Raw genomic sequence first — 56,592 nt, forward strand, 5'->3', positions numbered from 1 at the left:
GAGCACGACATCCTGGACGGGATCGCCTGGAAGGCGGCAGAGGACCTTCAGTAGGCCGCTGAGCTACCCGTGGGTGATCTCTCCTGAGCAGTTTCGGTAACGCATGAGCGCATCCCAGGGGCCCCGGAAACCCTCTCGGAAATACTCCGCCGAGAAAGTTCGTGAAGTTCTTCACAAGGAAATCTGCCCTGCTGGGGGAGGTTTTTGGCGTCTGGGGCGGGCCAGAGGTCGTGCGGGGTTCCGGAGCGCGTGCGCGAGGCCGTCAACGGGGTGCCGGAAGGCGGGGGAACGAGCGACTGGTTCAGCCGGGTCACAGGCCCAAAGAGCAGCTCACGCGGTGTTGACAACACCTCAAAGCCCCCCATGGTTCCCCTGTGGAGGCAGGGGGCGGGGAATGCGAGCCGGGCAGTGTAGCAGAGGGTGCGATGGAGCTTGTGAAGGGGCGCACGAGCTACCCCCCTGGAACGGGTGGATACTCGATGGCATGAGCACCACGGAGCGTCCCAGGATCCTCGTAGTAGGCGGTGGGTACGTAGGCCTGTACGCAGCTCGGCGCATTCTGAAGAAGATGCGCTACGGCGAGGCGACCGTCACGGTCGTCGACCCCCGGTCGTACATGACCTACCAGCCCTTCCTCCCCGAAGCCGCCGCCGGCAGCATTTCGCCTCGGCACGTCGTCGTCCCGCTGCGACGCGTGCTGCCCAAGGCGGAAGTTCTGACCGGCCGGGTCACCACCATCGACCAGGACCGCAAGGTCGCCACGATCGCCCCCCTCGTGGGTGAGGCGTACGAGCTGCCTTTCGACTACCTCGTCATCGCCATGGGCGCGGTCTCCCGCACCTTCCCGATCCCCGGCCTCGCCGAGCAGGGCATCGGCATGAAGGGCATCGAGGAGGCCATCGGCCTGCGCAACCACGTGCTTGAGCAGCTCGACAAGGCGGACTCCACGAACGACGAAGAGGTCCGGCGCAAGGCGCTGACCTTCGTCTTCGTCGGCGGTGGCTTCGCCGGCGCCGAGACCATCGGCGAGGTCGAGGACATGGCCCGCGACGCGGCCAAGTACTACACCAACGTGTCGCGCGAGGACATGCGGTTCATCCTCGTCGACGCCGCGGACAAGATCCTTCCCGAGGTCGGTCCGAAGCTCGGCGCGTACGGCAAGGAGCACCTGGAGTCCCGTGGGGTCGAGGTGTACCTGTCCACCTCCATGGACTCCTGCGTCGACGGCCACGTGGTGCTGAAGAACGGCCTCGAGGTCGACTCCAGCACGATCGTCTGGACGGCCGGCGTCAAGCCGAACCCCGTCCTCTCCCGCTTCGGTCTGCCGCTCGGCCCGCGCGGTCACGTCGACACCCAGGCGACCCTCCAGGTCCAGGGCACCGACTACATCTGGGCCGCCGGCGACAACGCCCAGGTGCCGGATGTCGCCGCCCGCAAGGCCGGCGTCGAGAACGCCTGGTGCCCGCCGAACGCCCAGCACGCGCTGCGTCAGGCGCGGGTCCTCGGCGACAACGTGATCTCCGGTATGCGGGGCTTCCCGCAGAAGGAGTACGCGCACGCCAACAAGGGTGCGGTGGCCGGGCTCGGCCTCCACAAGGGCGTCGCGATGATCGTCATGGGCAAGATGAAGATCAAGCTCAAGGGCCGGCTCGCCTGGTACATGCACCGCAGCTACCACGGATTCGCGATGCCGACGTGGAACCGCAAGATCCGGGTCTTCGCCGACTGGACGCTCGCGGTGTTCCTCAAGCGCGAGGTCGTCTCGCTCGGCGCCATCGAGACGCCGCGCGAGGAGTTCTACGAGGCGGCCAAGCCGGCGCCCAAGGTGGCCCAGTCCGCCGAGGCCCAGCTCCCGCCGACCCGCGCCAAGTCGGAGGAGAAGGCCAAGGCCTCCTGACCTCCGGTCACTGATCGACCCGAAGGGGCTCCCCGCCATCCGTGGTGCGGGGGGCTCCTTCGGCGTTTTCTCGCCCGCGCCACAATTTGCGTGGATGTAACGCTTTTGCGGGACTGCGCTTTGGTCGTCGCGGTGTTTACGTGGTGTTGGACTTCTGGGATCCATCGTCACGGAGGTGTGCGCCATGCAGGACGCCGCACTGCGGCTCGAGACTCTCCTTGAACAGCTGCTGGGGGCGCCGCTCCCGGTGCGTCTGCGCGCCTGGGACGGTTCGGAAGCGGGTCCGCCGGGTGCCCCGACCCTCGTCGTACGTAATCGCCGTGCTCTTCGCCGACTGCTGTGGAAGCCAGGGGAGTTGGGGCTCGCCCGGGCCTGGGTCGCCGGTGATCTGACCGTGGACGGTGACCTCTACGCCGTCCTCGAGCTGATCTCGGGGCTCGTCTGGGAGCGTGGCGAGGACGCTCGGAGCCTGGGGGAGACGTTGCGGGATCCGGAGGCACGGGCCGCCGTGCGCGGGCTCGTGAGGATGGCGTGGCCCCCGCTGCCGCCCGCCCCGCCCCGCGAGGAGGTGCGCAGGCGCTCCCATCTGCACACCAAGCGCACCGACAGACGCGCCATCAGCCACCACTACGACGTCGGCAACGACTTCTACGAGATCGTCCTCGGGCCGTCGATGGTCTACTCGTGCGCGTACTGGCCCACCCCGGACGCCACCCTCGAGGACGCCCAGCGCGACAAGCTCGAACTCATCGCCCGCAAGCTGGACTTGAAGCCGGGCGGGCGGCTGCTCGACGTCGGCTGCGGCTGGGGCTCGATGGCCATCCACGCCGCCCGCGAGCACGGCGTGAGTGTCGTCGGCGTCACGCTGTCGCACGAGCAGGCCGCGTACGCCCGCAAGCGCGTCGCCGACGAAGGGCTCACCGACCGCGTCGAGATCCGCGTCCAGGACTACCGTGACGTCGCCGACGGGCCGTACGACGCGATCTCCTCCGTCGGCATGGCCGAACACGTCGGCAGCGAACGGTATCTGGAGTACGCGCGGACCCTGTTCGCCCTGCTCAAGCCGGGCGGGCGGCTCCTGAACCACCAGATCGGCCGACGTCCGCGGCGCGACGAATCGGCGTACGAGGTCGACGAGTTCATCGACGCGTACGTCTTCCCGGACGGCGAGCTCGCGCCCATCGGCAGCACCGTCACGCAGCTCGAGAGCGCCGGGTTCGAGGTGCGGGACGTCGAGTCGATTCGCGAGCACTACGCGCTCACCCTGCGCCGCTGGGTCGCCAACCTGGAGGCCGGCTGGCCGCTGGCGGTCCGCCTCACCAGCCCCGGCCGGGCTCGCGTCTGGCGGCTCTACATGGCCGCCTCCGCCCTCGCCTTCGAGCACAACGGCATCAGTGTGAACCAGGTGCTTGCGGTGAAGACCCCCGGGTCCGGCGTGTCGGGGATGCCGCTGCGGGCGCGTACCTGGAACTGAAACGCCGAGGGCCCCGTTCCCTCCCGGCCTCCCGGGAACGGGGCCCTTGTGCGCGTACGGCTACTCCGCCTTGATCGCGTTCAGCATGTTCAGCTTCGCGGCGTTGCGGGCCGGCCACAGCGCGGCCAGGACGCCCACCAGACCGGCCAGCACCAGGAAGATCCCGATCCGGTCCCAGGGCAGGACCAGCGTGTAGCCCGGGATCTCCTCCTTGATGGTCTCGCCGATCGCCCAGCCGAGGAACGAGCCGAGACCGATGCCGATCACCGCGCCGAACACCGAGATGACCACGGCCTCGAGCCGGACCATCCGCTTCACCCGGCGCCGGTCGAGACCGATCGCCCGCAGCATGCCGATCTCCTGCTGCCGTTCGAAGACCGACATCGCGAGGGTGTTGACGACGCCCAGCACCGCGATGATCAGGGCCATCGCCAGCAGGCCGTACATGATGTTCAGCATCGTGTTGATGGCGCCGCCGAACTCGTTGCGGATGTCCTGCTTGTCCATGATCGTGATCGCGGGGTTGTCGCCCAGCGCGTCGATGAGGACCTTTTCGTTCGCCGAGGTCTGGCCGCCGTCGACCTTCACGAAGATCTGCAGGATGTACGGCTTCGCCTCGTGCTGGTTCGCGATCTTGGTGTCGATGAGGACGGGGGAGAGGAACTCGCTGTCCTTGTAGACGGCGCCGACCGTCAGTGTTGCCTTCTTCTCGTCGGCGAAGGTGACGGAGAGGCTGTCGCCGGGCTTCCAGCCCTTGCTCTTGGCCGTCTTCTCCGCGACCGCGACCTGGCCCTTCGCGAGCGAGTCGACGTTGCCGGCGACGACGTCGACGTTCAGGACCTGCTCGATGTCGCCCGGTGTGACCGCCGAAGCGGACACGTAGTCGTTATCGACCTGGAAGTAGGCGTCCTGCTGCGGCGATACCGCGGATACGCCCTTGGCCTTCTCCAGCGCCGTCAGCGCGGACTGGTCGAGGTCCCCGCCGTTCGCCATCGAGACCATGTAGTCGGCTTTGATGTTGTCCGTGGTCATCTTGTCGATGGCCGTGCCGACCGTGATACCGATCACCGACAGGCCGGTCACCAGCGTCAGTCCGATGGCCAGCGCGGAGGCCGTGGCTCCGGTGCGGCGCGGATTGCGTACCGCGTTCTGGCCGGCCAGCTTGCCGGCCACCCCGAAGGGGCCGACCAGCAGCGGACGGACGAGCGCGATCACGGGCCGGGACAGCAGCGGGATCAGGATGATCACACCGACCAGCGCGAAGAACGCGCCCGCCCCGATGTACATACGGCCGTCGCTGCCGCCGGTCGAGGCACCCACCACGATCGCTGCCGCGCCGAGGCCGGTGATGGCCGTACCGATGGAGTTGCGCACCACCAGCGACTTGGTGGTCGCCACCGCGTGGACGCTGCTCATGGCCGCCACCGGCGGGATCTTCGCGGCCCGACGGCCGGGCAGCCAGGCGGCGAACATCGTGATCAGCACACCGACACCGAGCGCGGCGAGCACCGGCGTGGCCGACAGGATCAGCGGTCCGTCCGGAATCTTCATCTCGAACGCGGCCATTCCGGACCGCAGACCCACCGCGAGCCCGATGCCCAGGACGAAGCCGATCACCGAGGCGACCAGGCCCACCACCGCGGCCTCGGCGAGCACCGAGCGGGTGATCTGCTTGCGCGACGCGCCGACGGCGCGCATCAGGGCGATCTCCTTCGTGCGCTGGGCGACCAGCATCGTGAAGGTGTTGGAGATCAGGAAGATCCCGACGAACAGCGCGATGCCCGCGAAGCCGAGCAGGACCTGCTTGAGGCTGCCCAGCCCCTGTTCGATGTTCTTGGCCTGCTCGTCCGCGAGCGCCTGGCCGGTCTTGGCCACGGCCGTGTCGGGCAGCAGCGGCTCGACCGCGTCCAGGATCTTCGCGTCGGACGCGCCGGCGGCGGCGATGACGGTGACGCTCTCGAAGTAGCCCGGCTCGAGGTACTGCTTCTGGGCGACCGCGGTGTCGAAGAGGACGAGGCTGCCGCCGGCGTTCACGGCGCCGTCCTCGGTGGTGAACACACCGCTGAGGGTGTACTCCTTCACCGGTCCGTTGGTCGCGACCCGCACCCGGTCGCCGACCTGGTACTTGCCCTTGGTCGCGGATTCCTTGTCCAGGGCGATCTGATCGTCCTTCACCGGGCCCGAGCCGTCGGTGAATGTGTAGGCCGTGTCCTTGCCGTCCTTGCCGGGCGCGAAGTTGGAGCCCTTGTTGGACCAGCCGACGCCGATCAGCTTCCCGTCGGGGTCGGCGACTCCGGCGAAGCCCTCGACTCGGCCGTACACGCCGGCGACGCCGTCCACGGCGGAGATCTTGTCGAGGGTCTTCCGGGAGAGGCCGGGTTCTTCCTCCGGGTCGGCGTGCGAGGCGTGCGAGGTGACGGCGACCGCGACGTTGTCGTAGCTCTTCGCCGACTGGTTGCGGAAGGCGTTGGAGAGGGTGTCGGCGAAGACCAGGGTGCCGGACACGAACGCCACGCCGAGCATCACGGCGAGCACGGTCATCAACAACCTGGCCTTGTGCGCGAGCACGTTGCGCAGGGCGGTACGGAACATGGTGTCTTCTCAGTCCAGGAGGGGGAGGGGAGAACAGGCCGGTGGGCGAGTCCGGGGCGTAGGCCGGTGGCCAACTGCGGGCACCAGTGGGCCGCGCCTCTTCAGGGGCGCGGGGCTGCATCGATGTGCGGCTCCGCCGCGAGAGCGCGCCCTTCCGAGCGGGCGCCAGGGGAGCGCCCCTTTTTAGGGGCGCGGGGCTGTGTCAATTTGCGGCTCCGCCGCGTGAGCGCGCCCCTTCAAGCGGGCGGCGCCCTATAGGGGCGCGGGGAACTGCGCGACCAGCCCCAACCGGGCCGCACCCGAGATACGACCCATGGGGCTTGGGGCGCAGCCCCAATCACCGCACAACCAGCGTCAGCTGGTACGACCCTTGGCATCGAACTGCTTCATGCGATCCAGCACCGCGTCCGCCGTAGGCCCGTACACCTCGTCGACGATGCGCCCGTCGGCGAGGAAGATGACGCGATCGGCGTACGCCGCGGAGACCGGGTCGTGGGTGACCATCACCACGGTCTGCCCCAACTCCCGCACGGAGTTGCGCAGGAAGCCGAGCACCTCGGCGCCCGAGCGCGAGTCGAGGTTTCCGGTCGGCTCGTCGCCGAAGATGATGTCCGGCCTGGAGGCGAGCGCCCGCGCCACGGCGACGCGCTGCTGCTGGCCGCCGGAGAGCTGGGCGGGCCGGTGCTTGAGGCGGTCAGCGAGCCCCACCATCCCGATCACCGAGTTCAGCCACTCCTTGTCGGCCTTGCGGCCCGCGATGTCCATCGGAAGGGTGATGTTCTCCAGCGCCGTCAACGTCGGCAGCAGATTGAACGCCTGGAAGATGAACCCGATCTTGTCCCGCCGAAGCTGCGTCAGCTGCTTGTCCTTGAGGGAGCCCAGCTCCGTGTCCCCGATCCGCACGGAGCCCGACGAGAACGTGTCCAGGCCCGCCACACAGTGCATCAGCGTGGACTTGCCGGATCCGGAAGGACCCATGATCGCGGTGAGCTCGGCCTGCCGGAAGTCGACAGAGACCCGGTCCAGGGCGATCACCTGGGTCTCGCCCTGTCCGTAGACCTTCGACAGATCCGAGGCACGCGCGGCCACGGCGGTGGCGCGGCCGGCGATGGGAGTGGTGGTGGTCACGGGTCGGTGCTCCTGTCGGTACGACGACGAGTGGCGAACGTGGCTTCCATCGTCGTGGCCGATCGGCGCCGTGTAGTCAGCCGCTGCTCCGGTTCTGATGGGCGACTGCGGTCGGACCGTACGCGCTTGAGTCATACCTGCGGATGACACGTACCCCTGACAGGGCCATAGGTGACGGTTCGTCGGATGACGCTCGTTCGGGCGGTGAATTCACGTCATTCCGCAGGTGCCGCGAGGTCTCTGTGAAAGGGCTCGTGGCAAGTGCCGATCGCCCGTACGGTGGGCTGATGCACCCTCAGACGTCAATAAAATAAGACAACATCGAGCCGCCCGTCCGCTGTTCGAGGGATGCGCCCCGTTAGGCTCGGAACCTCAAAATGCGGAGCCCATGGCCTGCCCGGATGGTGGAATGCAGACACGGCGAGCTTAAACCTCGCTGCCCCTACGCGGGCGTGCCGGTTCAAGTCCGGCTCCGGGCACCACCCGACCCTCCCGCGGACCCGCGGTTTCCCTGCATCGTTCATTGAAGACTTCACGGCAGAACCGTTGACAGCGGCCGTACGCCGTCGGAGACTCACGCTGAGAAATCGGTGAAATAAATTTCACCAGACGAACATCGTGAAGAACACTACCGCACGAACAGCGCGAAGGGGCGTACCGATGCGTACCACTGTCGGGATCATCGGGGCCGGACCGGCCGGGCTGCTGCTGGCGCGGCTGCTGCACAACGCGGGGATCGACTCGGTCGTCCTGGAGAGCCGCGACCGCGCGTATGTGGAGCATCGGCAGCGGGCCGGAATCCTGGAGCAGGGCACGGTCGACGTGCTGCGCGCGGCCGGCGCCGGCGAGCGCATGGACCGCGAGGGGCTGCGGCACGACGGGATCGAGCTGCGGTTCGCGAAACGGCGCCACCGTGTCGACTTCCCCGGGCTCACGGGCGGCCGGTCGGTGATGGTGTACGCGCAGACGGAGGTCTGCAAGGACCTCATCGCGCTCCAGCTCAAGGAGGGCGGTCCGCTGCTCTTCGAGGCGGAGGCACTGGCCGTGGAGGGGGCGGACAGCGAAAGGCCGCGCGTGCGCTTCAGGCACGAGGGGCGCGAGGACGTCCTGGAGTGCGACTACGTCGTCGGCTGCGACGGCTCCTGGGGTGTGGCACGCAAGGCGATCCCCGAGGAGCTCACGCAGGTCTTCGAGCGGACGTACCCCTTCGGCTGGCTCGGCATCCTCGCCGACGTACCGCCCTCGCACGACGAACTCGTCTACGCCCACCACGACCGCGGCTTCGCCCTGCTGAGCATGCGCTCCCCCCAGGTCTCCCGGCTCTACCTCCAGGTGCCCGAGGGCACGGAAGCCGAGGAATGGGGCGACGAGGCGATCTGGGACGAGCTGGAGCGCCGCTTCGAGACGGCCGACGACTGGAAGCTCGAGAGGGGCCCGATCACACAGAAGTCCGTGACGCCGATGCGCTCTTACGTCCACGAGCCGATGCGCCACGGACGGCTCTTCCTCGCCGGGGACGCCGCCCATATCGTGCCGCCCACCGGAGCGAAGGGCCTGAACCTCGCCGTCGGCGACGTCGTCACCTTCGCGCGGGCGCTCGTCCACCTCAAGGAGACCGGTTCGGCCGAGCGCCTGGACGCCTACTCCGAGACCTGCCTGCGCCGTGTCTGGCAGGCCGAGCGCTTCTCGTACGCGATGACGACCCTGCTGCACCGCACGCCCGACGCGACCCCCTTCGAGGACCGTATCCAACTCGCCCGCCTCGACCGGATCACCGCCGCCCGCTCGGCCGAACAGGACCTCGCCGAGTGCTACACGGGCTTCCCGCTGGAGTGATCGCGGGGAGCACCACGATCGGGGGAACCGGAGTGGCCCGTGGCGGCGTTGTAACGGTGCCGGGAATGCTGGATTGAACACTGGCGTTCCCGGTCACAACAGAGGAAAGATCCTCCCCAAGCACTAGAGGCATCCCTTTGCCTACCCATTACTCTTGAGCCCAGAGCCACGCAGGGTGGCCATGGAGGAGTGAAATGAGGAGCAGCAACCCGGTCTTCTCGCGACGGGGGTTCAGCCGCGACAACGGCTACGCGGGCTTCAACGCCCAGCCGCAGGCCGGGGGCCCCGCTGTCGGCACGCAGGGGAACCCGTACGCACAGGGCTCTCCGTACGCCCCGCAGGGCGGCAACCCGTACGCGCAGAATCCTTACGCACAGAACCCGTACGCCCCGCAGGACGTTCAGCACGGCGCCCCGCCGCAGGCCCCGCCCGCCACCGACCGCATGACCATGGACGACGTCGTCGCCCGCTCGGCCATGACGCTCGGCACGGTCGTCGTCGGCGCGGTGCTCGCCTGGGCCCTGCTGCCGGTCTCGCCGAGCAGCTGGGGTCTGGCCATCGGCTCGGCGCTCATCGCGATGGTCCTGGCCCTGGTCCAGACGTTCAAGCGCAAGGCCTCGCCCGCGCTGATCCTGGCGTACGCCGCCTTCGAGGGCGTCTTCCTCGGCGTGATCAGCGAGATGTTCAACAGCCGCTGGTCGGGCGCACCCTTCCAGGCGGTGCTCGGCACCATGGCGATCGCAGGCGCCACCCTTCTCGTCTACCGAGCGGGCTGGATCCGGGTCACCGCCAGGTACGCGCGCATCGGCATGACGATCGCCATCGGCTTCGTGCTCATCATGGCGGTCAACCTGCTGCTGGTCGTGTTCGGCATCGCGCCTGACGGCGGGCTGCGGAGCATGGGCGCACTCGGCGCGATCGTCGGCATCCTCGCGCTCGTCCTGGGCGCGTTCTTCCTGACGCTCGACTTCAAGCAGATCGAGGACGGCGTCGCCTACGGCGCTCCGCGCCAGGAGTCCTGGCTGGCCGCCTTCGGCCTGACCATGACCCTTGTGTGGATCTACATCGAGATGCTGCGCCTGGTCGCCATCTTCAGCGGCGACGACTAGTAGGGCCGCCCGCCCGGATCACCACCGGGCGGTAGCGGCTGAAGGGCCCGTGAACCTCCGGTTCACGGGCCCTTCGTCGATGTTTCTCCCTGGTGCGCGCTCAGAGCAGTTTGCGCGCTGCCCTCCTCAGGTCGTACTCGTGAATGATCGCTTTGGCGTGGCCGTACGCGAGGTTGTGCTCGGCGCGGAGCCAGCTGACCTTCTCCTCGAAGCGGAAGAGAGCGGGGCCTTCGTCGACGGTGCGCAGCCAGTCGGACACTTCACGACCGGTGCAGTGAGGGATACGGGCGAGCATGTTGCGGTGGGTCTCCTCGGAGAAGACTTGGGACATCGGCGCCTCCGGACGCATGGGATGTAAGCCGGTCCTTCAAGTCACGGTGCCTGAGCGTTGGCTTGTTGGCAACAGTCCGGTTGAGGCGCGTAGTCTCGCGGCGTGCTGGATACGACCCCCCTGACCCGCGCCGTGGACCATTTCGCCGACCGGCTGCGGGCCGCTCCGCAGAGCCGACTCCAAAGGGGCGCGGCGGCCGAAGCGCTGGGCCTGGCCAGGGAGTTGGCGGTGCGTGCCCAGCGGATCGAGGACGCTTCGGGGCCGGTGCGGGAGATGCCCGACGCGGGGATGTTCGCCGCGGCCGACCAGATCATGGTCGCCGGGCACGATCTGGCTGTCGTACTGAGAAACGAGGGGGAGCTCGCGGAGGCGGTGCGGCTCGTGGCGGAGGCGCAGAAACGCGCCGGGGTGTAGTCCTCCGCTCCCGGCGCGTGTGGGTCTCGTGGGGCTCGCGGGCCCTTACAGCGACGCTATGACCCGGTCCGCGAGTATGTAGACGTTCTCCTCGCCGCAGGCGAAGGTCAGGGCGTACGCGCCCGAGATGCCCGAGCCGCCGAGGAGTACCGGCGTCTCGCCCGCTTGGAGTGCGGTGACCAGTTGCTCGGCGGTCTCGCGGTGGCCGGGGGTCATGCAGAGCGTGGTGCCGTCGGCGAAGACGTAGACGTCGAGTGTGCCCAGCGGGCCGGGGCGGACGTCGGTCAGTTCCGTACGGGACTCGGCCAGGTCCTCCAGGCAGGCGACCGTACGCTCGTGATCGTTCACGACCGGTGACTGGACCGGTACGAAGTCGGGGTGCGAGGGGTGGCGGCGGCGGGCCGCGGCCAGCTCGGCGGAGTCCGCGGCGAACTCCTCGGCGTCGGCGCCGGGCTCCGTCACCGATTCCAGGTGATCCAGGCCCGCGAAGTCCGACTGCCGGGGCAGGAACAGTTCGCTGTCCGGCAGTCCGAGCAGCGTGGGCGCGTCCGAGGCGTCACGCGCCTCCTGGGCGGCCCAGAACGCCCGCGCCTCGGCCAGCTCCCGCTCCCGCTCCTCCGCGAGCGCCTCGGCGACAGCAGCGCGTATCTCGCCCGTGTCCGCGGCCGAGCGGGCCGCGGGCACGACGGCGCGCGCGCCCGCCACACGGCTCGCGGTGAGCTCCGTGTGCAGGGACGCGACCTGCCGGCGCAGCCCGAGCACGGCGCGCAGGGTGGCGACGCCCACGGCCAGGGCGGCGGCCGCGGTGAGCAGTAGGGCAAGAGGGATGGCGCTCACTGACGTACTCCCGGTTCAAAGTCGACCCCCGACTTCCTACATCAGCTTGAAGGGCGGACTATCCACCTGTCAGTGCGTAACGTCACGAAAAGGACAGGACATTCAGCCCGGAGTTTCCCAGGGGAACGGTTCTGACCTGCGTAAATCGCGCCCCGGAGGGAGATAGGTCACATCCTGGGGGAGATTGGATCACAAAACGGCCCAGAGCCCCGGGGGTTACTGGGTTCTGGGCCGTTTCGGTCACGCAGGGTTCAACTGCTGTTACCCGTACGGCTTCAGCTGAGGCGCTCGATGACCATCGCCATGCCCTGGCCGCCGCCGACGCACATCGTCTCCAGACCGAACTGCTTGTCGTGGAACTGGAGGGAGTTGATGAGCGTGGCGGTGATGCGGGCGCCGGTCATGCCGAAGGGGTGGCCGACCGCGATCGCGCCGCCGTTGACGTTCAGCTTGTCGAGCGGGATGTTCAGGTCGCGGTAGCTCGGGATGACCTGGGCGGCGAAGGCCTCGTTGATCTCGGCCAGGTCGATGTCGTCGATGGTCAGGCCGGCGCGGGCGAGTGCCTGCTTCGACGCCTCCACCGGTCCGTAGCCCATGATCTCGGGGGACAGGCCCGAGACGCCCGTGGAGACGATCCGGGCGAGCGGGGTCAGTCCCAGCTCACGGGCCTTGGTGTCGCTCATGATCACGAGGGCGGCGGCGCCGTCGTTCAGCGGGCAGCAGTTCCCGGCCGTGACGAGCCCGTCCGGGCGGAAGACCGGCTTCAGGCCCTGGACGCCCTCCAGCGTCACGCCCGGACGCGGACCGTCGTCCTTGCCGACGACCGTGCCGTCAGGCGTGGTGACCGGGGTGATCTCGCGCTCCCAGAAGCCGTTCTTGATGGCTTCCTCGGCGAGGTTCTGCGAACGGACGCCGAACTCGTCCATGTCCTGGCGCGTGACGCCCTTCAGCCGGGCCAGGTTCTCGGCGGTCTGCCCCATCGCGATGTACGGGTCGGGGAGGAGGCCGTCCTCCCGCGGGTCGTGCCAGTCGGCGCCCTCGCTCTGCGCGACTTCGGCGGTACGGGCCTCGGCGTCGGCGAAGACGGGATTGTGCGTGTCGGGCATCCCGTCGCTCGAACCCTTCACGCTCCGGCTGACCATCTCCACGCCCGCCGAGATGAACACGTCGCCCTCGCCCGCCTTGATGGCGTGCAGTGCCATGCGGCTGGTCTGGAGCGAGGAGGAACAGTAACGGGTGATGGTGCAGCCCGGGAGGTGGTCCATGCCCATCTGCACGGCGACGATGCGGCCGAGGTTATGGCCCTGCTCGCCGCCGGGCAGGCCGCAGCCGAGCATCAGGTCGTCGATGTCCTTCGGGTCCAGCGCCGGCACCTTGGCCAGCGCGGCCTCGATGATCGTGGCGGTCAGGTCGTCCGGGCGCAGGTCCTTCAGCGAGCCCTTGAAGGCGCGGCCGATCGGTGAACGGGCTGCGGAGACGATCACGGCTTCGGGCATTACGGCTCCATTGGCGTATGGCGTACGGGTGTGACTTGACAGGCCTGTCAAGGAAGTTACCCGCACGTACCGTCAAGGTCACGGGTATCGCCGTGTGACCCCGGCCGCTTTTTTCTAAGCGCTTGCTTTGCACTCCGTCGTGAGCTCCGCTGAAGGGCCCGACAACCGAACCCAACCACTCAACCGCCGGAGGCCGGCGCCGGATCACTGGCCGGCACCCGCCGCCGACGCCGCCGCTTCAACAGCGCCCAAGGACCCCGCGGCCCCGTGGGCATGGCGGCAGCGACCTCCGTGCCGGCCTCCGACGCCGCCTCCGCGGCGGCCCGGGCCACCGGCAGGAACCCCTCGCGGCGGGAAGCGTCCGGACGCTCCTCCTCCGCAGGCCAGAGCCCCAGCGCGGCGCACACCGTGGGAAGCATCGCCATCGCAGCGGTCGCGTACCCCTCCGCCGAGGGGTGGTAGTTGTCAGGCCCGAACAACTCACGAGGATTGGCCGCGAACTCGGGCCCCAGCAGGTCACCCAGAGACACCGTCCGCCCGCCCTGCTCCACCGTCCCGATCGTCTGCGCCGCCGCCAACTGCCGCGAGGCCCGCCGGGCCAGCCAGCGCAACGGCTGCTGGACAGGCTCGATGGTGCCCAGGTCGGGACACGTACCGACGACCACCTCCGCCCCGGCGGTACGAAGACGACGTACCGCCGCGGACAGGTGCCGGACCGACTGCGTCGCAGGCATACGGTGCGTGACATCGTTCGCGCCGATCATGATCACGCATACGTCGGGGACCCTGTCCGGGTCCCCGAGTGCCAGGACGACCTGGCGATCCAGGTCGTCCGACTGGGCGCCAGGCAACGCCACGTTCCGCAACGACACCGGCCGCTCGGCCACCGCCGCAAGCCCCGAGGCCAGCAGCGCGCCCGGCGTCTGGCGAGCCCGGTGCACACCCTGCCCCGCGGCCGTGGAGTCCCCGAGCATGGTCAGCCGCAAGGGGGCACCGGCGCCGACGTACGCACGCCCGTACAGTCCGTCCGCGCTGGGCGGATGCGGACTGTGGCCGTTCCCCACCTGCCGCTTCGCCAACTGCACCTCGGCCAGCACAAGGCCGATCGTCGCCGCGCCCAGCAACCCGATCCCACCGCCGCCATACGCCGCGCCCGCCGCGATCCGCCGTGCCACCCTCGCCCTCGACAAGCTCGACATGCGAAGCCGCCACCTCCTTCAAACCCGTACACCCACTGCTTGCCCCGCCGAGGCTGTCGGCCAATCTCAACACAGCGTGAACGCCCGGTAGGGGGCTTACTCTGACGGAACCACCCCGACCACTTCTTTTAAGCTCCGGAGACAACGGTGCAATTCCACGACTCGATGATCAGTCTCGTCGGCAACACCCCGCTGGTGAGGCTCAACAGCGTGACCGCCGGTATCCAGGCGACCGTCCTCGCGAAGGTCGAGTACTTCAACCCCGGCGGCTCCGTGAAGGACCGCATCGCCCTGCGCATGATCGAGGCCGCGGAGGAGAGCGGAGCCCTCAAGCCCGGGGGCACGATCGTCGAACCGACCAGTGGGAACACAGGTGTCGGGCTCGCCATCGTGGCGCAGCAGAAGGGGTACAAGTGCATCTTCGTGTGCCCCGACAAGGTGTCCACCGACAAGATCAATGTGCTGCGCGCGTACGGCGCCGAGGTCGTCGTATGCCCGACCGCCGTGGACCCCGAGCACCCGGACTCGTACTACAACGTCTCCGACCGGCTGGTCCGGGAGACCCCCGGCGCCTGGAAGCCCGACCAGTACTCCAACCCGAACAACCCCCTCTCGCACTACCACTCCACCGGCCCCGAGCTGTGGGAGCAGACGGAGGGGCGGATCACGCACTTCGTCACCGGGGTCGGGACGGGCGGCACCATCTCCGGTACGGGGCGGTATCTGAAGGACGCGAGTGACAGCAGGGTCCAGGTCATCGGCGCCGACCCGGAGGGGTCCGTGTACTCCGGCGGATCCGGGCGGCCGTATCTCGTGGAAGGCGTGGGCGAGGACTTCTGGCCCACCGCCTACGACCGCACCGTCGCGGACGAGATCGTCGCCGTGTCCGACAAGGACTCCTTCCAGATGACGCGACGGCTCGCGAAGGAGGAAGGGCTGCTCGTCGGCGGGTCGTGTGGGATGGCCGTCGTGGCGGCGCTGGAGGTGGCTTCGCGGCTCGGGCCCGACGATGTGGTGGTCGTGCTGCTGCCGGACAGTGGGCGCGGGTACCTCAGCAAGATCTTCAATGATGAATGGATGGCCGACTACGGCTTCCTGGAGGACAGCGGGCCGAGCGCGCGTGTCGGCGATGTGCTCAGCGACAAGGCGGGCGGTTCCATCCCCTCGCTCGTCCATATGCACCCGGACGAGACGGTCGGGGAGGCAATCGAGGTGCTGCGCGAGTACGGCGTCTCGCAGATGCCGGTCGTCAAGCCGGGCGCCGGACACCCGGACGTGATGGCCGCCGAGGTCGTCGGCTCGGTCGTCGAACGGGAGCTGCTGGGAGCCCTGTTCAGCAAGTCGGCTTCCCTCGAGGACCCGCTGGAGAAGCACATGTCGGCGCCGCTGCCGCAGGTCGGCTCCGGTGAGCCGGTGGCCGACCTGATGTCCGTACTCGGGGCGGCCGACGCGGCGATCGTGCTGGTCGAGGGCAAGCCGACCGGGGTCGTCAGCCGTCAGGACCTGTTGTCCTTCCTGGCGAAGAGCAACCGGCAGTAGGAATTCCGGTGAACCACGCGTGCCGGAGGGAAACTTCCGGCACGCGTGACCCGTGCGGAACTTCGCGGAAGTGGTACGAGCGCGTCACGTCCGCGCAGCACCGGCTTAACACGGGTCCGGCACTGTTGTGGATGTCGGCAAGGGCGGGAGCGGCTCCCCGCTCAGGCCGACGCCGAACGGCGCCAAGGACCTCCGGAGCGGCTCCCGGACCTCCATGGACGCCATGGACGCGCAAGCCCGGCCCTGACCCGGCCCGCGTCCCTCGCGGGGACCGCCGTCGTCCCGCCCCCCTTTACAGGGGGTGCGGCGGTCCCCGCGAATAGCTTTTTCTACGCGCGGTGGGGCTCAGTCTTCCCAGTCCGAGTCCGGCTTCTTCTTGCCGCGGCCGAACAGTGGGGTGTGGCGGGCGACCTGGACCACGTTGACACCCACGATGCCCGTCCAGGCGATGAGGAGGCCGGGCAGGTCCGCGACGCCTCCGCCGATCGCGGACAGGGGGATCGCCAGGACCAGCGAGACGATCCCGAAGCCGAAACGCTCGCCCCAGGAATCGTTGGCCTGCGGGGAACGTGCGCCCCGGGCCACCACCATCTGCTGTTCCGCGACCTGTCGTCGCACCCGGCGCTCGATCGCGCCGTCCATGCGCTGCTCGACCTTCTCCAGGAAGGAGTCGACCAGCGCCGAGTCGTACTCGTCGCCCAGCTCCCTGCGCGCGTGCAGGGTGGCGTCGAGTTCCTTTTTGAGTTCGGCGTCGCGGGCATCCATACCGGTCATGTCCTTACCGTAAGGAGCCCGCGCCCGCTTGGCACTGGGGTTAGCCCCCCTGTCCGCGCTGGGCCGTACCCCCGGCCGCTACGTCGTCAGGCCCTTCTTCTCGGCGTACGCGTTCGCCACGTCCTCGGGGTCCTTCTTGTCCTTGTCGACCTGGCGGTTGAGCTCGGTGAGATCCGCGGTGGTGAGGACGTTGCCGAGCGCGGCGAGGGCCTTGCGGACGGTCGAGTCGGCCCTGCGGTCGGCGATCAGGGGGACGACGTGCTGGCCGGGGATCAGGTTCTTGGGGTCGGTGAGGACGACCCACTGGTTCTCCTGGATGTCGGTGTCGGTGGTGAAGAGGTTCGCCACGTCCACATCGCCCTTCTTGAGGGCGCCCTTCACCAACGGCCCCGAGGAATCAAGGGACTTGAACTCCTTGAACTCCACCCCGTACACCTCCTCCAGGCCCACCACGCCGACCTCGCGCGTCTTCACCTCGGGCGCGGCCCCGAGGACGAGCCTGCCGTTCTGCTTCTTCAGGTCGGCGAGGGACGCGAGGCCGTACTTGTCGGCGGTCTCCTGGGTGACGACGAACGCGTCGGAGTCCTCGGCCATGCCGTACGGCAGCACCTGGAGCCCGGCGGGCAGGGCCATCGCGAGGGCGTTCTGCATCTCGCCCTCCTCGGTGGCCTTCGACTTGGGGTCGACGTAGTGGAGGAGCGCGCCCTGGTACTCGGGGAGCAGATCGATGTCGCCGCCCTTGATGGCGGGGATGAGGATCTCGCGGGTGCCGAGGTTCGGGCGGACGGTCGTCTTGACGCCCGCGGCGTCGAGTACGGCCGCGTAGAGGTAGCCGAGGACCTGGTTCTCGGTGAAGTTGGCGGTGCCGATGGTGACGCCGCTCTTGCTGGAGCCGCCGCCGCTGCCGGCGTCGCCCTCGCCGTCGAGCGAGGTGATGCCGCTGCTGCAGGCGGAGAGGACGGGGACGGAGGCGGCGGCGAAGAGGCCGCCGAGGAGGGTACGTCGGTTCATGGTGCTGGGCTCCTAAGCCGGGCGGTGGCGGAAGAGGGCGCGCTGGAGGGCGGAGAGGGCGAGGTCCAGGGCGACGGCGACCACGGCTACCAGCACCGCGCCGCCCAGCACCTGCACGAGGTCGCGCTGGGCGAGCCCGTCGAACACGTACCGGCCCAGGCCGCCGAAAGACACGTACGCGGCGATGGTGGCCGTCGCCACCACCTGGATGAGTGCGAGGCGCAGGCCGGTCATGATCAGGGGGAGCGCCAGGGGCAGCTCGACCTGGAAGAGGACCTGGTGCCAGCGCATGCCCTGGCCGCGCGCGGCGTCCTTCACGTCCGGGTCGACGGCGGTCATGCCCGCGTACGTGTTCGTCACGATCGCCGGGACGGCGAGGGCGACCAGCGCGACGTACACCGGCCACATCGACAGTCCGCTGGCGAGGAAGACCAGTACGACCAGGCCGACGGTCGGGAGCGCGCGGCCGAAGGACGCGAGGTTGATCGCGAGGAACGCGCCGCGTCCGGTGTGCCCGATGAGCAGGCCCAGGGGGAGGGCGATCGCGGCGGCCACGAGGGTGGCGAGGAGCGAGTACTGGAGGTGTTCGGCGAGGCGGTGGCCGATGCCGTCGGAGCCGGACCACTGCTCGCCGCTGACCAGCCATGCGCCGAGGTTCTTGAAGAGTTCGTACATGGGCTCAGGCCGCCCTTTGCTTCCGGTGGGTCCATGGCGTGAGTACGTACTGGAGGGCGACCAGGAGCGCGTCCGCGACCAGTGCCAGCAGCAGGGTGAGGGCGACGCCGACGATCACCGGTGTGGGGTAGTTGCGCTGGAAGCCGTCGGTGAAGAGCTGGCCGAGGCCGCCGTCGCCGATGTAGGTCGCCACGGAGACGAGCGAGATCGACATGACCGTCGCGATGCGGACGCCCGCCATGATCACCGGGAGCGCCAGGGGGAGTTCGACGGTGAGGAGGGTGCGGAAGGGGCGGGTGCCCATGGCCTTCGCGGCCTCTTTGGTCTTCGCCGGTACCGAGTCGAGGCCCTCGACCGTGTTCCTGAGCAGGACGACGAGGGTGTAGATCGTCAGGCCGATGACCGTGGTGGTGCGGGTGAGCCCGCTCACCGGCAGCAGGAGTACGAAGACCGCGATCGACGGGATCGTGAACAGGACGTTGGAGAGGCCGAGGAGGAGGCCGCGCAGGGGGCGGATCCGGTGGGCGACCACGGCCAGCGGGAGGGAGATCAGCAGCCCGAAGAAGACGGCGGAGAGGGCGGCCTGGAGGTGGGAGAGGGTGAGGGTGGTGAGGTCGTCGGTGTGGTCGCCTATCCACGACCAGTCGATGGTCATATGGCGGCGCCCGCTGTGCTGTGGGTGCTGTGCGCCTCGCCCGCGTGCTCGTGGATCTCGGCGCGGGAGGTGACGCCGGTGAGGGCGCCGTCCGCGTCGACACGCGCCACGAAACCGGTCGGGGAGGCGATGGACTCGTTGAGCGCGGCGAGCAGGGAGTCGGTGTCCCGCAGCGGTCGTACGGGGATCTCCGCGTCCTCGGTGCGCCAGGCCTGGGGCCTGCGTGCCTCGTCCAGAACGAGTTCCCAGGTACCGCCCTCGGGAGCCGGGCCCCGAGGCACGTCCGCGAGCGTCGTCAGCGACAGCAGCTTCAGCCCCCGCTCGGCGCCCAGGAAGTCCGCGACGAAGTCGTCCGCCGGGCGGGCCAGCAGTTCCGCTGGTGCCGCGCACTGGACGAGGTGGCCGCCGGTGCGGAAGATCGCGATGCGGTCGCCGAGCCGTACCGCCTCGTCGACGTCGTGCGTGACGAAGACGATCGTCTTGCTCAACTCCTTCTGGAGCCGGATCAGTTCGTCCTGGAGCTGGGTGCGGACGACGGGGTCGACCGCGCCGAACGGCTCGTCCATGAGGAGTACGGGCGGGTCGGCGGCGAGCGCACGGGCGACGCCGACGCGCTGCTGCTGGCCGCCGGAGAGCTGGTGCGGGTAGCGCTTGCCGGCCTCGGCCGTCAGGCCGACCGTCTCCAGGAGCTCCGCAGCCCGCGCCCGAGCCTTCCTGCGGCCCCAGCCGAGGAGCAGCGGCACCGTCGCGATGTTGTCGAGCACCGTGCGGTGCGGGAAGAGGCCCGACTGCTGGATGACGTAACCGATGGAGCGGCGGAGTTCCGCGGCGTCCTGTTCCAGCACGTCACGGCCGCCGACGCGGATGGTGCCGGAGGTCGGGTCGACCATCCGGTTGACCATGCGCAGAGTCGTCGTCTTACCGCAGCCGGAAGATCCCACGAGGACGGTCACGCCGCCTTCGGGCATCTCCAAGGAGAGGTCGTGCACCGCCGTGGTGCCGTTCGGGAAGCGCTTGTGGACCGCATCGAACTGGATCATGTGGTGTCCCTTGCCCGGCATGCATATCGTCATGCAGAGTTCTTGGTGTCTGAATAGGTTGTCAACACTCCGACGTAAAACGCCGGTTACGGATGACCGCCAGGCAAGATCGGATGTCTGAGTTTGAGGGGAGTTCGTGCGTGATGTCGTCTCGGATCGTGGATGTGCCGGGGGCCGCAGACTCGGACTCCGGTGCCCTTACGCCCGGTCTGGTCGTCCTCGACGGGTACGGCACCGGCGTCGCGGACATCGTGCGCCTCGCCGACGGAGCCGCCCGGCCCGTCCCCGGCACCGAGGCGATGAAGCGCGTCGAGGAGTCCTGGGACGCGGCGCGGCGGATCGCCGCGACCGGGCGCGTGTACGGCCGCTCCACCGGCGTCGGCGCCAACCGGAACGAGGACGTGCCGACCGAGGCGGCCGCCGGCCACGGTCTGCGGCTGCTGCGCAGCCACGCCGGGTCGATCGGCGCGGAGCTGCCCGCGCGGCAGGTGCGGGCGATGCTGGCCGTACGTGCGAACCAGTTGCTCGCGGGCGGCGCGGGCCTGCGGCCCACCGTCGTCACGGCGCTGTGCGAGGCGCTGGAGACCGGGGCGTATCCGGTCGTGAACGAGTTCGGCTCGGTGGGCACCGGGGACATCGCGGCCCTCGCCCAGGTGGGGCTTGCGCTCGCCGGGGAGCACCCCTGGCGGGAGGCGGAGCCCGGGTGGCGTACGCCGGGAGCGGGCGGGCCGGGAGTGCATGCGCCGGGAGCGCGCGGGCCGGGGGTGGGTGCTCCCGAGGCGCAGCCCCTCGACAACAACGACGCGCTCGCCCTGATCAGCAGCAACGCCCTCACCCTCGGCCAGTCCGCGCTCGCCCTGCACGAGCTGCGCGGGCTGATCGGGGCCACGCAGGTCGTCGCCGCGCTGTCCCTGCTCGCGGTGGACGGCTCGCACGAGGCGTACGCGGCGCCCGTGCACGCCGCGCGCCGGCATCCCGCGACGGCCGAAGTGGCGCGCCGAATGCGGGAGTTGACCGGCGCCGCCGACCGCCCGACACCGCCGCTCGGGCGCCTCCAGGACCCGTACGGATTCCGCTGCCTGCCCCAGATCCACGGCCCCGCGCTCGACGCCGCCGACGCCCTCGAAGAGGTGCTGACGGTCGAGATCAACGCCGCCGCCGAGAACCCGCTGATCTGCGCCGAGGACATGGCCGCCTACCACCACGGCGGCTTCTACCAGGCTGGGCTCGCCCTGGCCCTCGACCACTTCAGGCTCTCCCTCACCCAGGTCGCGCGTCTGTCGACATCCCGCCTTTCGACGCTGAACGAGCCCGCCTACACCCGCCTGCGCCCCTTCCTCGCCGACCACGAGGCCGCGTCCTCCGGCGTGATGATCCTGGAGTACGCCGCCGGGGCCGCCCTCGGCGATCTGCGCGCCTTCTCCGCGCCCGCCTCGCTCGGCCACGCTGTACTCTCCCGAGGCGTCGAGGAGCAGGCGAGCTTCGCCTCGCTCGCCGCACGTCAGACGTTGCGCACCTGCGATGCGTACCGTCTGGTCGTCGGCTGCGAACTCGTCGCCGCCGTACGGGCCCTGCGGCAGCGCGAGCTGCGGCCGGACCCGGAGCTGCCCGTGGGCCGGGCGCTGGAACTCGCCGAGTCGGTGCTCGACGCGGACCAGACCGACCGGCCGCTCACGGACGATGTGACGGCGGCGGCCGTACTGCTCGACCGGTTCACGGACATCTGGAGGGGGAGCACGGCATGAGCGTGGACAGGGATACGGGCATGGACCGAGAGGCGGGCGTGGACAGGAGCGCGAAGGTGACGGACAGTTCTGCCGCGCGGCTGCAGGCGCTCTTCGAGGGACACCGGCTGACCCCGACGCAGCGGCGTATCGCGCACAGCATGGTGCGGCGGGCCGCCGACGTGCCGTTCCTGTCGAGCGTCGAACTCGCCGAACTCGCCGGCGTCAGCCAGCCCTCCGTCACCCGCTTCGCCGTCGCGCTCGGCTTCGACGGCTACCCGGCGCTGCGCAAGCACCTGCGGGAGGTCGCGCCCACGGAGCCGGTCGCGGACACCGCTTCCTACAACGAGTACCAGCAGGCCGTCGAGGCCGAGATCGAGAACCTGCGGCATCTGGCCTCCGTACTGGCCGATCCGCGGCCGGTGGAGCGGGCGGGGCGGCTGCTCGCGGCGTCGCGTCCGCTGCCGGTGCTCGGGCTACGGGCGGCGGCCTCCCAGGCGTACGGCTTCTCGTACTTCGCGGCCAAGGTCCATCCGGACGTACGGCTGCTGCACGAGGGCGGCACGATGGTCCACGACCGGATCGACTCGGCGGTGCGGGCCGGGGCCACGGCTCTGCTGTGCTTCGCGCTGCCGCGCCATCCGCGCGAGGTCGTGGACACCCTGGCGTACGCGAAGGAGGCCGGGCTGACCGTGGTGACCGTCGCGGACTCGGCGTTCGCGCCGGTGGCGAAGGCGTCGGACCTGCTGCTGCCCGCCGCGGTCGGTACGGGGCTTGCCTTCGACACGGCCTGTGCGCCCATGCTGCTCGGGCGGGTGCTGCTGGAGGCCATGTGCGACGACCTTCCGGACGCGCAGGCGCGGCTGGAGGAATTCGACGGACGGGCGGCTGCGCGGGGCTTGTTCGTGGAGTAGAGGGCTTGTTCGTCGAGTAGTCGGCTTGTTAAGACTCGTCTCACCTTCGGTCGCTAACCTGCGCGGCCGAAGAGACTTCCGGAGAGATTGCCGAAGAGGCTTCGGGCCTTCGGACGAGGACGAGGAGGCGGGAAGGTGACGCGCGGAGGTCAGGGACTGGCTCGGGTGGCCGTCGTCGTGCGGGCCGGTGCCGTGCCGCTGTGGTGGCTGGGCGTGTTCGCGGCGGGCATCGGTGTGCTGGTGCCGGGTGTGACCGGGCGCCGGATCGGCGTGATCGCGGGGGCGGCACTGTTCCTCGTCACGGCGGCCGTGGTGGCGCTGCTGCGCAGGAAGCGGTACGTCGCCCTGGCCGAGGGTGCCGCCCGTGCGGGCAAGCACGATGTCCTCCAGGACCGTGCCGTGACCGCGCGCAACTGGCGCCGGGGGCATCGCTGGTGGTTGCTCCTCGCCTTCCTGGCCGCGCTGGGCAGCGCGTTCGCGGTGCCCGCGGCCGGGGGCATGCTGCTCGCGGGGGTGGGGGTCGGGCTTCGGCTGAAGGCCGCGTGGCTGGGCCACCTCGAGCGCGGCTCCGAGGAATTGTTGTGGGTGCGCGTCGACTGGCTCAGCCGTGGGGCGGGTGCCCCGGCGGACAAGCGTGTGAAGGCCTACCGGGCCACGGGTATCGCGGCGGGCGACGCCGCGCCCGGTGGGGCGCGGCGTCGGGGTGGCGTGCTGGTGTAGTGGGGCGGCTGCCGCTGGGTGGTCGCCCCCAGCCCTCTTACTCCTCGCCCCGTACCCGGAGCACCACCTTGTTCACCGCCCACAGGGCCACGCCGATCGCGAGCAGTACCGCCGCGCGGATGTAGACGTCCGCCGGTCGGTCGGCCAGGGGGCTGGCCAGGATCAGGGCGGTGATCGCGCCCAGGACCGGAAGGAACGTCGGGGTGCGGAAGTGGGCGTGGTCCACGGGGTCGCGGCGCAGGACCAGGACCGCGATGTTGACCACGGCGAAGACGCACAGCAGGAGGAACGCCGTCGTGTCGCCCAGGCCCTCGATCTCGCCCGTGGAGACCAGGCCGATCGCGAGCACGGTGACGAAGACGATGCCGACCACGGGGGTGCGGCGGCGGCGCAGGACGCGGCCCATGCCGCGGGGCAGGATGCGTTCGTTGGCCATGCCGTAGCACAGACGCGAGGCCATCATGATGTTGATCAGCGCGGAGTTGGTGACGGCGAACAGCGCGATGAGCGCGAAGAGCTTGTGCGGGAAGTCGACGCCGCCCGCCTTCACGACCTCCAGGAGCGGGCCGCTGGATCCCTCCAGCACCTTGTAGTCGACCAGGAGTGACGATACGAGTGCTACGAGGACGTAGATCGTGCCCGTCACCGCCACCCCGATGAAGATCGCCCTCGGGAAGGTCCGTACGGGATCCTTGGTCTCCTCCGCCATGTTGACCGAGTCCTCGAAGCCGACGAACGCGAAGAAGCCAAGCGCCGTGGCCCCCAACACGCTGGTGATCAGGGCGTATCCGGTGCCGCTCGCCTCGAACTCGCCCAGCCGGGACGGCTCTCCGTCACCCGTCAGCACGGCGTACGCGCCGATCGCGAGGATGATCGCCAGGCCCGTCAGCTCGACCAGGGTCAGGACGACGTTCGTCTTCACCGATTCCGAAACGCCCCGCAGGTTCAGGCCGGCGAGGAGCAGGATGAAGCAGATCGCGATGAGTGTCGGCGGGAGTGCGTCTCCCGTCAGCTCGGAGAGATAGTCGCCGCTGAAGGCGCGGGCCGCCGCGCTCGCGGACGACAGGCCCGAGGCCATCACCATGAAGGCGACGATGAAGGTGAGGAACGGGACCTTGAAGGCCTTCTGTGTGTAGAGGGCGGCTCCGGCCGCCTTCGGGTACTTGCCGACGAGTTCGACGTACGACGCCGCCGTCAGGATCGCCACGACGAAGCCGATGACGAACGGCAGCCACAACGCGCCGCCGACCTTCCCCGCGACGGCGCCGGTCGTGGCGTAGATGCCGGTTCCGAGAATGTCGCCGATCACGAAGAGGACCAGCAGCTTGGGGCCGATGGCGCGCTTGAGGCCCGGTTCCTCGGCGGGCGACTGCGCGTCGGCAGTGGATTTCGCGGTGGACAAGAGAACCTCCCCCGGTCGGTGATCCGTCCGGGGGAGTTCTGCCCGGTCGTGTGTCCGGGATGCGTGCGGGTTCGATTCTCAGAGGTTCATCTGAGGTTCCGTCAGACCTCCAGGTCCGCCTCGATCTTCTTCAACTGATGGCGCGCCATCGCCAGGTTGGCGCGCTTGGAGTCGAGGACCAGGTAGAGGAAGAGGCCGTTGCCGCCGCGGCCGGTGAGCAGGCGGATCAGGTGGTACTGGTCGGAGAGGGTGATCAGGATGTCCTCGATCTCGCCCTTCAGGCCGAGGTGTTCCATGGTGCGGAGCTTGGCCCGTACGACGTCGGTGTTGCCGGCGGCGGCGACGTTGAGGTCGAAGCTCTTGCTGCCGCCCAACGTGCCCAGCGCCATGCCGCTGGTGTAGTCGACGAGCGCGGCTCCTGTCGCGCCCTCGATGGAGGCGAGGGCTTCCTTCAGCGTGGTTTCGGTGTTGGCCATGGTGTGACGTCCTCTCAACTCTCGTTGGTGGTAGTGGTGTTGGTGGTCGTTCGGTTGGTGGTCCGCCCGTTGGTCTGTGCGGTCTGTGCGGTCTGTGCCGTCCTTGCGGCCTGTGTGGTCCGTGCGGTCCTGGCTCGCGTGGGCTTTGCGGGGCGCGTCGGAAGCGCGGACTTGTCCGTGGTCGTGGAGGTGGCCCGGGACTGGACTTTGCCCACGGCGGTACGCGGAGGCGGTGTCGCCCGGGCCGTCGCGGCGTCGACCAGCTCGCCGATGCGGGTCCCGGCGCGGCGCCCCTCCAGGTGCAGGCGTCCGACGTTGACCCGGTCCTGCGCCAGCAGCGTCAGTACGGCCGAGGAGCCGGCCGAGTACGTCGCCACGTAGCCGTTCGTGCCGCGTACGAGCAGTTCGCGGAGGTCGCCCTGCCCGGTGGCGTCTGTCAGCCGCACGGCGACGCCCAGCGCGGCGGCGGTCAGTGCGGCCAGGCCCTCCGGTTCCACGCCGGGCGTGTCCTGGGCGATGACCAGGCCGTCGACGCTGGCCGCGAGCGCGCCGGTCAGCTGGGGCACACGGGCTCGTAACCGGTGGAGTTCGTCGAGGACTTCGGCCTCCGCCGCCATGAGCAGTCTCCTCTCGGCACGCTGTCGCAGCGCGCGGATCACAGGGCCTCCAGGGCGTCTCTCACGCGGCGCAGCAGAGCGACGTCGGGGTCGGCCGAGGACTGGGTGAGCAGGGCTGACGCGGGGTCGAGGGCGGGAGGCGGCTGCTCGGGTGCCGGGTCCGCCTGGGGTGGTCGGGAAGGTCGGGATGGCCGGGGTGGCTGGGAAGCCGTCGTCACGATGCCCGCCGTGGCCAGCCTGCGCAGCTCGACCAGGGTGTGGAACGCGGGGCGGCCCAGGGCGAACGAGATGTCCGCGGCCGTGCGGACCCCGTTCACCTGGTCGAGTACCGCCTGCTGGCGGGCCGGGACAGGTGGCTCGGCGGCCCGGTCGGCCCGTATCAGCGGGGCGGTGTCCGTCGCCGGGTCGGGCCAGATGCGGTGCAGCAGCTCGCGGCGGCGCAGGGTCTCGCGCTCCAGCGCGGCCACCGGCACGGGACGCACCGGCCCGAGCCAGTGTGCGGCCCCGTACCGAAAGCGCGCCGGGGCGCCGGAGGGCCCGAGAACGAAGTACGCCGCGTCGAACAGCGCCGCCGCATGGCACAGTTCCAGCGCACCCTCGGTGACCCGGCCGCTGTCGACCAGGAACCGTCCGACCCTCCCATCCGTCCCCGCCCGCGCGACCGCCTCCCGCCAGACCTCGGCGTCCAGTACGCCGCCGGTGGCGAGCAGCACGTCGAGGCCCGGGCTCTCGGGGCTCTCGGCGTACGTGACCTGGCCGTCGGCGAGATGAAGCGAGCCGCGCTCACGCAGCAGTACGCCGGTGGCGCGCTCCGCGGCGAGCCGGCGCAGCATCGGGGAGACACCGGGACCCACTGATCGGCGCCGTAGGGGCAGGCGGGGCGCAGGTGTGCTGACCACGGTCATCCCAGCACCAGCCGTCCGGCCATCTCGCCGAGCCGAATGCGAGCCAGCGCGAGGTTGCCGTCGGAGCGGGCGAGCCACAGGTGCAGAAAGACGCTGCTGTCGAAGCTCGTCGCCACGAACCGCAGGACGTGGTACGTGTCGACGTTGCTGACGATCAGGTCCTCGACAGGCGGGTCCTGGCCTGACTGGTCAGGGCCCGCCTCCGGCGCGAACGCCCGGTGCTCCGCCGCGAGCCGCGCCAGCTCCGCCGCCTCCGCCGCGGTCGTCTCGTGGTCACCGCCCGGGGCGTCCCCGACCGTGCCCAGCGCCAGGCCGCTGGTCCAGTCGACCACCGCGGCGCCCAGGGCACCGGGCAGCCTCATGGCTTCCAGCAGACACTCGTCGATTCCGGGCACCTGGGCTCCCCTCCCGCCTCGGGTACGGCTGAGTGACCACGAAGCTACGCACCGTGTGCGCTAGAGGTGAGAGTTCTGGCATTTTCCAGCGGAACATGCGCCGACTGACTAAGGTGGGTCAACTGACCATCTACCGGGGCATGTTGGCGCCCCGGCGGTCATCGGTGACCTGACGTGGGCCGATGGCTCCGGGCGCCGGGGCCGGTCGACAGTGCCACCGCGTCAATCCGACGCCCGCACACCGCCGAGTTGAAGCACGGTGCACTCCTGCGCGCCGGGGTGCGTGTGCGCGCGAGCGCCGTGCCGGCCGTCACAGCTCCGACAGACGCCCCGCATGACGCCCGCCCGACTCCGCCACGATCTCCTCCAGCGTCTGCGGCGTCCGTACGGTCGCGAACCGCACCCCGCCTTCCCCGTCCGGCCCGAACCCGTAGATCCCCGGCCGCGGCAGCGAGTTGTACGCGTAGTGGTGCGCGAAGTAGTACGCCCCCGTGTCCAACGCCGCCGCGTAGTCGCCCTGTTCGAGCAGCGGTAGCGCACGCCCCTCGGCCAGCAGATCACCCGCGAAGCACGCGGGACCCGCCACGTTCTGCACGACCGCGGGCCCGCTCTTGGGGCGCCCCTTCGCGTCGTACGCACCCACCCGCAGCGGCCACGACGCCGGCGCGTACACCGTGCGGGCCGCCACCTGCACGCCCGCGTGCGTCACCGCGATCGCGCGCCCGCCGGCCGTCTTCGCGTACTCGACGCGCGCCAGCACCACCCCGTGCTTGGCGAGCAGCGACCGCCCGAACTCCGTGACCAGTCCGTACCGCCCGCCGAACAGCCCCGGCACGGTCCGGTCCAGCAGTCGCGCGTACTCAGCGTAGGTCGGGCTCTGGGTGTCCGACGCGTAGTTCACCGGCAACCCGCCGCCGATGTCGAGCGTATCGATCTGCTGCCGCCCGGCACGCTCGTTGATCTCCTCGGCGAGCGCGTAGGCCTCGGCCACCCCGCGGGCCATCAGCTCCAGCGGTATCCCCTGTGAACCGGAGTGCGCGTGCAGCCGGGTCAGCCACGGCCGGTCCAGATACGCCCGTACGACCCACTCGCGCGCCCCCTCGTCCCGCAGCGCCACACCGAACTTCGAGGTCGCCGTCGCCGTGGACAGCGCCTCGATCGAACCTCCGCCGACCTGCGGATTCACCCGCAGTCCGAGGGGCGACCGGGTCGTCGCCGACTGGACCAGGCCGTCGATGCGGGCCAGTTCCTGCGGATTGTCCGCGTTGACCGCGATGCCGAGCGCCAGCGCCTCCCGCAGCTCAGCCGGTGTCTTGGCCGGGGAGTCGAGGACCGTACGGGACGGGGGCACCCCGGCAGCGCGGGCCAGAGCCAGTTCGCCGGCGCTCGCCACTTCCGCGCCGATGCCCTCCTCGTGCAGCAGTCGCAGTACCGGCACGAGGGGGGTCGCCTTCACCGCGAACGCGTGCAGCACCGGCGTGCCCGGTGCGACCACCGCCTCGAAGGCCGTGCGGAGTGCCGCCGCCGAGCTGCGGATGCCCGTGATGTCGAGGAGTCCGATGATGGGGGTGTCGGGGTCCACGAGCCCCTGTTCCACTGCCGTGCGGACGGCCTCGTCCCGCCGCGCGCCCCCGTTCGACGCCGCTTCCGGCGTCTCGCCCGATGTGTCCGTGTCCCCGGTGTATGCCGCCATGTGTCCAGCCAAACACCCGCCTCGTGCCGGCGCCGAAGCCGGGTGCGTATTGACTAGTTCTATTCAGGAAGTCAGGATGTGAATACCTCCGCAATGAGCGACTGCAATGAGCGACTGCGACGACCGATCGCGGTGACGGATTGCAGAGACCGATTGCCGAGACCGATTGCCGAGACCGACTGCAACGCCGGAGCACCACCAGCCCGCCAGGAGGCAGCCCATGTCAGGACCACGCCCGGTACGAGCGCCCCGCGGTACGGAACTGAGCGCCCTGGGATGGCAGCAGGAAGCCGCCCTGCGGATGCTGCAGAACAACCTCGACCCCGAGGTCGCCGAGCACCCCGACAAGCTCGTCGTCTACGGCGGCACCGGCAAGGCCGCCCGCGACTGGCGCTCCTTCGACGCCATGGTCCGTACGCTGCGCACCCTGAAGCAGGACGAGACGATGCTCGTCCAGTCCGGCCGCCCCGTCGGTGTCATGCAGACCCATGAGTGGGCGCCGCGCGTGCTCATCGCCAACTCGAACCTGGTGGGCGACTGGGCGAACTGGGAGGAGTTCCGGCGCCTGGAGCAGCTCGGACTCACCATGTACGGCCAGATGACGGCCGGTTCGTGGATCTACATCGGTACGCAGGGCATCCTGCAGGGCACGTACGAGACGTTCGCCGCGGTGGCCGCGAAGCGGTTCGGGGGTTCGCTCGCCGGGACGATCACGCTCACCGCCGGGCTCGGTGGCATGGGCGGCGCCCAGCCGCTCGCCGTGACGATGAACGACGGGGTCGTGATCTGTATCGACTGCGACCCGCGTGCGATCGAGCGCCGTATCGAGCACCGGTACCTGGACGTACGGGCCGACTCCCTGGAGCACGCTCTCCAACTGGCTGTGGAGGCGCGCGACGCCCGCCGCCCCCTGTCGATCGGGCTGCTCGGCAACGCCGCCGAACTGCTGCCGCGCATGCTCGCCGAGGGCGCCCCCGTCGACATCGTGACCGACCAGACCTCGGCCCACGATCCGCTGGCCTACCTGCCGCTCGGCGTGGACTTCGACGACATGGCCTCCTACGCGGCGAAGGATCCGGCAGGGTTCACCACGCGTGCGCGGGAGTCCATGGCTCGGCATGTGGAGGCCATGGTCGGCTTCATGGATGCCGGTGCCGAGGTCTTCGACTACGGCAACTCCATCCGTGGCGAGGCCAAACTCGCCGGTTACGAGCGGGCGTTCGCCTTTCCCGGTTTCGTTCCCGCATACATCCGGCCGCTGTTCTGCGAGGGCAAGGGACCCTTCCGGTGGGCCGCGCTGTCCGGTGAGGCCTCGGACATCGCCAAGACGGACAAGGCGATCCTCGACCTCTTCCCCGAGAACGAATCCCTCCACCGCTGGATCAAGATGGCCGGTGAGCGGGTGCACTTCCAGGGGCTTCCGGCGCGTATCTGCTGGCTCGGCTACGGCGAACGGGACCGGGCGGGCGAGCGCTTCAACGACATGGTCGCGAGCGGTGAGTTGCAGGCCCCGCTCGTCATCGGCCGCGACCACCTGGACAGCGGCTCCGTGGCCTCCCCGTACCGCGAGACCGAAGCCATGCTCGACGGCTCCGACGCGATCGCCGACTGGCCGCTGCTGAACGCCATGGTGAACATCGCGTCGGGGGCGTCCTGGGTCTCCCTTCACCACGGGGGTGGGGTGGGGATGGGGCGGTCCATCCATGCGGGGCAGGTGTCCGTGGCCGACGGCACGGCGCTGGCCGGCGAGAAGATCCGCCGGGTGCTGACGAATGACCCGGGGATGGGTGTCATCCGGCATGTGGACGCCGGGTACGACATCGCGGCGTCGGTGGCGGACGAGCGGGGCGTGCGGGTGCCTATGCGGGAGGGCGAGTGAGCGTGCCGTCCGGTGGGGGACGGGATTCTTCCCCCACCCCGCCCCTTCCCGAAACTGAGGGCTCCGCCCCTGGGCCCCGCCCTCAGACCCCCGGTCGGCCTGAACGGCCTCGTCCTCAAACGCCGGACGGGCTGGAATTGCCTGGACTGGGCTCGAAGGCTCAGCCAAGTTCAGCCCTGGTTGGCAAGAAGTCAGCCTCTCCCTCGTTCCACGAGATGGGGCGCGACCTCAAGCCCATCGGGCGCAACCCCGACTCCGGTGGCTACCGGCGGTTCGCCTGGACCGGGGCCGATGCCGAGTGTCGGGCCTGGTTCGAAGAGCAGGCCCGGGCGCGAGGGCTGGCGTACGAGGTGGACCGGAACGGGAATCAGTGGGCCTGGCTCGGGGATCCCGCTGCCGGGGACGCTGTCGTCACCGGGTCCCACCTCGACTCGGTGCCCGATGGCGGTGCCTTCGACGGTCCTCTCGGGGTCGTGTCCTCCTTCGCCGCGCTGGATGAACTGCGGAGCAGGAACGTGCAGTTCAGCAAGCCCCTGGCCATCGTGAACTTCGGTGACGAGGAAGGTGCCCGCTTCGGGCTGGCCTGTGTGGGGTCGCGGCTCGCGGCCGGAGAGCTCACCGTCGAGCAGGCGCATCGGCTCAGGGATGCCGACGGTGTCAGCCTGCCGGAGGCGATGGAGGCCGCCGGGTTCGATCCGGACGCCATCGGGGCGGACCCGGAGCGCCTGGCGCGTATCGGCGCGTTCGTCGAGCTGCATGTCGAGCAGGGGCGTGTCCTCGACCTGTCCGGCGACCGTGTCGGTATCGCCAGTGCCATCTGGCCGCACGGGCGGTGGCGGTTCGACTTCCGGGGTGAGGCCAATCATGCGGGGACCACTCGGCTCGTGGACCGCCGCGACCCCATGCTGTCGTACGCGGAGACCGTGCTCGCGGCCCGGCGGGAAGCCCAACTCGCCGGTGCCGTCGCCACCTTCGGCAAGATCTCCGTCGAGCCGAACGGCGTGAACGCCATCCCCTCCCTCGTCCGCGGCTGGCTCGACTCCCGCGCCGCCGACCAAGTGACCCTCGACACCGTCGTCACCGGCATCGAGCGGGCGGCCCGCGAGTACGCCGACGTCCACGGCATCGAACTCGACGTCGTCCGCGAGTCGTTCACCCCCGTCGTCGAGTTCGACCACGCCCTGCGCGACGAACTCGCCCGCATCCTGGGAACCGACACGGACCTCAAGGTCCCCGTCCTCGGTACGGGCGCCGGACACGACGCCGGAATCCTCTCCGGGACCATCCCCACTGCCATGCTGTTCGTGCGCAACCCCACCGGCGTCTCGCACTCCCCGGCCGAGTACGCGGCCGAGGACGACTGCGTGGCCGGGGTACTCGCACTGGCCGACGTACTGGAAGGGCTGGCCCGCAGGTGACCCACCCCCACACGCAGACGTACTGGCTGGAGCACGCCTGGCTCGGCTCGTTCGTCGAGCCGGGCGTGGCCGTCGAGGTCGTGGATGGGCGGATCACGGCCGTCCGCACGGGGCTCGGCTCCCCGCCGCCCGGCACCGAGATCCTCCGCGGACTCACCCTCCCAGGCCTCGCGAACGCCCACTCGCATGCCTTCCACCGAGCCCTGCGCGGCACCGTCCAGGTCGGTTCCGGAACTTTCTGGACCTGGCGCGAGGTCATGTACGCCACGGCCGACCGGCTGACCCCGGATACCTACCACGCCCTCGCCCGCGCGGTGTACGCCGAGATGGCGCTCGCCGGCATCACCGCCGTGGGCGAGTTCCACTACGTCCACCACGCTCCCGGCGGCACCCCCTACGCCGACCCCAACGCGATGGGCGAGGCGCTCATCGATGCCGCCGACGAAGCCGGTATCCGTATCACCCTCCTCGACACCGCTTACCTCTCTTCCGGCTTCGGACAGCCCCCCGACACCCACCAGCTCCGCTTCTCCGACGGGAGCACGGACGCCTGGGCGGAACGCTGTTCAGTTCTCAAGGACCGGGATCACCTGCGGATCGGTGCGGCCATCCACTCCGTACGGGCCGTGCCCGCGCGGCAGTTGGCCACGGTGGCGCGCTGGGCCGAGGAGCGGCGGGCCCCGCTCCATGTGCACCTGTCCGAGCAGACGGCGGAGAACGACGCCTGCCGGGCCGCGCACGGCTGCACCCCCACCCGGCTCCTCGCCGACCACGGTGTGCTCGGCCCGCGCACGACGGGCGTCCACAACACACACCTCACCGACGAGGACATCGCGTTGCTCGGCGACTCCACGACCGGCACGTGCATGTGCCCCACCACCGAACGTGACCTGGCCGACGGCATCGGACCCGCCGCCGCCCTGCAGAAAGCCGGCTCGCCGCTCTCCCTCGGCTCCGACAGCCACGCCGTCATCGACCTGCTCGAAGAGGCGCGAGCGATGGAGCTGAACGAGCGCCTGCGCACCCGTACACGCGGTCACTGGACGGCGGCTGCCCTCCTGCGGGCGGCCTCGGCCGACGGCCATGCGGCCCTCGGCTGGGACGACGCGGGCATCATCGAGACCGGCGCGCTCGCAGACCTCACGACGATCGCGCTCGACTCGGTCAGAACAGCGGGGCCGCTGCCCAGGCTCGGCGCCGAGACGGCCGTATTCGCCGCGTCAGCGGCGGACGTACGGCACACGATCGTGGGCGGGCGGCACGTCGTACGAGACGGGGCGCACACGCACGTACCCGATGTGCCGCAAGCCCTCGCGCGGGCAGTCGAAGCCCTGCGCGCCTGACGACCACCGCCGAACTCCGCCCCCGCGAGGACGACATGAGCAGCCCGACGAAGACGAGCAGCCCGACCACCGTCATCACCAACATCGCCAGCCTGGTCACCAATGACCCCTCCCTAGGTGACAGATCCCCCCTCGGCCTGATCCAGGACGCGGCCGTCGTCATCGACGGCGACCGCGTCGCATGGACCGGTGAATCAAGCAAAGCACCCGCCACTGACAATCGGGTCGACGCGGGCGGCCGGGCGGTGATCCCGGGCTTCGTCGACTCCCACTCGCACCTGGTCTTCGCGGGCGACCGCACGCAGGAGTTCAACGCCCGCATGTCGGGCCGGGCCTACAGCGCGGGCGGCATCCGTAAGACGGTGGCGGCGACGCGCGCGGCGAGCGACGAGGAACTGGAGCGCAACCTCACCCGTTACCTGCGAGAGGCCCTCCGCCAGGGCACGACGACGATGGAAACGAAGTCCGGCTACGGCCTCACCGTCGAGGACGAGACCCGTGCCCTGCGCATCGCCGCCCGCCACACCGACGAGGTGACCTACCTCGGCGCGCACATCGTCTCGCCCGACTACACCGACGACCCGGCGGCGTACGTAGCCCTCGTCACCGGCGACATGCTCAACGCCTGCGCCCCGTACGCCCGTTGGATCGACGTCTTCTGCGAGAAGGGCGCCTTCGACGGCGACCAGGCCCGCGCGATCCTCACGGCCGGCAAGGCGAAGGGCCTGCACCCGCGCGTCCACGCCAACCAGCTGTCGTACGGCCCCGGCGTCCAGCTCGCGGTCGAACTCGACGCCGCGAGCGCCGACCACTGCACGCACCTCACGGACGCGGACATCGACGCCCTCGCCGGCAGCGCCACGGTCGCCACCCTCCTGCCCGGCGCCGAGTTCTCCACCCGCGCCGAGTGGCCGAACGCCCGCCGCCTCCTCGACGCCGGCGCCACGGTCGCCCTCTCCACGGACTGCAACCCGGGCTCGTCCTTCACGTCCTCCGTCCCGTTCTGCATCGCCCTCGCAGTACGGGACATGAGGATGACCCCGGACGAGGCGCTCTGGTCGGCGACAGCCGGCGGCGCGGCAGCCCTCCGCCGCACGGACATCGGCCACCTCACCCCGGGCGCGTACGCCGACCTGGCCTTCCTCGACGCACCGAGCCATGTCCACCTGGCTTACCGGCCGGGCGTACCGCTGGTCAGCGAGGTGTGGCGGCGAGGCGCCCGCAAGGTCTGATCAGCACAAGATCGGCACAAGATCGGCACGAGATCAGATGTGACATCAGTTGCGACATCAGGCGGGAGCCGCCCCCGCCGTCCACCGCTGCTCGTCCCGCCCCTGCGCCGGAACCAGGATGAGGCGGTTCCCGTACGCGGTCACCGCGTGGTCCGGGGCGATCGCCGGGCGGATCACGCCGCTGCCGTCCACGGTGAACGTCAGGTTCCGGCCGTTGGGGCCCTCGACCGCGTCACACTCCCAGATGCCGACGCCCCGGCCGACGGAGCCACGGCTGTCCAGGCAGTAGTCGGGGTATGCGTACGACTGCAGCACGCCGCGCCCGGAGTCGACCCGCCACCGTTGGTCGCGAGAGGACGTGCAGGTGGCCGCGTCGACGTCCGTGCCGTTCTGCGGGTCGCCGTCGATGTCCAGACACAGGCCCGACCCGGCGTTCACCACCTGGGCGTAGGCGCCGTTGGGCGGGTGGGGTGCGGGGGGCTTCGGCTTCTCGGGAGTGGGCGAGGGGCGCGGTGTCCTGGAGGGCTGTGGGGACTTCGAAGTCTTCGTCGGTTCAGGGGACTTGGTCCTGCGCGTCGGTGAAGGCGACGGGGACGACGTCGCCGAGATCATCGGCGTCACTGTCATCGCGGGCGGCCGCGCGGGTGGGGGCACGGAGTTGGCGGCGCGCTGGGGCTGTGAACTGTTCGACGAGAGCAGGTACATCAGCAGGGGAGCCACCGCGATGCCGAACGCCGCCGAGGCGAGCGCGAAGCGCCGCGACGGCAGCCAGGCCGCTGCCGCGGTGGTCCGGGTCCGGGAGTGCCTGGCAGTCCGGGCGCGCCGGGAAGCACGACCAGGCGCGGTGGATCCGTCCGAGGCGTAAGCCGCGCCGCCCCACACCAGCAGCCCGTCGGCCGACGCGATGCGCGGGGTGTCCCGCAGCGCGCACTGCTCCTCGTACGCGGCGGCGCAGTGCGCGCACAGCGTGATGTGGGCGTCCAGATCCATTCCGTACCGCGGATGATCGGGGCGTACCGCCTCCTCGATCAGTCGCCGGAAGCCCTGGCAGCGCGGATCGCCGGAGTCGGCCAGCCGGGCCTTCAGACAGGCCTGGCGCAGCGCCTGGAAGGCCGGCTCCTTCCCGTACGTCACGTCCTGGGGCGTGAATCCCAGGTAGACGGCCGCTCCGGCGTCGGGCTCCTCGTCCACGACGGTGTACCAGACGAGGCCCTGGACACGGGTCGGAAGGCTCTGGAACGCCGCCAGCATCGGCGGTTCGCGGTCGTCGGCGCCCGTCTCGCGCAGGTGGGTCAGCAGGTCCGGATGGAGGCGGTTGCCGCGGTCGTCGGTGGCCCATGCGGCTGCCACGCGCGTGACCAGCAGCAGAAGCTTGTGCCGCCACGGTCCGCGCGGCTCGACGCCACGCGCCGTCTCGCGGGCGGCCAGCGCGAACGCCTGGGCCGTGAGCCGGCGTGCGCCGGGCTCGTCCATGGCGCACAGCCGCGCGTACGCCAGCACGGCGGGCCGGTGCCGCAGGCGCAGCTCGCGCAGCGCGGGGTACGCGGTGGCGGCGTCGGCGCGTATCAGTGCGGTGAGCTGCGTGTCGGGCGTGCTGGTGTGCGGGCCGGCGTCCGCGTCCGCCTTCGCGCCTGCTGCCGCTCCTGTGTGGTTCTCGTCGCCCTGATGCGCCCGAGTCATCCCCGTTCCTCCCTCTTGCCTCCCGCCTTCGCCACCGTCGGCACCTCGGCGTACCGCTCGGTATGAGGTTGGGTCATAGTGGTGGAAGGAGGGCGGCGAGGGTAGGGGTTTCCGCCAGTAACCATGTTGTGCGTGGCTTGTTTGTGATGATGGCGCCCGCCGAGCCCCGCCCAGCGGGACCTCGTACGGGCGCCATCAACAAGCTTCACCGCCACGTGCGGCGGGGCCACCTCCGGTGGCGCCACCTGCGGCGGAGTGCTACTCCTCGACTGTCAGACCCTTCCGCAGCCTCACCAGCGTCCGGGACAGCAGGCGCGACACATGCATCTGGGAGATGCCCAACTCGTCGCCTATCTCGGACTGGGTCATGTTGGCGACGAAGCGGAGGGAGAGGATCTTCCGGTCACGGGAAGGAAGTTCGGCGATCAGGGGCTTCAGGGACTCGACGTACTCGATGCCTTCGAGGCCGTGGTCCTCGTAGCCGATGCGGTCGGCCAGGGCGCCCTCGGAGTCGTCCTCCTCCGGCTGGGCGTCAAGTGAAGATGCGGTGTAGGCGTTGGACGCGGCCATGCCCTCGACGACCTCGTCGTTCGAAAGGCCCAGGCGATCCGCCAGCTCTCCCACTGTCGGAGCGCGGTCCAGTTGCTGGGCCAGTTCGTCGCCGGCCTTGGCCAGGTCCAGGCGGAGTTCCTGAAGTCTGCGGGGTACGCGCACCGACCAGCTGGTGTCGCGGAAGAAACGCTTGATCTCGCCGACGATGGTCGGCATCGCGAAGGTCGGGAACTCCACGCCACGGCTGAGCTCGAAGCGGTCGATCGCCTTGATCAGGCCGATCGTGCCGACCTGGATGATGTCCTCCATCGGCTCACTGCGGGAGCGGAACCGGGAGGCCGCGAACTTCACCAGAGCGAGGTTCAGTTCGACCAGGGTGTTGCGTACATAGGAATACTCGTGCGTGCCTTCTTCCAGGGATTCCAGCCGCTCGAAGAGGGTTTTGGACAGGGCCCGTGCGTCCACCGGCCCCACCTCGTCGTACGGCGGGATCTCCGGAAGGCCGGCGAGTCCGTCGAGGTCCTCCTCGAGGGGATCCGCCTTTTCCGGAGAGGGTGTCGACGTCGCCTGGGGGGTCTGCGATGCGTCGAGCCGGGGTGACATGATGTCCTCCATCGTTCTCGGCATATGGCCGCCGATGCCAATACGTGCACTGCGGTGTGCGGCGCCTCCAAAGCCGGCCGTGTTGATTCGTGTCCCTACTAGCCCTACCCGCTTTCGTCAGTCCACCGCAAGTGCGCTTGCTGGAGAAATGTCCGAGTTTGAGCGGTTGTTCGGGTGTGGCAAGGTCGTAGAGAGGTCGTAGGGAAGGAACCGCACGGCAGGAGTCGTGGTCGTAGGGAAGGCGTAGTGTTCAAGAGCGTCAATCAACAGCCACGACGGTCGGAAGAGAGAGACGGCATGGACCGCGGGACGGTCGGCAGCGCACAATCGGGCCGGCTTCTGGTCGAGGTGCGGGAAGAGGGCCTCAGCGCCGTCGTGACCCCGGCGGGTGAGTTGGACCACCACACCGCCGATCTGCTACGAGAACCCCTCGAGGACTGCATCGAGCGCGGGTTCGCGCGCCTCGTCGTGGACTGTTCGCGGCTCGAGTTCTGCGACTCCACTGGGCTGAACGTGTTGCTCGGTGCCCGGCTCAAGGCCGAGAGCGTGGGCGGTGGGGTCCATCTGGCCGGGATGCTTCCGGTGGTGGCCCGGGTCTTCGAGATCACCGGGGCGGCGGCCGTCTTCACCGTGCACGACACGCTCGACGCGGCTCTGCGCGAGTAATCGCACTGTGCGTGGCACGCTCGAGCGGCCCCTGGACGAGTAACCGCCCGACTGCGGCGTGCGAAGTTATGGCTCGGTTGTCTCTGTGTGATCAGCGCGTTACCAGCGTCACAGTGTCCCTGTCGAATCAGTGGGTGTTCTGACGGTTCGGCCGGGCAGGAGACACCCTGAATATGTCAACAAGGCCAACGGCAAGCACGCGGCAGTCCGGGATCCCGAGTGTCCTGAGCTTTCTGGATGTCCTGAGTCCTGAGTCGCGAACTGAATCGCGAACTGGTGAATCGGTGAGGTGAAGCGCTGATGAGCACCACCCGGCCTTACCCGCCGGGCGACCGCGGCCCGGATGCGGGCGTCTGCGGCGCTTCGGGGGAGGCCAGAGACGACGGGTCCGCGCACCCGGCCGCCCGTCAGGTCCGTCGGCTCAACCTCGACGGCGCGAGCGGGGTCGTCCCCCTCGCCCGCGATTTCGCCCGCCAGGCGCTGCACGCGTGGGGCTGGCTGCCCGCCGCGACCGCCGACCGGCGGGCCGCCGCCGAGGACGTACTGCTGGTCGTCTCCGAGCTCGTCACCAACGCCTGCCTGCACGCCGAGGGCCCGGACGAGCTGTGGATCGCCTGCGACGACAAAGTGCTGCGCGTCGAGGTCTCCGACCGGGGCACCGGCCAGCCCGCCCCGCGCACCCCGCACCGCGCCGGGCGCCCCGGCGGCCACGGGATGTTCATCGTGCAGCGGCTGTGCCTGGACTGGGGGGTTGTCCGGGCTCCAGGGGTCGCGGGCAAGACCGTATGGGCGGAACTCGGGGCGCCCGCTTAGCCCGAAGTAACCCCCACCAAGGGTTACCGCAGGTTCGAACCCTTCTCCGTACGCGGCGGATCGATCGAGATCCGGCGCGTCCTTTGTCTTCCCTCCACAAGGCCCCAGGCGTACCTTGACGGCCGATCTGATGTGCCGTCAGGAATGAGGGGACCGTGTCATACCGGACGTACCAGAAACGAACCGCCGCGCTCGCGTTCGCCGCGGCCCTGGCCGGCTCGGCGGTGCTGATGGCCGCCCCCGCAGCTTGGGCCGAGGTCGTCGACGTCGAGTACAACTGCAAGACGCCGATCGGTGACAAGTCCGCCGTCTCGCCCATCGACATCAAGAGTGCCGAGAGCGGCAGCGGCTACAAGATCACCATGTCCTGGCAGAAGGGCGTCTCGTCCAGCCCGGTGGAACTGGGCAAGGGCTCGATGAACCCGAGCGCCACCATCAAGCTGGGCGGCGCCGAGAGCGGCACGCTCACCGTGAAGGGCCCGGCCAACGCCGAGGCCATCCCCGCCAACACCCCCATCAAAATCAGCGACTTGAGCGGTACGTACACGCCGTCCAAGAGCGGCAAGGTCACCTTCACGCCGGGCGTGCTCACCATCAAGGCGCTCGGTACGACGACCACCTGCGAACCCGGCAACAATCCGGGACCCGCGCTGAGCCTCGACGTCACGGCCGCGGGTGGCGGCGGCGGTTCGTCGGAGACCTCACCCGAGGGCGGCACCGAGAGCGGCGCGGACTCCGGCGCCGAGCTCCCGCAGACCGGCCCCGAGGACTCCGCGATCGCCCTCGGCACGCTCGGCGGCACGGTGCTCCTCGCCGGAGCGGCCGGGGTGCTGTGGCTGACCCGAAGGAACCAGGCGCCGCGCTGACCTGTGGTTTACCCCGTTCTCGTACGCGTAGGTCGAGCCACCTGCCGTACGCCGCACTAGAGCCGCTCTCCCACCCGCCAGCCCGACCACCGCCCCTCAAGGAGGCTCCCCCAGAGCTGAACGCCTGGGGGGACCCCCATCGCGCCGCACCTTCTGGTCTGGAGCCGCCTGTGACATCCGTGCAGTCCGCCGCCCGTGGCCTCTGTGTCCTCGCCCTCGCCGCCGTCGCCTTGCTCGGCGTCGTACCGACCGCCGTGGCCGACGAGGGCTGGTCCGTCGTGCCGTCGGCGGGTGGCCGGGACGGGCGGCCGTACTTCTACGCGGAGGGCGCGCCCGGTGCGGTCCTGCAGGACACGGTGTCGGTGATCAACCCGGGCGAGGAGCCGCTCACCGTACGGCTGCGGGGCGCTGACGCCGACAACAGCCAGGAGGGCGGCGGCTTCGCGCTGCGGGCGAAGCCGCGTGACACCGGCTCGTGGATCACCTTCGCCGAGAAGACCGTGAAGGTGCCTGCGCGGACGCGTGCCGACGTTCCGTTCACCATCGGCGTTCCCGAGGGCGCCATCCCCGGCGACCACCCCGGCGCGATCGTCGCGAGCGGCGGCGGCCGGTCCGCGGCCGTGCGCGTCCAGCTGCGGGTCGCCGGCCCGACCCTGTCCGCGCTCACGGTCGAGGACGTGGCGGTAGGGGACGGCCGCATCTCGTACGACCTGGTCAACCGCGGCAACACCGTACTGACCCCGAAGCTCGCCGTACGCGCCGACGGACTGTTCGGCGAGGTGCTCGACCGCGCCCCGCGCACCCTCCCCGTCGAACTGCTCCCCGGACGCCGAGTCACCCTCCGCGAGCCCTGGCCAGAACGGCCCGCGTTCGATTCGGTCGACGTGAGACTCACGGTCACGGCGGCGGGCGGGGCGCACGACGAGGCGGGCATGGCGGCGCGGTTCGTGCCATGGGGAGCGGTCGCGGGCCTGGCGGGCGGGCTCGTGCTGTGTGCGGGCGGTGCCGTTTGGTTCGTACGACGTCGAAGGCGCACCGAGGAGTCCGGCGAGCCCGGTGGACCTGGTGGACCCGGTGGACCTGATGGGCCCGAACAGCCGCGTACGGAAGTCGAGTTGACGGGAGCGGTGACGTGAGCGGGAAGGTGCGGATTCCGGCGTTGGTGGTGGCGGTGCTCGCGCTGCTCCTGCTCCCCCTGAGCGGGGCGGCTACGGGCGCGGACGGGAAACCGGAGGTCAAGCTGTCCAAGTCCCAGGCGGGGACGGGCGGTTCGATCACGGTGACCGGCTCCGGATGGCGGCCGGACACCCTCCTCATGATGCTGATCTGCGGTCGGTCCTCACCCGACCGGGGCGTGCTCGGCGGCACCAACTCCTGTGCCAACGCGGACGGCCGCGCCGTCACCACGGACGAGAAGGGCGCGTTCAGCAAGAAGCTGCCGGTCGTCGAGCCGCCGCAGCCGTGCCCGTGCGTGGTGCACGTGGCGACCGTGACCGGTCAGAAGGCGGACGCGGACGCGGCGTTCCTGGTCGCCGGGCACGAGGTCGAGCCGCTTCCGAAGGAGGACACCAGCGGACGGCTCTCGGTGCTCACCGACACCCGGCTCGACGGATCGAACGGTGTGCTGACCTGGTTCGGCGCGCCGCCGTCCCGCGACTTCGTCTTCACCGTCGGCAACGTCGGCTCCTCCGCCGTCAAGGATCCCGTCTTCCAGGTCGGCACCTCCCACGGCGTGTTCGCGCCGCAGTGGGAGGAACAGCAGTGGCGCGGCACCATCGAGCCCGGCAAGAAGGCGCAGATCGAACTGCCCGTCGAGCTGTCGGCCGGCGCGCACGGCGACTACACGGTCTCGGTGAAGTACGGCGGCAAGGTGCTCGCCGAACAGCCCTGGGGTGTGGGCCGTCCCTGGGGTGTGACGCTCTTCTGGATCCTGCTCTTCGTCGTCGTACCGGCCGCCGTGTTCCGGGTCGGGATGGCCGTGGTGGACCGCGTACGGCCGCAGGGCAGGTCCAGGCCGGCCGGTCGCTGGGGCTCCCGCCCGAGGAGCGGTGGCGGTGGCGGGCACGCCGGTCCGCGCCGGAGTCTGCGGCTGCCCGAAGTCACCGTACGCATGCCGAAGTTGAGCCTTTCGTCCACGGCGTCGTCCCCCCACGCAGACGCCGACAGCGACACCCGTACGAACCCGACCTTGCCGTGGTTCACCCCGGACACCGATCCGGGGGCCGAGGCCGGTCAGCTCTCCGCACCGCAAGAGAACAGCCCTTCGACCCCCACCAGAAAGGGAAACTCGTGAGGACGCAACGGAGAGTCCGGCCGACAGACGGTGGCCTTGGGGGGCAGAAGCGCCCTAGAGCGAGCGCGGCCGGAGTCGCGCTGATGCTCGGCGGCGCGGGCATCCTGCTCGGGGCGGCCGCGGTGCCCGCCCAGGCGGCCGAGGTGTCGTACAAGACCGAATGCGTACCGCCCGCGATCTCCGGGATGGACCCGGTGCAGGGCACGACCCAGGTGGAGATCACCGCGCCCGCCGAGGCGAAGGTCGGGGACGAGGTGCAGATCACCTGGAAGTTCGTGAAGGCCGCCTCCAAGAACCCCGACATCATCGACCTGGAGAAGGACACCGTCCAGCCCACCGGCACCCTCAAGGCGGGCGGCGCGCAGACCGGCGACATCGCCATGGAGGGGCCGCGGCAGAACCCCGCCATCCCGAAGAACAGCGACATGAAGCTCTCCGACATGAAGGGCACGCTGAAGCTGACGGCGGCCGGAGAGGTCACGCTGACCCCGGACGCGTACAACGTCAACGTCAACAAGCCCGTGTCCGCGGACACCAAGTGCACGCCGACGGAGGCGGTGAAGCCGACCGCGACGATCAAGGTGAGCGGGGGTGACTCCGGCGGGACGTCGGGCGGGCTGCCGACGGGTGTGCCGTCGGTGCCGACGGACCTGCCGACCGGGGGCACTCCGCCGTCCTCTCCCGCCGATCCCTCCGAGAGCGCGACCGGGGGTGACAGCGGGGGATCGTCGGACTCCGGCGGATCCGGTGGCGGTCAGACCGAATTCACGGGCAAGGAGGTCGAGATCCCGTACGAGTGCAAGACGCCGATCGGGGACAAGAGCGCGACCTCTCCCGTGCAGATCGACGCCAAGAAGGACGACGGGAACTTCGGCCTGACGGTGCAGTTCAAGAAGTCGGTCATGGACAGCCCGGCGGACATTCCGGCGGACTCGGTGAAGCCGTCGATGGAGGTCGCGCTGGGCGGCGCGGACAAGGGCACGGTACGGGTGGAGGGCCCGACGAACCCGGAGCCGATCAAGTCGGGTGACCCGATCGAGATCCCTGACCTGACGGGCACGTACAAGCCGGGCGCGGACGGTGAGTCGACGCTTTCGCCTGGCGTTCTGACGGTGGAGGCCCTCGGTACGACGACGACGTGTACGCCGGCCAAGAGCGAGGTCTCGTTGACGCTGGACACCTCGTCGCAGCCGGGAGGCGCCGCGGGCGGCTCGGGCTCTTCCGGTTCCGGTGCGTCGGGTGCGGGCCCCGCGTCCTCGGGCGGCGGCCTCGCGGACACGGGATCCGACGACAATGGCCTGCTGCGGGCGCTTGGGCTGTTGGCGGGGACGACGATTTTGCTGGGCGGGGCGGTGTTCACGTTCATGCCGCGACGTCGCATGCGCTAGCGCTCCGCTGGGGGCGGTTTGAAGCTGCGGGTTGAGTGTGGCTGGTCGCGCAGTTCCCCGCGCCCCTGGGTGGGTGGTGGGTGCGGGGCCGCGGTCCGGTGCGTCAGCCCGTCGCAGGGCGGGCATACGGCCCTTAGCTGGTACAAGGCCCTGGTCCTCCGAGACCGGAGCTAAGCGACGGGCATAGGACGCACCGGCCCACGACCCCTCCCGCCGGTGGAAGGGTGCGGGTGCGTGGGGGTGCGGGCTTTTGGTTGGGGCCTGAGCAGAGAGATCTCGATCTTCCCTCACGATGGTTGTCCACAGCGGACTACCATCAGTCCATGACCCGAGTACTGCTCGCCGAGGACGACGCGTCCATTTCGGAGCCGCTGGCCCGCGCCCTGCGCCGGGAGGGTTACGAGGTCGAGGTGCGCGAGGACGGCCCCACCGCGCTCGACGCCGGTATTCAGGGCGGCGTCGATCTGGTCGTGCTCGACCTCGGGCTGCCCGGCATGGACGGACTGGAGGTGGCCCGTCGGCTGCGCGCCGAAGGCCACACCATCCCGATCCTCATCCTGACCGCGCGCGCCGACGAGGTGGACACCGTCGTCGGCCTCGACGCGGGTGCCGACGACTATGTCACCAAGCCGTTCCGTCTCGCCGAACTGCTCGCCCGGGTCCGGGCCCTGCTCCGGCGCGGTGCCGCGGAGCCGCAGCAGCCGCCCGCCACGCACGGGGTGCGCATCGACGTCGAGTCGCACCGGGCGTGGATGGGTGACGAGGAACTCCAGCTCACGGCCAAGGAGTTCGACCTCCTGCGGGTGCTGGTGCGGGATGCGGGGCGGGTCGTCACGCGTGACCAGCTGATGCGCGAGGTCTGGGACACGACGTGGTGGTCTTCGACCAAGACCCTGGACATGCACATCTCGTGGCTGCGCAAGAAGCTCGGCGACGACGCGGCGAATCCGCGATACATCGCCACGGTACGAGGGGTCGGGTTCCGGTTCGAGAAAAGTTGAACCGCTGCGGGTTCGTCGTGGCTGGTCGCGCACACTGGACCTCGTAAACCTGCTGCCCGGAGGGCCCCGTGCGTCGCCGTCTTATTCAGTCCACTCTCGCCGTGGTCCTCGTCGTGATCGCCGTGTTCGGTTTCTCGCTCGTCATCGTCGAGACCCGGACGATCAGTGCCAGCGCCCAGGAACGTGTGGACCTGGAGGCGCTGCGGCTGGCGAGCATCGTCGACAGCCGCATTCTCGGTGACGAGCAGATCAGTGCCGAGATCCTTCAGGACCAGGTCGCGGACAACCGGTATGCGCGGATCGTGATTCCGGGGCGGGACCCGATCGAGATCGGCACCAGGCCCACAGGTGAGGTCATCCAGTCGAAGAAGGCGCAGGGCGAGGAGGGCGAGACGGTCACGATCGAGGAGCCGCGTTCCTCGGTCACCCGCGAAGTCGGCCGTACGCTCCTGATCATCGCCGCGGTCGCCCTGCTCGCGGTGATCGCCGCCGTACTGCTCGCCGTACGCCAGGCCAACCGGCTCGCCTCCCCGCTGACCGACCTCGCGGAGACCGCCGAGCGGCTCGGCTCCGGGGACCCGCGACCGCGCCACAAGCGGTACGGAGTGCCGGAGCTGGACCGCGTCGCGGACGTGCTGGACGGCTCCGCCGAGCGCATCGCCCGGATGCTGACGGCCGAACGCCGGCTGGCCGCCGACGCCTCCCACCAGCTCCGTACGCCCCTCACGGCCCTGTCCATGCGCCTGGAGGAGATCACCCTCACCGACGACCCGGACACGGTGAAGGAGGAGGCGACGATCGCGCTCGGCCAGGTGGAGCGCCTGACGGACGTGGTCGAGCGGCTGCTCACCAACTCCCGTGACCCCCGCACCGGCTCCGCCGTCACCTTCGACCTGGACGAGGTCATCAACCAGCAGCTCGCGGAATGGCGCCCCGCCTACCGCAGCGTGGGCCGCGCCATCGTCTGCTCGGGCAAGCGGCATCTGCACGCCGTGGGCACCCCCGGAGCGGTGGCCCAGGTGCTGGCCGCCCTGATCGAGAACTCGCTCATGCACGGCGGCGGCACGGTCGCCCTGCGCACCCGCGTCACCGGCAACCAGGTCGTGGTCGAGGTGACCGACGAGGGCCCGGGCGTCCCCGCCGAACTGGGCGCCCGGATCTTCGAGCGGGCCATCAGCGGCCAGAACTCCACGGGCATCGGCCTGGCCGTGGCCCGCGACCTGGCGGAGGCCGACGGCGGTCGGCTCGAAATGCTCCAGGCCCAGCCTCCGGTCTTCGGCCTGTTCCTGTCGCGTACGCCGAAGAAGCGGCCGTCGGCGGGCCAGGAGCCGGAGCAGACGGTGCGATAGCTGGATGGTCGGGGCCCCGGGGTCAGCGCATGCGTGTGAACTGACGCGTCGGGCGGTCCTCCGTCAGCAAGGGATCCGGCGTCAGGAACGATTCGGCACTGGCCACGGCCCCGCGGGCCGGGAGCGCACGGAACACCCAGGTGCGGTAGGACCAGAAGCGGAACAGGGTCGCGATACCGATGCCGACGAACTTGAAGACGTTGTTCTGCAGGGGGCTGTCGAAGCCGAGGCCGTACGTGGCGGCGTACAGAATGCCGTTCTCGATCACCAGGCCGACCGCGCTGAACAGCAGGAAGAGCGAGAGTTCCCTGGTGCGGCCGCTCTTGTCGCGGTCGCGGTAGGTGAAGTAGCGGAACCCTATGTAGTTGGAGCCGATCGCCACCATCGTGGCGATCACACTGGCCCGCACGACCTGCAGGTCCGTGGTGTTGCGTACGAGGTTGAAGACGAGGAGATTGACCAGCAGCCCCATGCCGCCGACCGCCCCGAACTTGGCGATCTCGCGCGTCAGCCGGTCGATGCGCCGGCGTACCGCGCTGTGCGGCGCGGCACGTGCACCGCGTGAAGCACCTTTGCCCATGGTGTCGCCCAGCCCCCGTCTCGTCGGATACGCCAACTTCGTCAACCTTCGTCGACTCGACCATGCTATCCAGCCCTGCCGGTCCAGTCCTGGGCAGAGCCGGAAGATGTGGTCAGTGCGTGATGAGCATGCGGAAGTTTCGGTGATCATGCGCGCGGCAAGGAGCGGCCCGGGGCGCCCGTTACCCTGGGTGCGTGACGTTCCCGGTAGTCGGCATGGTCGGCGGGGGTCAGCTCGCTCGTATGACGCACGAGGCTGGCATCCCGCTCGGCATCAGATTCAAGCTCCTCAGTGACACTCCCCAGGACTCCGCGGCGCAGGTCGTCGGCGATGTCGTCATCGGCGACTATCGCGATCTCGACACGCTGCGTGACTTCGCGCGGGGCTGCGATGTGATCACCTTCGATCACGAGCACGTACCCACCGAGCATCTTCGGGCCCTGGAGGCGGACGGCATTCCCGTACGCCCCGGCCCGGACGCGCTCGTACACGCCCAGGACAAGGGCGTGATGCGTGCGAGACTCGACGCGATCGGGGTGCCGTGTCCACGCCACCGGATCGTGAGCGATCCGGCCGATGTCGCCGCGTTCGCGGCGGAAGGCCTTTCTGAGGGCGCCGAGGGTGACGGTTTTCCGGTCGTCCTCAAGACCGTCCGCGGCGGCTACGACGGCAAGGGCGTATGGGTCGTACGGTCCGCGGCGGAGGCCGAGGACCCCTTCCGCGCCGGTGTCCCGGTCCTCGCCGAGGAGAAGGTCGACTTCGTACGGGAACTCGCCGCGAACGTCGTCCGCTCGCCTCACGGCCAGGCGGTCGCCTACCCCGTCGTGGAGTCGCGGCAGGTCAACGGCGTCTGCGACACGGTGATCGCCCCGGCCCCGGACCTCCCCGCCGAGCGGGCGCTCCAGGCCGAGCAGCTCGCCCTGAACATCGCCAAGGAACTCGACGTCATAGGCCACCTCGCCGTCGAGCTCTTCGAGACCCGCGACGGCCGCATCCTGGTCAACGAACTGGCCATGCGCCCCCACAACTCCGGCCACTGGTCCCAGGACGGCGCGATCACCTCCCAGTTCGCCAACCACGTCCGCGCGGTCCTCGACCTGCCCCTGGGCGACCCGCGTCCGCGCGCCAAGTGGACGGTCATGGTGAACGTCCTCGGCGGCGACTATCCCGACATGTACTCCGCGTATCTGCACTGCATGGCCCGCGACCCCCAGCTCAAGATCCACATGTACGGCAAGGACGTGAAGCCCGGCCGCAAGGTCGGCCACGTCAACACCTACGGCGACGACCTGGCCGACGTCCTCGACCGCGCCCGTCACGCAGCCGCCTATCTGAGGGGAACGATCACGGAATGAGCACCTCGGCAGAGTCTTCGGAGAGTCCCGTCGTAGGCATCGTCATGGGCTCGGACTCCGACTGGCCCGTCATGGAAGCGGCGGCCCAGGCCCTGGACGAGTTCGAGATCCCGTACGAGGTCGATGTGGTCTCCGCGCACCGGATGCCCCGCGAGATGATCGCGTACGGCGAGGAGGCGGCGGACCGCGGCATCAAGGTGATCATCGCGGGCGCCGGGGGAGCCGCCCATCTGCCGGGCATGCTCGCCTCCGTGACCCCGCTGCCCGTGATCGGCGTGCCCGTGCCGCTGAAGCACCTGGACGGCATGGACTCGCTGCTGTCGATCGTGCAGATGCCCGCCGGAGTGCCGGTCGCCACCGTGTCCGTCGCCGGCGCCCGTAACGCCGGACTGCTCGCGGCCCGCGTCCTCGGCGCCCACGACGAGGAACTCCGCGGCCGTATGCGGGAGTTCCAGCAGGAGCTGAACGACCAGGCATCGGAGAAGGGCAAGCGGCTGCGCGCCAAGACCGAAGGCGTGGCGGGCTTCGGCTTCGGTTCGGGGAGCTGAGGGCATGGCGCCGACGACGGCCCTGGACGAAGCCCGGGAACTGCTGCGCCAGTTCCCGGTCGCCGACGGGCACAACGACCTCCCCTGGGCCCTGCGCCAACAGGTCCGCTACGACCTCGACGCCCGCGACCTCGCCACCGACCAGAGCGCGCACCTGCACACCGACCTGCCGCGGCTGCGCGCGGGCGGCGTAGGCGCACAGTTCTGGTCGGTGTACGTCCGCTCGGACCTGCCGGAACCCGTGCCCGCCACGCTCGAACAGATCGACTGCGTACAGCAGTTGATCGCGCGCCATCCGGCAGACCTGAAGGCCGCGCTGACGGCCGCCGACATGGAGGCGGCGCGCGGCGAGGGCCGTATCGCCTCGCTGATGGGCGCGGAGGGCGGCCACTCGATCGCGAGCTCCCTCGCCACGCTACGGGCGCTGTACGCGCTGGGCGTCCGCTACATGACCCTCACCCACAACGACAACATCCCCTGGGCGGACTCAGCGACGGACGAGCCGGGCGTGGGCGGCCTGTCGGCCTTCGGCCGCGAGGTGGTCCGGGAGATGAACCGCGAGGGCATGCTCGTCGACCTCTCCCACGTCGCCCCGACGACGATGCGCGACGCCCTCGACACGACCGTCGCGCCCGTGATCTTCTCCCACTCCTCCTCACGCGCGGTGTGCGACCACCCCCGCAACATCCCCGACGACGTACTCGAACGCCTGCCGGCCAACGGCGGTGTGGCGATGGTGACGTTCGTGCCGAAGTTCGTCCTCCAGGCGGCCGTCGACTGGACGGCGGCGGCGGACGAGAACATGCGCGAGCACGGCTTCCACCCCCTGGACACCACGGCGGAGGCGATGAAGGTCCACCGCGCCTTCGAGGACGCGCACCCCCGTCCGGTCGCCACGGCCGCGACGGTCGCCGACCACCTGGACCACATGCGCGAGGCCGCCGGAATCGACCACATCGGCATCGGCGGCGACTACGACGGCACGGCCTTCACCCCCGATGACCTGCACGACGTCTCGGGCTACCCGAACCTCATCGCCGAACTCCTCAGCCGCGGCTGGTCGAAGCCCGACCTCGCCAAGCTGACCTGGCAGAACACGGTACGGGTCCTGGGAGCGGCGGAGGACGTGGCACGGGCCGAGCGCTCCCGCAGGGGCCCGTCGAACGCGACGCCGGCGCAACTGGACGGCTAGCGGTCGCTGGAGACGGGGCGCCCGATCAGCATGGTCGGAGCACCCCGCACCCGTGTCAGGAACACTGTCGCCGAGTTCGGCCCCCGCGGCTTCACCTTGCGGCGGAGTTCCTCCGGCTCGACCGCCGAGCCGCGCTTCTTGACGGTCAGGGTGCCGACTTCGCGCTCTCGGAGCAGCGCCTTCAACTTCTTTAGGCTGAAGGGGAGTTGGTCGGTGATCTCGTAAGCGGTGGCGTACGGGGTCGGGGGCACGGCGTCCGCGGTGACGTACGCGATCGTCTCGTCGAGCAGTCCGCCGCCGACCTCCTCGGCGACCTCCGCGACCAGATGGGCGCGGATGACGGCACCGTCGGGCTCGTACAAGTACCGTCCCGGCGGCCGTACTTGAGGATCGGGCAGCCCACGGCCACGCAGGCTGCGCGGCCCGGGCAGCAGGGTGGCGCGCACGAGCCCGGGTTCGGTGCCGAACCACAGCACGGCCTCCTTCACGTCCCCGGAATCCGAGACCCACTCGGCCTCGGCGTCGTCCGGGATCGCCTCGTGCGGAATCCCGGGCGCGATCTTGAGCGCGGCGCGAGGCGCCTTGAGAGCCGCCTCGACGGCCCACGAGAGAGGCGGCGAATAGGCCTCCGGATCGAAAACGCGGCCCCGCCCGCCGCGCCGGGCAGGGTCCACGAAGACCGCGTCGTACGAGGACGTGTCGACCGCAGTGACATCCGCCTCCCGTACGTCGATCAGGTCGCCGAGCCCGAGCGCGTCGGCGTTCGCACGGGCCACCGCGCAGGTGAGCGGGTCGCGATCGACGGCCAGGACACGCACCCCGGCGCGGGCGAGGGCGATCGCGTCCCCGCCGATGCCACAGCAGAGATCGGCGACGGACCGTACGCCGAGCTCCGTGAAACGCTCCGCCCGGTACGCCGCGACCGTCGCCCGGGTCGCCTGCTCGACCCCGTTCGCGGTGAAGAACATCCGCCCGGCGTCCGCGCTCCCGAACTTCCCCACCGCCCGCTGCCGCCACCGCGCCTGCGCGATCGCCGCGGACACGAGCTCGGCCGGATGCTCCCGCCGCAGCCGCGTGGCCACGGCCAGTTCCTGCGCCGGCTCGACCTCCCGCACCTCGTCGAGCAGAAACCGTCCGCGTTCGGTGAGCAGCGCGGCGAAGGAGGCCAGGGGATCGTGATCGTCCACGGCCCCATTGTGGGCCAGTCGGTGGATGGTGCGCGCCCGGCGGCGGTGTCGGGGACTCGTACGGTTCATGGCCTGTGAGGATCCGGGGCCATGCGATCAGTACGACAAGATGGCAGAACTGGCTTCCGCCGCGCCCTGGCCACAGCCGTACTCGCGTCCGCACTGCTCGCCGCCGGCACCACCGGCTGCGCCCGGCCTGTCGGCCCGATCGAACGGCTCGACAAGAAGGCGAAGTCGACGGTACGGGCCCACAGCACCCAGGCCGCGACGTACCGCCGCTGGGGCCTTGTCGCCCCGCTCGCCCCGGCGCCGAAACCACCCGCCCGCCCCGCCGTACGCCCCGCGGGTCCGGGCCTGCCGCCCGTCGTCGACCGCGTCCCCACCCGCGACAGGGTCGTCTTCCTGACCTTCGACGACGGCGCCGAGCGGGATCCACGGTTCGTCGACATGGTCCGCGAACTACGGCTGCCGGTCAGCATGTTCCTCACGGACAGTGTCGTCGGACCGGGGTACGCGCACTTCGGCCGCCTGCGCACGGTCGGCGCGAGCGTCCAGAACCACACCCTGGACCACCCCTACCTGCCCGGCCTCCCCTACGCAGGCCAGCGCACCGAGATCTGCGGCCAACAGGACAAACTCAAGCAACGCTTCGGAATCCGCCCCCGCCTCTTCCGCCCCCCGTACGGCGCCTACAACGACGACACACTCCGAGCCGCCGCGGACTGCGGACTCACGGCGGTGGTCCTGTGGAGCGATGCGAACCGCCTGCGACCGGGCGACATCCTCCACTGCCCCGAGGGCCAGAACGGCGCCACTCTCACGGAGACGACGACCAGATTGCTGCACCGCATCCAGGAGCAGGGCTACACGGTGGCAAGGCTGGAGGACTACCTCTGAGGCTTTCTGTGGGGCTCGGAGGCGCCGCAGGGCCCAGTCATATTCAGCCCGTCCGGCGTTTGAGGACGAGGCCGTTCAGGCCGATACGGGGGTCTGGGGGCGGAGCCCCCAGGGGACGGCGCCACCAACGCAGGGTGCCCAAAACACCGCGCCACGCCGGAGGCGATTGGCACTCCGCTTGACCGAGTGCTAATCGCAGTCATAGTCTCAGGTCTGGCACTCCCCAGTGGAGAGTGCCAACAACGCGACGGGCAGGTCCGGCACCCGCGACGACGGATCGACCTGGTCGCCACCTCAGACAGTTAACCCCGTGAGATCTCCGAAGGGGGAGGTCGGATCGTGACGACCGCCAGCTCCAAGGTTGCCATCAAGCCGCTTGAGGACCGCATTGTGGTCCAGGCCGTCGAGGCCGAGCAGACCACGGCCTCTGGCCTGGTCATCCCGGACACCGCGAAGGAGAAGCCCCAGGAGGGCGTCGTCCTCGCTGTGGGCCCGGGCCGTTTCGAGAACGGCGAGCGCCTGCCGCTCGACGTGAACACCGGTGACATCGTGCTGTACAGCAAGTACGGCGGCACCGAGGTGAAGTACAACGGCGAGGAGTACCTCGTCCTCTCGGCTCGCGACGTGCTCGCGATCATCGAGAAGTAATTCACCCAGGTTTGCTTTGAACTGCGCCCCTGGCCCCCGCGACCACTAAGAAGCCGGGCGCCGGGGGCGCAGTTCGTATTTCCGAAAGGACTGACTCAGCTCCATGGCGAAGATCCTGAAGTTCGACGAGGACGCCCGTCGCGCCCTCGAGCGCGGCGTCAACAAGCTGGCCGACACGGTCAAGGTGACCATCGGCCCCAAGGGCCGCAACGTCGTCATCGACAAGAAGTTCGGCGCGCCCACCATCACCAACGACGGCGTCACCATCGCCCGCGAGGTCGAGGTCGAGGACCCGTACGAGAACCTCGGCGTCCAGCTGGTGAAGGAGGTGGCGACCAAGACCAACGACGTGGCGGGTGACGGTACGACCACCGCCACCGTGCTGGCCCAGGCGCTGGTGCGCGAGGGCCTGCGGAACGTCGCCGCCGGCGCGTCCCCCGCCGCCCTGAAGAAGGGCATCGACGCGGCCGTCGCCGCGATCTCCGAGGACCTCCTCGCGACCGCCCGCCCGATCGACGAGAAGGCCGACATCGCCGCCGTCGCCGGGCTTTCCGCCCAGGACCCGCAGGTCGGCGAGCTGATCGCCGAGGCGATGGACAAGGTCGGCAAGGACGGTGTCATCACCGTCGAGGAGTCCAACACCTTCGGTCTCGAGCTGGACTTCACCGAGGGCATGGCCTTCGACAAGGGCTACCTGTCGCCGTACTTCGTCACGGACCAGGAGCGTATGGAGGCCGTCCTCGACGACCCGTACATCCTGATCCACCAGGGCAAGATCTCCTCCATCCAGGACATGCTGCCGCTGCTGGAGAAGGTCATCCAGACCAACTCCTCCAAGCCGCTGCTGATCATCGCCGAGGACGTCGAGGGCGAGGCCCTGTCGACCCTGGTCGTGAACAAGATCCGCGGCACGTTCAACGCGGTGGCCGTGAAGGCCCCCGGCTTCGGCGACCGCCGCAAGGCGATGCTCGGCGACATGGCCACCCTCACCGGTGCCACCGTCATCGCCGAGGAGGTCGGCCTCAAGCTCGACCAGGCCGGTCTCGACGTGCTGGGCACCGCCCGCCGCGTGACCGTCACCAAGGACGACACGACGATCGTCGACGGCGGCGGCAAGTCCGACGACGTCGCGGGCCGTGTCAACCAGATCAAGGCCGAGATCGAGACCACGGACTCCGACTGGGACCGCGAGAAGCTCCAGGAGCGCCTCGCGAAGCTGGCCGGCGGCGTCTGCGTGATCCGCGTGGGCGCGGCCACCGAGGTCGAGCTCAAGGAGAAGAAGCACCGCCTGGAGGACGCCATCTCCGCGACCCGCGCCGCGGTCGAGGAGGGCATTGTCTCCGGTGGTGGCTCCGCGCTCGTCCACGCCGCGAAGGTCCTCGAGGGCAACCTCGGCAAGACCGGCGACGAGGCCACCGGTGTCGCCGTCGTCCGCAAGGCCGTCGTCGAGCCGCTGCGCTGGATCGCGGAGAACGCGGGCCTCGAGGGCTACGTGATCACCTCCAAGGTGGCCGAGCTCGACAAGAACCAGGGCTTCAACGCCGCGACCGGCGAGTACGGCGACCTGGTCAAGCAGGGCGTCATCGACCCGGTCAAGGTCACCCGCTCCGCTCTGGAGAACGCCGCCTCCATCGCCTCCCTGCTCCTGACGACCGAGACCCTGGTCGTCGAGAAGCCGGCCGAGGAGGAGCCGGAGGCCGGCGGCCACGGCCACGGTCACTCCCACTGAGCGCTGACGAACGGTAGGGCGGTACGTCCCTGACGACGCCCGGCGAAGGCCCGGTACCCCGAACTCGGGGTACCGGGCCTTCGCGCTGCCGACCCGGACGCCGACCTAGATCTCGAGCCGGTCGAGCGCCCCGAGCTGGGCCATCAGCCCCAGCCGGTCGTACTGCCACCAGCCCTCGACGATCTTGCCGTCCTCCCGGCAGCGGAAGACGGTCGTCCCGGTCATGCCGACCGTCCTGCCGGTCGACGGAATCCCCAGGAAGTCACCCTTGTGGGTGCCGTTCCAGGTCCAGCGCGTACAGACCCGGTCGCCCTGGGTGATCTGGTCCTCGACGGTGAACGTGAAGTCGAACGCTCCGCGCCACATCCCCATCTCGCGCCGCATCGCGTCGAGTCCGATGGCGTCCTGGTCGTTGGCAGGATCGTGGTCGTGGTAATTCTCCGCGATCAGGTCGTTGAGCGGGGGCAGTTCACCCTTCGTGCCGATCACTTCGAAGAGCCTGCGGATATTCGCCGCGTACAGCTGCTCGTCCCGTACGACATCCAGGTCCGTGAACGTCGGCATCTCCTCGCAGAGCGCCACCAGCTGGCGGAAGACCTCGTCCGTCTCGGGCAGATTCGAGTTCCGCATCGCCTCCTCGTACGACGGGAACTCGACGATCTCGATGATGTGCGACGCGTCGGACCGGTCCTTGCCGATCAGACTGTGCGTCGCCGTCCGCTTCCCCTTGGTCCGCTCGACCCAGGTGTCCATGAGCCGGTTCATCTCGTCGAACCGATTCGTCTTGCAGTCGATGAGTTGCACAAAGGTCATGACGCCGCCTCCAGTCCCCCTGACTCCGGCTGACTACCCCATTTTAGTGAAAATCGCCCAGGAGTGTCTTAGTTGAATGAGCGACTTGAATGAGCGACTTGAATGGGGGAGTCGAATTGAGGTGGCTGAATGCGGCGACAGGGCGCTACTGCGGCCCGTACTTCCGTCCCGCCCTCGAGCTGACCCCGCCGAGCAGTCCCCGTGGGGCCACCTTCACCACGCCCATGAGGGCCTTGTACCGCGGGTCCGGGATGGACACCGTCTTGCCGCGGGCCAGGTCCGCAAGCGCCGTCGTGACGAGTTTGTCGGCGTCGAGCCACATCCAGTTGGGGATGCTGTCCGTGCCCATCCCGGCCCGCTCATGGAACTCGGTGCGCACAAAACCGGGGCACAGCGCCATCAGCCGGACCCCGGACCCGGCCAGATCCCTCGCTGCGCCCTGCGTGAACTGCACGACCCACGCCTTGGACGCCCCGTAGGTGCCGCGCGGCAGGAAGGCGGCCACCGACGCGACGTTGACGACGCCCCCGCGACCGCGGTCCCGCATGGACTCCGTCGCCGCCGAGGTCAACCGGAGCACCGCCTCGCAGTGCACCTTGAGCATCTTCAGCTCGTCCGTCATCGGTACGTCCAGATAGCGGCCCTTGTTGCCGAAGCCGGCGTTGTTGACCAGCAGGTCGACCGAGTTCTTACGGTCCGAGAGGCGGCCGACCACCGACTCGATGCCGTCGTCCGTCGCCAGGTCCGCCGCCAGCACCTCCGCCTCGATGCCGTGCCGGTCGTGCAACTCGGTCGCCTGCTCACCGAGCCGCTTCTTGTCACGCGCCACCAGCACGAGGTTGTGGCCGTCGGAGGCCAGGTGCCGTGCGAAGGCGGCGCCGATGCCCGCGGTCGATCCCGTAATCAGAGCCGTTGTCATGGCCCAAGGTTATTGAGTGGTCGCCTACTTGAGAGCACCGGAGTCCCGGATTCCGACCCGGCTGGAATGAGGCCCCGTCAACTCTGCCGCGCCATATAGGTCCGCGCCGTCTCGATCGCCTCCGGATGCAGCGCGTCGCCCGCCGCGAGCAGCCGCGGCAGCAGCTCCCGCTCGGTCGTGACCGCACGGAACTGGAAGGAGACGGTCACCTCGTGGTCCGGCCGGTGCACGATCTCGATCGGATCCCCGGCGCGTATCTCCCCGGGCTCGATCACCCGCAGATACGCGCCGGGCGCCCCCTTCCGCGTGAACCGCCTGACCCAGCCCTTCTCCCCGAGATGGCCCTGGAAGGTGGTGCAGGGAATCCGCCCACAGGTGACCTCGAGCACGACCTCCGAACCGATCCGCCAGCGCTCCCCGATCTTCGCGCCGGACACATCGAGCCCCTCCGTGGTGAGGTTCTCGCCGAACGCGCCGCTGGCCAGAGTCCGCCCCAGCTCCCGCTCCCAGTCGTCGAGATCCTCGCGCGCGAAGGCGTACACGGCCTGGTGATCCCCGCCGTGGTGCCGGGTGTGACACACGGCGTCCCCGGCCACCCCACTGGCGCCGATCCCCTTGGGCCCGGGCGCCGCCACCCGCACCGGCCCGTCCACCGGCCGCTTGTCGATCCCGGTCAGGCGCTCGGGCTGATCCGTGTGCTCGCTGACCTTGGGCCGGCCCAGATTAAGAGACAGAAGCTTCATATCGGCACGCTAGGCGATGGGCGGCCAAAGGCGCGACGCAATATT

52 protein-coding genes and 1 tRNA gene (1 of these 53 running past the window's edge) are annotated in these 56,592 nt (G+C 69.9%); 29 read left to right on the forward strand and 24 right to left on the reverse strand.

All coding sequences use genetic code 11. The features are described 5' to 3' along the window. The 3 genes from OP79_RS25375 to OP79_RS25385 all read left to right on the forward strand — a co-directional run. Positions 1-54, forward strand: partial view of a Ppx/GppA phosphatase family protein gene (locus OP79_RS25375; RefSeq protein WP_033323164.1) — the end only. 900 nt of this gene lie to the left of the window's left edge; only the last 54 of its 954 coding nucleotides appear in the window; its start codon lies off the left edge, out of view; its stop codon occupies positions 52-54. Positions 55-484: 430 nt separating this feature from the next. Further along, positions 485-1,897, forward strand: a complete 1,413-nt coding sequence (locus OP79_RS25380) for an NAD(P)/FAD-dependent oxidoreductase (RefSeq protein ID WP_033323166.1) — start codon at positions 485-487, stop codon at positions 1,895-1,897. Between the two features lie 184 nt (positions 1,898-2,081). Beyond that, complete coding sequence (locus tag OP79_RS25385) at positions 2,082-3,371, forward strand: SAM-dependent methyltransferase (protein ID WP_033323168.1); 1,290 nt, start codon at positions 2,082-2,084, stop codon at positions 3,369-3,371. A gap of 60 nt (positions 3,372-3,431) precedes the next feature. Here OP79_RS25385 and OP79_RS25390 read toward each other — a convergent pair whose 3' ends face one another. Together OP79_RS25390 and OP79_RS25395 are read right to left on the reverse strand one after the other, a co-directional pair. Then, the gene (locus OP79_RS25390) at positions 3,432-5,963 is read right to left on the reverse strand and encodes an ABC transporter permease (RefSeq protein WP_033323170.1); all 2,532 of its coding nucleotides are present in this window, start codon (positions 5,961-5,963) and stop codon (positions 3,432-3,434) included. Positions 5,964-6,317: 354 nt separating this feature from the next. Continuing rightward, positions 6,318-7,091 carry an ABC transporter ATP-binding protein gene (locus OP79_RS25395; protein ID WP_033323171.1) on the reverse strand — a complete coding sequence of 258 codons (774 nt, stop codon included), beginning with the start codon at positions 7,089-7,091 and terminating at the stop codon, positions 6,318-6,320. Positions 7,092-7,486: 395 nt separating this feature from the next. Here OP79_RS25395 and OP79_RS25400 point away from each other — a divergent pair. From OP79_RS25400 to OP79_RS25410, 3 genes are all read left to right on the forward strand, one after another. After that, positions 7,487-7,573 (forward strand) — tRNA-Leu (locus tag OP79_RS25400). A gap of 178 nt (positions 7,574-7,751) precedes the next feature. Beyond that, on the forward strand, positions 7,752-8,927 hold the full coding sequence (locus OP79_RS25405; RefSeq protein ID WP_033323173.1) for a 4-hydroxybenzoate 3-monooxygenase: 1,176 nt from the start codon (positions 7,752-7,754) through the stop codon (positions 8,925-8,927). A 194-nt stretch (positions 8,928-9,121) separates the two neighbouring features. Continuing rightward, on the forward strand, positions 9,122-10,036 hold the full coding sequence (locus OP79_RS25410) for a Bax inhibitor-1/YccA family protein (RefSeq protein ID WP_033323176.1): 915 nt from the start codon (positions 9,122-9,124) through the stop codon (positions 10,034-10,036). A gap of 100 nt (positions 10,037-10,136) precedes the next feature. On the opposite strand, the gene OP79_RS25415 is transcribed toward OP79_RS25410, so the two are convergent. Next, complete coding sequence (locus OP79_RS25415) at positions 10,137-10,367, reverse strand: DUF4287 domain-containing protein (protein ID WP_033323288.1); 231 nt, start codon at positions 10,365-10,367, stop codon at positions 10,137-10,139. 102 nt (positions 10,368-10,469) lie between these two features. On the opposite strand from OP79_RS25415, the gene OP79_RS25420 reads away from it, so the two are divergent. After that, entirely contained in the window at positions 10,470-10,781 is a 312-nt protein-coding gene (locus tag OP79_RS25420) for a hypothetical protein (RefSeq protein WP_189322516.1), read from the forward strand. Between the two features lie 45 nt (positions 10,782-10,826). Here OP79_RS25420 and OP79_RS25425 read toward each other — a convergent pair whose 3' ends face one another. From OP79_RS25425 to OP79_RS25435, 3 genes are all read right to left on the reverse strand, one after another. Then, positions 10,827-11,609: a hypothetical protein gene (locus tag OP79_RS25425; RefSeq protein ID WP_033323290.1), complete on the reverse strand. Its 783-nt coding sequence runs from the start codon at positions 11,607-11,609 to the stop codon at positions 10,827-10,829. 284 nt (positions 11,610-11,893) lie between these two features. After that, on the reverse strand, positions 11,894-13,114 hold the full coding sequence (locus OP79_RS25430; protein WP_033323178.1) for an acetyl-CoA C-acetyltransferase: 1,221 nt from the start codon (positions 13,112-13,114) through the stop codon (positions 11,894-11,896). 179 nt (positions 13,115-13,293) lie between these two features. Next, entirely contained in the window at positions 13,294-14,313 is a 1,020-nt protein-coding gene (locus OP79_RS25435; RefSeq protein WP_033323181.1) for an SGNH/GDSL hydrolase family protein, read from the reverse strand. A 147-nt stretch (positions 14,314-14,460) separates the two neighbouring features. Between OP79_RS25435 and OP79_RS25440 the strand changes: the two genes are divergently transcribed. Continuing rightward, positions 14,461-15,852, forward strand: coding sequence for a cystathionine beta-synthase (locus OP79_RS25440; RefSeq protein WP_033323183.1), 1,392 nt, complete (start codon positions 14,461-14,463; stop codon positions 15,850-15,852). Positions 15,853-16,197: 345 nt separating this feature from the next. Here OP79_RS25440 and OP79_RS25445 read toward each other — a convergent pair whose 3' ends face one another. The 5 genes from OP79_RS25445 to OP79_RS25465 all read right to left on the reverse strand — a co-directional run bounded on the left by OP79_RS25445 (position 16,198) and on the right by OP79_RS25465 (position 20,007). After that, positions 16,198-16,626: a hypothetical protein gene (locus OP79_RS25445; protein ID WP_078492004.1), complete on the reverse strand. Its 429-nt coding sequence runs from the start codon at positions 16,624-16,626 to the stop codon at positions 16,198-16,200. A 78-nt stretch (positions 16,627-16,704) separates the two neighbouring features. After that, a complete protein-coding gene (locus tag OP79_RS25450) occupies positions 16,705-17,637 on the reverse strand; it encodes an ABC transporter substrate-binding protein (protein WP_033323187.1) in 933 nt (310 codons plus the stop codon). A 12-nt stretch (positions 17,638-17,649) separates the two neighbouring features. Continuing rightward, on the reverse strand, positions 17,650-18,312 hold the full coding sequence (locus OP79_RS25455) for an ABC transporter permease (protein ID WP_033323189.1): 663 nt from the start codon (positions 18,310-18,312) through the stop codon (positions 17,650-17,652). A gap of 4 nt (positions 18,313-18,316) precedes the next feature. Continuing rightward, the gene (locus OP79_RS25460; protein WP_033323191.1) at positions 18,317-18,967 is read right to left on the reverse strand and encodes an ABC transporter permease; all 651 of its coding nucleotides are present in this window, start codon (positions 18,965-18,967) and stop codon (positions 18,317-18,319) included. Continuing rightward, complete coding sequence (locus tag OP79_RS25465; RefSeq protein ID WP_033323291.1) at positions 18,964-20,007, reverse strand: ABC transporter ATP-binding protein; 1,044 nt, start codon at positions 20,005-20,007, stop codon at positions 18,964-18,966. The genes OP79_RS25460 and OP79_RS25465 overlap by 4 nt, the downstream gene beginning before the upstream one ends. Positions 20,008-20,150: 143 nt before the next feature. Between OP79_RS25465 and OP79_RS25470 the strand changes: the two genes are divergently transcribed. The 3 genes from OP79_RS25470 to OP79_RS25480 all read left to right on the forward strand — a co-directional run bounded on the left by OP79_RS25470 (position 20,151) and on the right by OP79_RS25480 (position 23,365). Beyond that, the gene (locus OP79_RS25470; RefSeq protein ID WP_051744910.1) at positions 20,151-21,752 is read left to right on the forward strand and encodes an aromatic amino acid ammonia-lyase; all 1,602 of its coding nucleotides are present in this window, start codon (positions 20,151-20,153) and stop codon (positions 21,750-21,752) included. A 20-nt stretch (positions 21,753-21,772) separates the two neighbouring features. Next, complete coding sequence (locus OP79_RS25475) at positions 21,773-22,645, forward strand: MurR/RpiR family transcriptional regulator (RefSeq protein ID WP_033323192.1); 873 nt, start codon at positions 21,773-21,775, stop codon at positions 22,643-22,645. A gap of 135 nt (positions 22,646-22,780) precedes the next feature. Next, positions 22,781-23,365: a hypothetical protein gene (locus tag OP79_RS25480; RefSeq protein ID WP_033323194.1), complete on the forward strand. Its 585-nt coding sequence runs from the start codon at positions 22,781-22,783 to the stop codon at positions 23,363-23,365. 37 nt (positions 23,366-23,402) lie between these two features. Here OP79_RS25480 and OP79_RS25485 read toward each other — a convergent pair whose 3' ends face one another. The 6 genes from OP79_RS25485 to OP79_RS25510 form a co-directional block, all read right to left on the reverse strand. Continuing rightward, positions 23,403-24,767: an APC family permease gene (locus OP79_RS25485; protein ID WP_033323196.1), complete on the reverse strand. Its 1,365-nt coding sequence runs from the start codon at positions 24,765-24,767 to the stop codon at positions 23,403-23,405. 101 nt (positions 24,768-24,868) lie between these two features. After that, a complete protein-coding gene (locus OP79_RS25490) occupies positions 24,869-25,243 on the reverse strand; it encodes a roadblock/LC7 domain-containing protein (RefSeq protein WP_033323198.1) in 375 nt (124 codons plus the stop codon). A gap of 14 nt (positions 25,244-25,257) precedes the next feature. After that, the gene (locus tag OP79_RS25495; protein WP_033323200.1) at positions 25,258-25,860 is read right to left on the reverse strand and encodes a roadblock/LC7 domain-containing protein; all 603 of its coding nucleotides are present in this window, start codon (positions 25,858-25,860) and stop codon (positions 25,258-25,260) included. A gap of 38 nt (positions 25,861-25,898) precedes the next feature. Next, positions 25,899-26,765 (reverse strand): hypothetical protein, encoded by an 867-nt coding sequence (locus OP79_RS25500; RefSeq protein WP_033323202.1) that lies wholly within the window; start codon positions 26,763-26,765, stop codon positions 25,899-25,901. Beyond that, positions 26,762-27,160, reverse strand: coding sequence for a hypothetical protein (locus OP79_RS25505; RefSeq protein ID WP_033323204.1), 399 nt, complete (start codon positions 27,158-27,160; stop codon positions 26,762-26,764). The genes OP79_RS25500 and OP79_RS25505 overlap by 4 nt, the downstream gene beginning before the upstream one ends. A 310-nt stretch (positions 27,161-27,470) precedes the next feature. Continuing rightward, entirely contained in the window at positions 27,471-28,853 is a 1,383-nt protein-coding gene (locus tag OP79_RS25510) for a type III PLP-dependent enzyme domain-containing protein (RefSeq protein WP_033323206.1), read from the reverse strand. Positions 28,854-29,073: 220 nt separating this feature from the next. On the opposite strand from OP79_RS25510, the gene hutU reads away from it, so the two are divergent. The 4 genes from hutU (at position 29,074) to hutI (ending at position 34,725) form a co-directional block, all read left to right on the forward strand. After that, entirely contained in the window at positions 29,074-30,732 is a 1,659-nt protein-coding gene (gene hutU, locus OP79_RS25515) for a urocanate hydratase (protein WP_033323208.1), read from the forward strand. 215 nt (positions 30,733-30,947) lie between these two features. Next, positions 30,948-32,150, forward strand: coding sequence for an allantoate amidohydrolase (locus tag OP79_RS25520; protein ID WP_033323210.1), 1,203 nt, complete (start codon positions 30,948-30,950; stop codon positions 32,148-32,150). Further along, positions 32,147-33,493 (forward strand): formimidoylglutamate deiminase, encoded by a 1,347-nt coding sequence (locus tag OP79_RS25525; protein ID WP_033323212.1) that lies wholly within the window; start codon positions 32,147-32,149, stop codon positions 33,491-33,493. Before OP79_RS25520 ends, OP79_RS25525 begins: the two co-directional genes overlap by 4 nt. Positions 33,494-33,528: 35 nt before the next feature. After that, entirely contained in the window at positions 33,529-34,725 is a 1,197-nt protein-coding gene (hutI, locus tag OP79_RS25530; RefSeq protein ID WP_033323214.1) for an imidazolonepropionase, read from the forward strand. A 57-nt stretch (positions 34,726-34,782) separates the two neighbouring features. Here the strand turns inward: hutI and OP79_RS25535 are convergent, their stop codons facing one another. Further along, a complete protein-coding gene (locus tag OP79_RS25535) occupies positions 34,783-36,405 on the reverse strand; it encodes an RICIN domain-containing protein (protein ID WP_078492005.1) in 1,623 nt (540 codons plus the stop codon). Between the two features lie 258 nt (positions 36,406-36,663). Beyond that, a complete protein-coding gene (locus tag OP79_RS25540; protein ID WP_033323296.1) occupies positions 36,664-37,560 on the reverse strand; it encodes an RNA polymerase sigma factor SigF in 897 nt (298 codons plus the stop codon). 297 nt (positions 37,561-37,857) lie between these two features. On the opposite strand from OP79_RS25540, the gene OP79_RS25545 reads away from it, so the two are divergent. The 8 genes from OP79_RS25545 to OP79_RS25580 all read left to right on the forward strand — a co-directional run bounded on the left by OP79_RS25545 (position 37,858) and on the right by OP79_RS25580 (position 45,936). After that, positions 37,858-38,226: an STAS domain-containing protein gene (locus OP79_RS25545; protein WP_033323216.1), complete on the forward strand. Its 369-nt coding sequence runs from the start codon at positions 37,858-37,860 to the stop codon at positions 38,224-38,226. 300 nt (positions 38,227-38,526) lie between these two features. After that, positions 38,527-39,039, forward strand: a complete 513-nt coding sequence (locus OP79_RS25550) for an ATP-binding protein (protein ID WP_033323218.1) — start codon at positions 38,527-38,529, stop codon at positions 39,037-39,039. A gap of 155 nt (positions 39,040-39,194) precedes the next feature. Then, positions 39,195-39,905: an LPXTG cell wall anchor domain-containing protein gene (locus OP79_RS25555; protein WP_033323220.1), complete on the forward strand. Its 711-nt coding sequence runs from the start codon at positions 39,195-39,197 to the stop codon at positions 39,903-39,905. A 179-nt stretch (positions 39,906-40,084) separates the two neighbouring features. Further along, positions 40,085-41,041 (forward strand): COG1470 family protein, encoded by a 957-nt coding sequence (locus OP79_RS25560; protein ID WP_033323297.1) that lies wholly within the window; start codon positions 40,085-40,087, stop codon positions 41,039-41,041. Next, a complete protein-coding gene (locus tag OP79_RS25565) occupies positions 41,038-42,198 on the forward strand; it encodes a hypothetical protein (RefSeq protein WP_033323221.1) in 1,161 nt (386 codons plus the stop codon). The genes OP79_RS25560 and OP79_RS25565 overlap by 4 nt, the downstream gene beginning before the upstream one ends. 83 nt (positions 42,199-42,281) lie before the next feature. Then, positions 42,282-43,586: a hypothetical protein gene (locus tag OP79_RS25570; protein ID WP_033323223.1), complete on the forward strand. Its 1,305-nt coding sequence runs from the start codon at positions 42,282-42,284 to the stop codon at positions 43,584-43,586. 323 nt (positions 43,587-43,909) lie between these two features. Further along, on the forward strand, positions 43,910-44,587 hold the full coding sequence (locus tag OP79_RS25575; protein WP_033323225.1) for a response regulator transcription factor: 678 nt from the start codon (positions 43,910-43,912) through the stop codon (positions 44,585-44,587). A 68-nt stretch (positions 44,588-44,655) separates the two neighbouring features. Continuing rightward, on the forward strand, positions 44,656-45,936 hold the full coding sequence (locus OP79_RS25580; protein ID WP_033323227.1) for an ATP-binding protein: 1,281 nt from the start codon (positions 44,656-44,658) through the stop codon (positions 45,934-45,936). 22 nt (positions 45,937-45,958) lie between these two features. On the opposite strand, the gene OP79_RS25585 is transcribed toward OP79_RS25580, so the two are convergent. After that, entirely contained in the window at positions 45,959-46,516 is a 558-nt protein-coding gene (locus tag OP79_RS25585) for a GtrA family protein (protein WP_033323229.1), read from the reverse strand. A 194-nt stretch (positions 46,517-46,710) separates the two neighbouring features. Here OP79_RS25585 and OP79_RS25590 point away from each other — a divergent pair, with 194 nt between their 5' ends. The 3 genes from OP79_RS25590 to OP79_RS25600 are packed head-to-tail and all read left to right on the forward strand — an operon-like array spanning position 46,711 to position 49,611. Then, positions 46,711-47,871: a 5-(carboxyamino)imidazole ribonucleotide synthase gene (locus tag OP79_RS25590; RefSeq protein ID WP_033323231.1), complete on the forward strand. Its 1,161-nt coding sequence runs from the start codon at positions 46,711-46,713 to the stop codon at positions 47,869-47,871. Beyond that, on the forward strand, positions 47,868-48,419 hold the full coding sequence (gene purE, locus OP79_RS25595) for a 5-(carboxyamino)imidazole ribonucleotide mutase (protein ID WP_033323232.1): 552 nt from the start codon (positions 47,868-47,870) through the stop codon (positions 48,417-48,419). The genes OP79_RS25590 and purE overlap by 4 nt, the downstream gene beginning before the upstream one ends. A gap of 4 nt (positions 48,420-48,423) precedes the next feature. Then, complete coding sequence (locus OP79_RS25600; protein WP_033323234.1) at positions 48,424-49,611, forward strand: dipeptidase; 1,188 nt, start codon at positions 48,424-48,426, stop codon at positions 49,609-49,611. Here the strand turns inward: OP79_RS25600 and OP79_RS25605 are convergent. Next, a complete protein-coding gene (locus OP79_RS25605) occupies positions 49,608-50,867 on the reverse strand; it encodes a class I SAM-dependent methyltransferase (protein ID WP_051744912.1) in 1,260 nt (419 codons plus the stop codon). The two genes, OP79_RS25600 and OP79_RS25605, sit on opposite strands and share 4 nt — an antisense overlap. A gap of 21 nt (positions 50,868-50,888) precedes the next feature. On the opposite strand from OP79_RS25605, the gene OP79_RS25610 reads away from it, so the two are divergent. The 3 genes from OP79_RS25610 (at position 50,889) to groL (ending at position 54,072) form a co-directional block, all read left to right on the forward strand. Next, a complete protein-coding gene (locus OP79_RS25610) occupies positions 50,889-51,695 on the forward strand; it encodes a polysaccharide deacetylase family protein (RefSeq protein WP_051744914.1) in 807 nt (268 codons plus the stop codon). A 339-nt stretch (positions 51,696-52,034) separates the two neighbouring features. After that, positions 52,035-52,343 (forward strand): co-chaperone GroES, encoded by a 309-nt coding sequence (gene groES, locus OP79_RS25615; protein WP_033323236.1) that lies wholly within the window; start codon positions 52,035-52,037, stop codon positions 52,341-52,343. 103 nt (positions 52,344-52,446) lie between these two features. Then, a complete protein-coding gene (groL, locus tag OP79_RS25620) occupies positions 52,447-54,072 on the forward strand; it encodes a chaperonin GroEL (RefSeq protein WP_033323238.1) in 1,626 nt (541 codons plus the stop codon). Between the two features lie 105 nt (positions 54,073-54,177). Here groL and OP79_RS25625 read toward each other — a convergent pair whose 3' ends face one another. From OP79_RS25625 to OP79_RS25635, 3 genes are all read right to left on the reverse strand, one after another. Next, the gene (locus tag OP79_RS25625; protein WP_033323240.1) at positions 54,178-54,885 is read right to left on the reverse strand and encodes an ester cyclase; all 708 of its coding nucleotides are present in this window, start codon (positions 54,883-54,885) and stop codon (positions 54,178-54,180) included. A gap of 145 nt (positions 54,886-55,030) precedes the next feature. Continuing rightward, on the reverse strand, positions 55,031-55,804 hold the full coding sequence (locus tag OP79_RS25630) for an SDR family NAD(P)-dependent oxidoreductase (protein WP_033323241.1): 774 nt from the start codon (positions 55,802-55,804) through the stop codon (positions 55,031-55,033). A 77-nt stretch (positions 55,805-55,881) separates the two neighbouring features. Next, positions 55,882-56,547, reverse strand: coding sequence for an MOSC domain-containing protein (locus OP79_RS25635; protein WP_033323242.1), 666 nt, complete (start codon positions 56,545-56,547; stop codon positions 55,882-55,884). Between the last annotated feature and the right edge of the window lie 45 nt (positions 56,548-56,592).

The sequence above is a fragment of the Streptomyces yerevanensis genome (genome assembly GCF_000716805.1).
Lineage (GTDB): Bacteria > Actinomycetota > Actinomycetes > Streptomycetales > Streptomycetaceae > Streptomyces > Streptomyces flaveus.

Excerpts from the sequence above, each read along its gene's own strand:
- OP79_RS25380 (WP_033323166.1), top strand. The coding sequence starts at position 485 with ATGAGCACCACGGAGCGTCCCAGGATCCTCGTAGTAGGCGGTGGGTAC.
- OP79_RS25385 (WP_033323168.1), top strand. The coding sequence starts at position 2,082 with ATGCAGGACGCCGCACTGCGGCTCGAGACTCTCCTTGAACAGCTGCTG.
- OP79_RS25390 (WP_033323170.1), bottom strand. The coding sequence starts at position 5,963 with ATGTTCCGTACCGCCCTGCGCAACGTGCTCGCGCACAAGGCCAGGTTG.
- OP79_RS25405 (WP_033323173.1), top strand. The coding sequence starts at position 7,752 with ATGCGTACCACTGTCGGGATCATCGGGGCCGGACCGGCCGGGCTGCTG.
- OP79_RS25410 (WP_033323176.1), top strand. The coding sequence starts at position 9,122 with ATGAGGAGCAGCAACCCGGTCTTCTCGCGACGGGGGTTCAGCCGCGAC.
- OP79_RS25415 (WP_033323288.1), bottom strand. The coding sequence starts at position 10,367 with ATGTCCCAAGTCTTCTCCGAGGAGACCCACCGCAACATGCTCGCCCGT.
- OP79_RS25430 (WP_033323178.1), bottom strand. The coding sequence starts at position 13,114 with ATGCCCGAAGCCGTGATCGTCTCCGCAGCCCGTTCACCGATCGGCCGC.
- OP79_RS25435 (WP_033323181.1), bottom strand. The coding sequence starts at position 14,313 with ATGTCGAGCTTGTCGAGGGCGAGGGTGGCACGGCGGATCGCGGCGGGC.
- OP79_RS25445 (WP_078492004.1), bottom strand. The coding sequence starts at position 16,626 with ATGACCGGTATGGATGCCCGCGACGCCGAACTCAAAAAGGAACTCGAC.
- OP79_RS25450 (WP_033323187.1), bottom strand. The coding sequence starts at position 17,637 with ATGAACCGACGTACCCTCCTCGGCGGCCTCTTCGCCGCCGCCTCCGTC.
- OP79_RS25455 (WP_033323189.1), bottom strand. The coding sequence starts at position 18,312 with ATGTACGAACTCTTCAAGAACCTCGGCGCATGGCTGGTCAGCGGCGAG.
- OP79_RS25460 (WP_033323191.1), bottom strand. The coding sequence starts at position 18,967 with ATGACCATCGACTGGTCGTGGATAGGCGACCACACCGACGACCTCACC.
- OP79_RS25465 (WP_033323291.1), bottom strand. The coding sequence starts at position 20,007 with ATGATCCAGTTCGATGCGGTCCACAAGCGCTTCCCGAACGGCACCACG.
- OP79_RS25470 (WP_051744910.1), top strand. The coding sequence starts at position 20,151 with ATGTCGTCTCGGATCGTGGATGTGCCGGGGGCCGCAGACTCGGACTCC.
- OP79_RS25475 (WP_033323192.1), top strand. The coding sequence starts at position 21,773 with ATGGACCGAGAGGCGGGCGTGGACAGGAGCGCGAAGGTGACGGACAGT.
- OP79_RS25490 (WP_033323198.1), bottom strand. The coding sequence starts at position 25,243 with ATGGCCAACACCGAAACCACGCTGAAGGAAGCCCTCGCCTCCATCGAG.
- OP79_RS25495 (WP_033323200.1), bottom strand. The coding sequence starts at position 25,860 with ATGGCGGCGGAGGCCGAAGTCCTCGACGAACTCCACCGGTTACGAGCC.
- OP79_RS25500 (WP_033323202.1), bottom strand. The coding sequence starts at position 26,765 with ATGACCGTGGTCAGCACACCTGCGCCCCGCCTGCCCCTACGGCGCCGA.
- OP79_RS25510 (WP_033323206.1), bottom strand. The coding sequence starts at position 28,853 with ATGGCGGCATACACCGGGGACACGGACACATCGGGCGAGACGCCGGAA.
- hutU (WP_033323208.1), top strand. The coding sequence starts at position 29,074 with ATGTCAGGACCACGCCCGGTACGAGCGCCCCGCGGTACGGAACTGAGC.
- OP79_RS25520 (WP_033323210.1), top strand. The coding sequence starts at position 30,948 with ATGGGGCGCGACCTCAAGCCCATCGGGCGCAACCCCGACTCCGGTGGC.
- hutI (WP_033323214.1), top strand. The coding sequence starts at position 33,529 with ATGAGCAGCCCGACGAAGACGAGCAGCCCGACCACCGTCATCACCAAC.
- OP79_RS25535 (WP_078492005.1), bottom strand. The coding sequence starts at position 36,405 with ATGACTCGGGCGCATCAGGGCGACGAGAACCACACAGGAGCGGCAGCA.
- OP79_RS25540 (WP_033323296.1), bottom strand. The coding sequence starts at position 37,560 with ATGTCACCCCGGCTCGACGCATCGCAGACCCCCCAGGCGACGTCGACA.
- OP79_RS25545 (WP_033323216.1), top strand. The coding sequence starts at position 37,858 with ATGGACCGCGGGACGGTCGGCAGCGCACAATCGGGCCGGCTTCTGGTC.
- OP79_RS25550 (WP_033323218.1), top strand. The coding sequence starts at position 38,527 with ATGAGCACCACCCGGCCTTACCCGCCGGGCGACCGCGGCCCGGATGCG.
- OP79_RS25570 (WP_033323223.1), top strand. The coding sequence starts at position 42,282 with ATGCTCGGCGGCGCGGGCATCCTGCTCGGGGCGGCCGCGGTGCCCGCC.
- OP79_RS25575 (WP_033323225.1), top strand. The coding sequence starts at position 43,910 with ATGACCCGAGTACTGCTCGCCGAGGACGACGCGTCCATTTCGGAGCCG.
- OP79_RS25585 (WP_033323229.1), bottom strand. The coding sequence starts at position 46,516 with ATGGGCAAAGGTGCTTCACGCGGTGCACGTGCCGCGCCGCACAGCGCG.
- purE (WP_033323232.1), top strand. The coding sequence starts at position 47,868 with ATGAGCACCTCGGCAGAGTCTTCGGAGAGTCCCGTCGTAGGCATCGTC.
- OP79_RS25600 (WP_033323234.1), top strand. The coding sequence starts at position 48,424 with ATGGCGCCGACGACGGCCCTGGACGAAGCCCGGGAACTGCTGCGCCAG.
- OP79_RS25605 (WP_051744912.1), bottom strand. The coding sequence starts at position 50,867 with ATGAACCGTACGAGTCCCCGACACCGCCGCCGGGCGCGCACCATCCAC.
- OP79_RS25610 (WP_051744914.1), top strand. The coding sequence starts at position 50,889 with ATGCGATCAGTACGACAAGATGGCAGAACTGGCTTCCGCCGCGCCCTG.
- groL (WP_033323238.1), top strand. The coding sequence starts at position 52,447 with ATGGCGAAGATCCTGAAGTTCGACGAGGACGCCCGTCGCGCCCTCGAG.
- OP79_RS25625 (WP_033323240.1), bottom strand. The coding sequence starts at position 54,885 with ATGACCTTTGTGCAACTCATCGACTGCAAGACGAATCGGTTCGACGAG.
- OP79_RS25630 (WP_033323241.1), bottom strand. The coding sequence starts at position 55,804 with ATGACAACGGCTCTGATTACGGGATCGACCGCGGGCATCGGCGCCGCC.
- OP79_RS25635 (WP_033323242.1), bottom strand. The coding sequence starts at position 56,547 with ATGAAGCTTCTGTCTCTTAATCTGGGCCGGCCCAAGGTCAGCGAGCAC.